Raw genomic sequence first — 57,671 nt, 5'->3', positions numbered from 1 at the left:
GCTTGTGTATTATTCTCAAGCGCACAGCTTAGCTACAACTGGATTGTCACTATTTCCGGAAGATTTTGAAGCTTGGACGAACGGTCCGGTTTCATTGGAACTATTTAACAGGCATCGAGGAAGATTCACAATTCGCAAAGAAGAACTACTGATTTCTCTTCCAGAAAGATGCGCAACTTTAGAATATGAGCAGGTCAAGATTATAGAGGAAGTGTGCGCAAAACTTGGAAATCTTACAGGAAATCAGCTCAGCGAAAGAACACATAAAGAAGATCCGTGGATTCGCGCGAGAATCGGCATATCTGCAAATCAAGGCAGCGAGGAAATAATTTCCAAGAAGTCAATGCGAGATTACTACATTAAGCATCCTATTGTGTAAATGCGCGAATGTCCGAAGAGCGCCAACTAGAGACCGTAACGCAGTATGCGCTCGCGCGCTTTGGCCGAGCTTGAAATCAACAGGATTTCAAGCTCTTTCAAAGCGTGATTTGGCTCAATTGTGAAGCACGGTGTGCTTCACATGCCAAATCAGCCGAACGGCTACCAATAGCCGTGAGGAATAAGCGCTCGCTTACGAAACTCGCGTTGGAAGTCCACTGGACTTCCAACTTAAGCGAGTTTCCGCTCCGAGTTGCTTTCGCGCGCTACGCTCTAAGCGCGAAAGCAGGTCGGAGCGCACACAAATAACTAAGGCGAGCACGTTGTTATTAGCAAGTGCCCACCTTAATCATTAAAAAACATTCTTATTTTATAAGTACATCTAAATCGCAGTGCCGTGCTCGTCAAGGCGCGGATTCTGCCTAGAATTACTAAAGCTAAAGAACAAGCCAAACACGCCTAATGCAAACAAAACGGAAACTACCACAACAAGCACAATAGGCTGGCTAGGAAGCCACATAATCACCAAGAAAGCAAGCGCGGAAAGCAAAATCACAGCCCAGGAAAACACTCCGACAACTTTACGAACAACATTCCAAGTATCATCGCCCAACTGAGATCGCTTAACATTGCGAGCCAGTCTCTCCTCCTCAGCTGTCACGTTAGAAGTTGGCTTCCAAGGACCAGTTCCCCTCTCTTGAAGTCTTCTAGAGCGTTCTTGTAAATTGTATTCGTCAATCATGCCTCCGCGAGCGCGACCTTTTGTTTCATCATATTGAGAAGGAATCCCCTTGCGGCTCTGCCTTTCCTTCGCGCGACGCTCTTTGCGGTTTGCCATGATTGTTCCTTTCTACATTGAATTTTCGTATATCAAGCATTTATGACACAATACGCACTATTTTAGCACGGTAAGGCCTTCTTCACACGCGTCGACAATTCTTTCTATTAATAAATCGTTGAGCAGCCTACCTTTGCGTGTTGCGATAATGCGATTTTCGTGCAACACTGCCAAATCTTCCTTACACACTTCGCGTAACACTTTTTGCAAATGCGAATCATCGAACACCTTATTAGTTTCGCGCATCTTTTCGCACAATTGCAAAATATTAAGACCTTCTTTAATGCGAAGCTCAAGCATTACTTCTTCAATAAGCGCATCTTCAGCATTTATACACTCGTAGTTTTGCCACGGCACATTTCCAAGATTTATAGCATGCGCCCATCGTTTTGGGTGCAAAATATCCCATGAGCGAAGGTTATAAAACTCGTTTGGATTAGCTAAAGAAGCACTATCATCCATGCTTTGTTTACTAATACGATTGGCAGCATTGTAGTGCGAATGTGCTCCAGGACCAATTCCAGCCCAATCAATATTTCGCCAGTAGCCAAGATTATGTTGAGATTCAAAACCCGGACGCGCCCAATTAGAAATCTCGTACCATTGTAATCCAGCAGAGTTAAAAAGTTCGTCTGCCAACTCGTATTTTTGAGCTTCATCATCGTCGTTTGGCGCTTGAATAGTGCCAGCAGCGATTTGACGACCCATTTTTGTGCGCGGCTCTACCGTTAGCGCATATGCAGAAATATGGTTAACACCTAGGCTTAAAGCCATTTCTACTGACTCTCGCCAATCGTCTAGACTCTCTCCCGGAGCGCCATAAATCAAGTCAACACTTGAACGCAAACCACATGCGTTTGCTGCTTTTACACCGCGAGTTACGTTTTCTGGAGTATGCGTGCGGTCAAGAGTTTTAAGAACATGCGGCACTGCTGATTGCATTCCGAAAGATATTCGCGTAAATCCGCCTTCTGCAAGCGTTTCAATATACTTTTCGTCTGCAGTATCCGGATTTGCTTCAGTAGTTATTTCCGCGTCTTTATTAAACCCCCACAAGTTGCGTATTTCTTGCAAAATTCGCACTAAATCTTGCGCTTTAAGAACTGTTGGAGTGCCTCCACCGAAGAAAACAGATTGCGCTTTAGGTTCGAAAATTCCGTGATATTCCTGCCATTTTTTTACAAGACGCATCTCTTGAATCGCAACATCCGCATAACCTTCGCGACTTGCACCTTCACCCAAATCGCGAGCAGTATACGTGTTAAAATCGCAATAACCGCAGCGGCGCAAGCAAAACGGCACGTGCACGTACACTTCAAAAGGCATACTTTCAGTTTGCATAGCTGATTTATTTAATTCAGCATCCAACTCTAAACTCATCCTTCAGACTTTTGCGCTGCGCGAATCTTATCTTTAGTATCGCGATCGTTTGCGCTCTCGTCTGTAGCCAAAGCCGCAACGAATGCTTCCTGCGGAACTTCAACATGTCCGAGCATCTTCATGCGCTTCTTACCAGCCTTCTGCTTTTCAAGAAGCTTACGTTTACGCGTAATATCGCCGCCGTAGCATTTAGCGAGCACGTCTTTTCGAAGAGCGCTAATAGTTTCACGAGCAATAATTCTAGAGCCAATTGCAGCCTGAATTGGAATTTCAAACTGCTGACGAGGAATAAGTCCACGAAGCTTCTTAGTCATCATAACGCCGTAAGAATAAGCCTTATCTCGGTGCACAATCGCACTAAAAGCGTCAACCTTATCTCCCTGAATAAGAATATCAACTTTCACTAAATCGGCAGCTTGCTCGCCATCTTCGTGGTAGTCAAGAGAAGCATAGCCTTTTGTGCGGCTTTTAAGCTGATCAAAGAAGTCAAAAACGATTTCTGCAAGAGGAATCCTGTAATGCATTTCCACGCGGTCTGCACTAATGTATTCCATTGTGCCCATTTCTCCGCGATGATCCTGGCACAAATCCATTACAGCACCAATAAATTCTTTCGGCGTAATAATATCTGCAGCAACCATTGGCTCAATAATGCGCTTAATCTTGCCTTCTGGAAACTCGCTAGGATTTGTTACGTGATGTTCTTTACCATCTTCGCTAGTGACGTCATAAGTTACGTTAGGAGCAGTGGAAATAAGATCCAAGCCAAACTCGCGGCTTAAGCGCTCTGAAACAATCTCCATGTGTAGAAGACCTAAGAATCCACAACGGAAACCAAAGCCCAACGCAACAGACGTTTCTGGCTCGTAAATAAGAGCTGCATCATTAAGTTTTAGCTTGTCGAGAGCATCTCGAAGATCTGGGAATTGAGCGTTATCAATTGGGAAAAGACCTGCGTAAACCATAGGTTTAGGGTCGCGGTAGCCATCCAAAGGCTCAGATGCAGGATTTACGGCGCTAGTAATAGTGTCGCCGACTTTAGATTGACTCACGTCTTTTGCGCCTGTAATTACGTAACCTACTTCCCCAGCTCCAAGCGCCTTTGTTGGAGTCATATCTGGGCTAATAACGCCGATTTCAATAGGATCGTGCGTCATGCCGATTCCCATCATATGCAATTTTTCGCGCGACTTAAGTTCGCCATCAACCATACGAATATAGGTGACAATTCCGCGATACGAATCATATACTGAATCAAAAATGAGCGCGCGAGCAGGAGAATCAGGATTTCCGCTTGGGGCTGGAACTTCCAGCACAATTTGATCAAGTAAGTCTTTAACACCTTCGCCGGTTTTACCAGAAACGCGCAACACGTCCTCCGGCTTGCAACCAATTAATCCAGCTATTTCTTCAGCATGCTTGTCTGGCTCTGCGCTTGGCAAGTCGATTTTGTTAAGCACAGGAATAATCGTCAAATTGTGGTCGATTGCCATATAAAGATTAGAAAGCGTTTGCGCTTCAATGCCCTGAGTTGCGTCAACAAGCAGCACCGCACCTTCGCATGCTGCCAGCGCGCGTGAAACCTCGTAAGTAAAATCGACGTGACCAGGAGTATCAATCATGCCAAGCGAATACTCTTTGCCTTCAAAAGTCCACGGCACTCGAACAGCCTGAGATTTAATAGTAATACCGCGCTCTTGCTCAATATCCATGCGATCCAAGAAACGGTCTCGCATTTCACGCTCTGGCACGATTCCTGAAAGTTGTAAAATGCGGTCAGCTACAGTAGACTTGCCGTGATCGATATGCGCAATAATGCAGAAATTGCGTATCAACGATTGATCCGTAAATCCTGGCTGGTTATGCGGTGTAATCAAGGCAAATATCTCCTTTTAAGAATGCGAATACATGAAAACATGCAAACATAAATCAAGCACTATAACTAATCAATATTAGCAAATCTACTACCTTAGCGTAAAGTGCAAAATACGAAAGTTATTTATTAAATAGCATATTCAATAAGTTTTTAATTAAACCAACAATAACAAATTAATTATATAAACTACTATATTTATCTAATAAGCATGATACACTTATCATTTGTATGTCCTTATATAGCAAACGTCGTTTGGAGTAACAGTGGCAAACATTAAGTCGCAGAAAAAGCGTGTTCTCACTAACGAGAAAGCACATAAGCGTAACGTAGCAGTAAAGTCTGCTTTGAAGACTGCTATTCGTGCTACTCGTGAAGCCATCACCGCTGGTGATAAGGCTGCAGCGCAGGCCGCTTTCGCAGTAGCCGCTAAGAAGCTTGACAAGGCTGCAGGTCGTGGCGTGATTCATAAGAATCAGGCTGCAAACCGCAAGTCTGGTCTTGCTGTAGCGATTAACGCTCTGTGAAGTTTGTGCAGGTAACTGCATAACACAGCATGTAAGGAAAATCCCCAGTACCAATCGGTGCTGGGGATTATTTATATCACTCTATCGGCAACGTAATTTAGACGATATACGCCAATACGAGTACCACTACGAGTATAACTGCCACGGCAGCAGCAAACACCACGTAATCCATCGGCTTCACATGGTGATGCTGCAACAATGCATGGCATACAAACGCTGCGATCAGCAAGATTACCCCTGAAATAGCATTGGCATACCAAGGTAAATGATTGATGCACGAGAAAACAACACTCGTCAGCCAAATGGTAGCAAACGAAGCAAGCCATGACCGATGCCCTGTTGTGGCATGCTTCTTCGAAATAGTTGCATCATCCATATTAACACCCCAATGCTGCTGTCAAAGTGCCACCTGCAGCGCTACAAGCTATATCAGCCGAAACACCAGCAATTGGTGACGCCAATCCAGAAATACCAAGTGATAATGGAGTACAAACTGTTGCATCCCATAAAACATTCCATCCCACACCAATCCATTTAGGAATACAATGATGTTTCTTTCCACCACGTTCTAAAGCTGTCTCTAAGGAAACAGTAGGAGCAATCCTATGAAGAACTTTGCTATAACCAAAATCAACATGCTGCCCGTCATGAACTGTTAAATTGATAGTTGCTATAGTATGATTTGTTGCATCTCTCCAAGTAGCTATATTATTCTTTACTACGATAGTATCACCAGCTAGCGTATGCACATTCAATCCTTGTCCAGATACTGGAACAATTGAACGTCGACCATCTGGAGAACGCAATCCTCTCATTTCAGACTTAAAATTCCCATATTGTGATGTTGATTGAACTGCAAAAGATGGAGTTGCAAACACCATACTTCCAAGTAATGATGCTGCAGCTATTAACAATGAACTAACTTTCTTCATCATAAGATGACCTCTCTAATATTGGCCTTATCAATTAGTGAGTAAGCGTATTCCAGTAAACAGCATGTTGGCCAAACATGTGGTGAGCGATTCACGTTGTTATGCTCACAAGGCGATAATATAATACTTGATTGATAGAAACGCCGTCATAATCAGGTAAGCGGCAAAAGTGTGTCTGTAAACGTGTTTATTCAGGCGTGTCGTTAGTGTAGTGTTCCTTTTCTAATTGATATATCTGGGTAGTAATCTGCCCTACATAAGTCAAAGCTTGTATCGAAACCCGAAGACCCAATTGATTGCTGGTCATCAATAATTTTCTTTGTTACACCATTGCAAAGCAATAACTTTACCCTTGCTTGCCGCGGTTAATAAACACCACCCGTATGGAAGGTATGTTCCATCGATTTGAACATAGTCATAAATTTCGCCTGTCTCGGGTAATTCTGGTTTAACATTCCAATACCATTCAATCCGATATCGCCATGTTCTATCAGAACCACTAGGACAGGCTTCACATTGAGTCTGGTTTCCCATAATCCAATGAATGAATTTATCAAATTGTGCTACATGTGTAATATCTTCACGTTTCCTTGTAAAAGACATTCCACATGCAGTACATCTCCAACGGATAGCACCTTTACGTGTTCTACCATTTCTCTTCATTGAATGAGAGCATATTGGGCAGCGTTTACTACTTAATCTAGGCATGTATTAAGCACATCGCACGCCTTATACCTCTATTTGTTTTCAATGTCAAGTAATACTAAATGTTAAGCTTTTTAGCTTAATGACAGCGAGCTTCCCTTGGTATTTCAACGAAAACTCGGGTTTTTAGACACACTTTTTTGCCGCTTACCCAATATTAACGATGACGACGATTATTAATACGACGAATACGAGGACGTCTAACCTTAATAGGTTCCGTGCGGTTCATTGCTCCAAATAAAGTTAAATCTAGTTTCACAGACAACAAACGCATTGCAACAACAAGAGCAACAATAAGGACATCAAGCAATATTTCAACAGTTAAACCAAAATAACCTGCATGCCTTGCTTTTACAACAAAAACGGTTAGTACACATCCCACTGAAGCAGGGAAAGCGTACCAATGCTTATCCCGCACAATAACAGGAACTTGGTTCAAAATCATGTCGCGAATCAAACCGCCTCCTAAAGCAGTTGCCATTCCTAAAAATACTGAAGCCATACCAGACATGTGGAAATCCAAGCCTTTTGCTGTGCCATTCACCGCAAACAAACCCAATGCCAAAGCATCAAGCGTAAGCATAAGCCAACGCCATTTATCAATCTCAGGGTGAGCAACAGCCACAATAACACCAGAAAGCAAACCTGTAATAACAAAACCACGATCAGCAATACCAACAGGCGGCAATGCTCCAAGCAACACATCACGAACAATACCGCCACCCAATGCAGTTATCCAAGACGTAGTAATAATCGCAAAAACATCATAATTCTTACGAATAGCCCACATGCCGCCAACCATGCCACAACATCCCATAGCAACATACTCAACTATAAGAAAAAAGATGTTATCCCCTAACGCACCTTCCAAAGCATTTCCCTTCAAATAAATTCACCAAAACACTGCGCGCATAACAAACAAACGCGTTGTACTCTATACGATATCTAAATATAGAGTACAACGCGCCATAAGCAACATTAGATTAGATAATATTAACTAACTTATATAAATCAGTCGCAAACTTTCCACATCCAGTTATGCTTATCTTCGACATCACCGAGTTGAATGCCAAGTAACTCATCGCGCAAAGCCTGAGTCAACTCACCAACACCACCATCGGCAACCTTAAGATCGAATTCATCGGACTTAAAGCGACCAATTGGCGTAATGATTGCAGCAGTACCGCAAGCAAAGACTTCAGTAACCTCGCCAGAACGAATGTCGTCAAGCAACCCTTGAAGAGGAATCATGGTTTCAACAACCTTATGTCCTGCTTCCTCAGCAAGCTGAATCAAAGAACGACGCGTAACGCCAGGAAGAATACTGCCAGTAAGAGATGGAGTTTCCAAATGGCCATCCTTGTGGAGTGCGAACATATTCATGCCACCAAGCTCTTCCAAATAAGTCTTAGTTGCAGCATCGACGAAGCACACCTGCTCGCAACCGTGCTCAATACCCTTGTATTCACCAAGCAAGGAAGCAGCGTAATTTCCACCGCACTTAGCAAAACCAGTACCACCAGGACCAGTACGGAACCACTGATCTTCAACCCAAATGCTAACAGGCTTCAAACCACCCTTGAAGTATGGGCCGGATGGAGAAGCGATAACACAGTATTCAACTTCGTGAGCTTCGCGCACACCGAGGAACGGCTCGGAAGCAAACATGAATGGACGCATGTAAAGCGTATACTCTCGACGGCTCGGAACCCATTGCTTATCTCGCTTTACCAAGGCTGCAACCGATCCAATAAAATCATCAATAGAGAGTTCCGGCAAATACAAACGCTTAGCAGAATTTTGGAAACGAGCAGCATTAATATCTGGGCGGAAAAGCCAAATAGAGCCGTCGGCGCGCTTATAAGCCTTCAAACCTTCAAAGCACTCCTGAGCATAGTGCAACACAGATGCACCTGGATCCATTTTCAATGGACCATAAGGCTCTACACGACGATCAGACCATCCTTCGCCTTTAGTCCAAGACATATGAACCATATTGTCGGAGAAAATCTGACCGAAAGCAGGCTTATCAATAAGTTCGTTGCGCTTTGCGTCCGAAACTGGATTATCATTCGGCAGAACTTCAAAGTTGCCAGCCAATTTGTTCAACAGAGTTGTATCGCTATGATCATAAGACTCATAAGCGTCAGAAAACTCTGGAGCTACTTCTAAATCAGCCATTATGTCTCTTTTCTATGTGGATTATTTCTACTTGCCTTTTACCGCAATTAACGTATAGAATAATACGATTCTTGTTTTTCGCAAAACTTACACGCCAAAATTTTTCAAAAAATATTTCAAGAAATACGCTTTAAACTAAAATTTATTTAGCAAATTCATTGATTTATACAAAAAGCCGCATAAGAACTGACTTATGCGGCTTAAAATTTTAAACTATTTTATAAGTTATAAGTGAATACGTTAACTTACTTTTCTTCTGCAGCAGGAGCAGCAGCTGGAGCGGCGGCAGCAGCATCTGCAGCAGGAGCAGCAGCTTCGGCTGTAGCAGCATCTTCAGGAACAGTGACGCTCACAACGGATTCTTCGCCATCCATATCGAGCTCAACACCCTCAGGAAGCTTGACATCCTTAGCAAACACCTTGATGCCGTCGGTCAAACCATCAACGTTAACAACCAAACGCTCTGGCAAGTTAGCAACGTCTGCGCGAACCTTGAGCTCCTGGACATCCACGAATGCAACTGCAGCACCCTTTGGAGTGCCTTCAACGAAGACTGGAACTTCAACGTCAATCTTTTCGCCAGCCTTAACTTCGTAGAAGTCAATGTGTTCTACAATGCGCTTAACAGGGTTACGCTGAACATCCTTAACAACTGCAATGCGAGATTCCTTGCCAAACTTAATAGTGAACAAAGCATTAGCGTGACGCAAAGCCAAAGTGGTTTCGCGCATTGGAAGAGTAACATGCACTGGTTCAGCACCGCCAGCATAAAGGCTTGCTGGAATCAGCTTAGCTACGCGCAAACGACGAGCAACACCCTTACCAAACTCAGTGCGCAATTCGCCTTCAAGAGTAATTTTTGTAGCCATATCGGTCTCCTTATGGTCTGGATAGTTTAGTTTGTTAATCCAGCTTCAGGCGCACCGACGCGCCGAAAACCATAAGAGGCTATCAGCCCAGTCGATAACGGAACTCTGCCACAAAGCTAGCGGCATATTCCCTCGCCAAAGCAACTTTGCCATTCTAACGACAGGCTACGACTTATGGCAAATACAAAATTATTACTAATCAAATCGAATATAACTGCTACTTGAGCATACGAACGATTATTATAGTTAATAGTATGCAAGTGCATAGCATGATACTATGATGTGCGCTTAATCCGCAAGCCGTTTGGCATAATGAAGGAGCAAATGTGTCCGTTTTTAATGCACTCCAACAGCAAGCGTTTAATCTTGCCCGTAAAGCATTGCGTATTGGCAGTAACTTCGCGCACCCAGTCAGCGATGACCGTGCAGGCGAACCAGACTACCTTAATACGGATCAAGAAAACACAAATACTTTACTTTCACAAAAGCAACGCCTTCCACACGTAGAAGAGTGGGGCGCGCAAATGCCAACAACGACGTTTATCGATCCGGAAACAGGCTTGTTGACCACAAAAACCGAAAGCGCAGCACCTCTTGACGAAGGCACAAGCATTTATGACTTATATGCAGATCGCGCAGCACGTATGGGTGACGATCCGCTTTACACTTATAAAGAAAACGATAAGTGGGTCACAAAAACAGCTAATCAGTTCCTTCAAGAAGTACGCGATGCTGCAAAAGGTTTGATGCACTACGGATTGCGCAAAGGCGACGCCGTTGCCCTTATGTGCAAAACATCATACGAGTGGGACGTCACCGACGCAGCAGTTATGGCTTGTGGTGGTGTTCTTGCAACTATTTATGACACGGATTCAGCTGAGCAAATTCGCAATATTGTGAATAATTCCGACTCGCGTTTCCTTATTGTTGAAACAACTGACATGCGAGATAAAGCTGATGGAGCTATTGAAGAATGCCCAAGCTTGGAACGCATTATTTGCATTGAAACAGGCGGTTTAGCAGAACTTCAAGCTTTCGGATACGCTGTTAGCGATGAGGAACTAGATGCTCGCATTGATTCTGTAAAGAAAACAGACTTGTGCTCTATTGTTTACACTTCTGGTTCCACAGCTGCACCTAAAGGCGTGGAAATGACTCACGAACACTATTGCACTACAGCGTTGAATTTGCCTGTTTACTTGCCAAATTTGCTTAGCGAAAAAGACGGTTCTGTGCTTTTGTTCCTTCCTCAAGCACACTCTTTTGCAAGAGCAATTAACTATATTGTTGTTGCAAGTACGTTGCGCATTTATATTGCTCAAGGTATTCCTACTTTGATTTCTGATTTGCAAGTTGCAAAACCTACGGTTATGATCGTTGTCCCTCGAGTTCTTGAGAAGGTTTATAACGCAGCTTCGCAGAAGGCTGGTCACGGTGCTAAAGGCTTGGCTTTCCAGGGTGCTGTTGTGACGGCTCAACAGTATATGAAGGAAGTTCAGGAATTTGGTGATGCTAAAGCTCTTACTAAAGCTCGCCGCACTGCTTACGATCCGCTTGTTTATCGTCCACTTCGTCAAGCTCTTGGCGGTCGCACACGCTGGATTGTTGCAGGTGGAGCTCCTCTAGATCCTGAATTGCTTTCATTCTTCCGCGGAGCAGGAGTTCCTGTCTACGAAGGTTATGGTCTTACAGAAACTACTGCACCATGCGCGTTTACTCCTATTGGAGTTCCATTCCGAGAAGGTTCTGTTGGCATCGCATTCCCAGCTTTTACTTTGCGAATCGCATCCGATGGCGAAGTTCAAATTAAAGGCACTTGCGTATTCCATAAGTATCACAAAAACGATGAAGCAACAGAAACTTCATTTACTAAAGGACGATGGCATGCTTTATATTACCGGACGTAAGAAGGATTTGATTATTACTGCTGGCGGTAAGAATGTTGCTCCTGGACCTATTGAAGAGATGATTAAGAGATGCGAACTTGTGTCTCAAGCTCTCGTTCTTGGAGATAAGCGTCCGTTTATTTCTGCACTTGTTACTTTAGACGAAGAAACTTTACGAAATTGGCTTAAACTCAAGGGTCTTGACGCCACTATGAGCATGGAAGAGGCTGCTAATAATGCTGTTGTTCGTGCTGAAGTGCAAAAATTTATAGATCTTGCCAATGAAGGCGTGTCACGCGCAGAATCTGTGCGAAAGTTCATTATTTTGTCAGAAGAGTTTACGCAAGAAAACGGCTTAATGACTGCGTCTATGAAGATTATTCGTCCACGAGTTATTAAGCGTTACACTACTTTACTTAATACACAAATGTATACGACGCGCAAAAAGTAGTTTGTTTAAATTAACTTAACTAAGTGCATATCGCAAAACCGCGGCTTAACTTGTTTTATTCAACTTGCTCGCCGCGGTTTTGCATTAATTTACGACAATTTTGTGCAAACACATTAGGCTTAAGGCACAATAAAATTAAGTAATTGTCCAATAATATCGAAATAAGCAAAATATGCTCTACTAGAACCCTAAACGCTCAAGCTTCTTAGGGTCGCTCTGCCATCCTTTTGCAACTTTCACGTGCAATTCAAGCACAGCTTTTGTTCCAGTAATACGATTTACCGCCGTGCGCAAACGCTTCTTTACGCGCACTAAATGCTCCGCACGATGACCAATAATAATCGGCTTTTGAGAATCACGCTCAACATAAACAGATACAAGCACATGCGCTTTGTTGTCTTCGTATTGAGTATCTTCGCCATCCCCCGGATACACAATATCGTCAACTACAACAGCTAAAGAATGAGGCAACTCGTCGTCCAACTCTTCCAAAAATGCGCCGCGAATAAGCTCCGAAATCATGCTTTCTGTGCTTTCCTCACTAAGCTGATCCGCCGGATACATTTGCGGACCTTCCGGCAAGTTTTGAATCAAAACATTCTTAACTTCGTCAACATTGTCACGTTCCAACGCACTCACAGGCACAATATCCGTAAAATCAGCAAACTGCTGAATTTGAAGCAAATGCGTAACTAACTCACTGCGACTAAGCGTATCGATTTTCGTAACAATACCGATAAGCGGAACTTTCCAAGTCCAATTGCCCTTCTCATCTTTTTTAGCAAAATCAGAGCGAAGACGGCTTAAAATTCGCCTATCTCCTGGTCCTATTTCCTGGTCTGCTGGGAGCAAAAATGCAATCGCGTCAACATCTGCAAGCGACTCGTCAACAATATCGTTCAAACGCTGACCAAGAAGCGTACGAGGACGGTGAATACCAGGAGTATCAACCAACACCATTTGTGCATTATCGGTAGTAACAATCCCTCGAATAGCCTTACGCGTAGTTTCCGGACGAGAAGACGCAATAGCAATTTGCGTACCAATAAGAGCATTCATAAGCGTAGACTTACCAACGTTTGGTCTACCAACTACAGCTACGAAACCGGAACGATAACCGTGAAAATCAGGAGTAGAAATCGTTGCGCAAGTTGAAGCGTCTAGATTTGCAAACATCTCGTCGTCAAAGTCATCAGTGTCATCGAAGTCATCAGTATCGTCAAAGTTGTTAATATTATTCACGTTATTCTTACCGTCCAGTTCTTTATTTCAGCATATTCGTTTGTTTCATAGTACTAGCTTGCTTCAAAGCATTGGTTTGTTTGCTTTCAGCAGATTTTTCGGAAGAGCTAATGTCATTTTGATTATCCTTAGACTCTTCCAAAACTTGCGCATCTCGTTCTACTAAAATAGTAGATACTTTCTTTCGCCTACCAGCTGAATCTACAGCAGTTAATTTTAGTCCTCTTGTAATAGCACTGGAACCAACAATCGGCACATTACCAATCAACTTCGTAAGCAAACCAAACACAGTATCCACATCGTCTTCGTCAATATGAACTTCAAAAATATCTTCCAAATCTGCGATTGACGTTCGAGCAGGCATCTTCCACACGCCGTCACGTATTTCTTCCGGATCTGCATGCTGAGTGCGATCGTGCTCATCTTCCAACTCGCCAACAATTTGCTCAATAGCATCCTCAATAGTAACCAAACCAGCAATTCCACCATATTCGTCAACCACTACTGCCACATGCTGGCGAATTCGCTGCATTTCGTGGAATAAATCGTCAACCGGCTTCGACTCAGGAACAAGCATAGGGTCTCGGCTAATTGTTTCAACTGCTCTAGAAGATGCTGCAGGATTAAACACAGTAGCGCGTACAGCATCCTTCAAATAAGCAACACCTACTAAATCATCTACAGAATCTCCAATGACGGGAACTCGAGAAAATCCTGAGCGAGAGCATAATTTAAGGAAATTTTCCAGCGTTTCGTCGCTTTTTACGCAAATCATATCGGTTCTAGGTACCATTATTTCGCGAGTCAAAGTATCTGAAAGCGTGAGCACATTGCGCATCATTTCCGAAACTTCCGGATCGAAATCATTCGCTTCAACAAGTCGGTCAATACTAGCCTTTGCTTGATCCAGCTGAATATCTTCCAAAGCTTCATCATCTGACGGATCAACATGCTTTTTCCTAGAAGTGACGTCAACATCGCTAGCAATATGCACTAAAGGATTAATCGCAATAGCAATAGACACAATGCGAGAAAGCCGCATCAACTTTGCTACAGGTTGAGCCGCACCAACCGAACGTGGGCGAACAAGAATAGAAATCACAGCTACAACTACTGAAACAACAACACCAATAATAAGAGTTACCCATAAAGGCGAGCCGAAAAATGCAGCTAAAGAAGCAAACAAAACTCCATCTAAAACGTTACATAGCACACGCACAAAAGCGCATGCTCCAGAAGTTGTATAACGGTCAGCAATCAGTTTTTTTACACGATGGATTCTAGCAATTCGACGCATACGCACTATGGCACTAGTTTCATCATCATGCGTTTGCGCTTCAATCATAAGATTATTTAAGCTTGCACGAGTAACTCTAGGCACTGCACCTTCTGCAGCAGCCATCGCAAGCGAAAGCCATACAAGCAGCATTGCCAGCACAAGCAATGCGGCTAAACCAATCCAGACATGCAACGGCAATTGCGGAACTGATATGCTAGAAAATATTCGTTTAATATATTCCATAATTATGCTCTTAATGCGCTTTAATGCTGTTTTTTATTTTTATTTTTATTTTTGACGCTACTCGCTTCATGCTCAGCATCGTAACGCTCAAGCTCGTTTATTGCACCTTCCGGCAACGTAGCATCATACAATTCTCCAGATCGAGCAGCGAAAAAAGTAAGCATTAGTTGACGTTGCAAACCAAACATTTGCTTTTCTTCTTCCGGAGTAGTGTGATCATAGCCAAGCAAATGCAAAATACCGTGAATAGTTAGCAACAACATTTCTTCCATAGTACTGTGCCCAGCTGCGAGCGCCTGCTGTTGAGCAACCCACGGGCAAATCACCAAGTCTCCAAGCATTCCTTCAGAAACTTTTTCATCGCTTCCAGGAGTAAGCTCGTCCATTGGAAAACTCATAACATCCGTTGGGCCTTCTAGGTTCATCCAACGTTCATGCAAACAGGCAATTGGCTCTGGATCAACAAAAGTAATCGATAAATCCGAATGCGTACTTACTTTCATTTGTTGAAGAACCCACATTCCAAGATCTGAGAAGATTTTAGCGTCAATATTCCACACTGTTTCATTCATGACTTCAATGCTCATGATTTATCTGTTATTCCTCTCAGTAGATTCTTTAGTACGTTCACGTTTTTTACGCTCAAGCATTGCATCGTAATTTTCGTATGCTTCCACAATACGACCAACCAAAGCATGACGCACAACGTCTTCTGCTTGCAAATGCACAAAAGCAATATCTTTAACTTCGCCCAAAATCTTCTCAATAGAAACAAGACCAGAACGCACAACTGCTAAATCAACCTGCGTACTATCTCCTGTAATCACCATGGTTGTATTAAAACCGAGTCGAGTTAGGAACATTTTTAATTGCTGAACAGTCGCATTTTGCGCTTCATCAAGAATAACAAAAGCATCGTTTAATGTGCGACCTCGCATATAAGCAAGAGGAGCAACTTCAACAACATTCTCGTCAAGATAGCGTTTTAATTGTGCAGATCCAAGCATATCAGAAAGTGCATCATAGAGTGGACGCAAATATGGATCAACCTTATCGTTTAAAGTACCAGGCAAGAATCCTAAGTTTTCGCCAGCTTCAACAGCAGGACGAGTAAGAACAATTCTGCGGACTCTTCCATCTTCCAATGCACGAACAGCTTTAGCAACTGCTAAATACGTTTTTCCAGTACCAGCAGGACCAATTCCAAACGTTACAATATTGCAATCCATTGCTTGCACATACGCTGTTTGACCAGCAGTTTTTGCGCGAACAGGATTTCCTCCAGCAAACGTAATCACGCCTTTACTCATTCGAGCTCTTCTGCTCATAGCACGGCGATGAGCTTCTTCACTAGAAGGCAACAGCTCACTTGAATCTCTTGAAAACTCATTTTCAGCGCGCGAAACAGAATTATTAATTGCATACGACGAAGAAATAATACTATTCCCAAGCACTCCACCATCATGACCGATACGGTTTATACGCACATTGTGTTCATCGTTATGCAAAATATCACGCTCAAGCATGCGTCTTACTTCGTACGCATCCATAGGTTGCTCGTAAGCTGCATCAATCATGCGCCTAAACGCATACTCAGCTTTAGCTGCATCTTCATCTGCTCTAGCTGAACGAGCAACAATTTGAACATCTTTGCCTCGCACAGTAATATCTGCTTCTGGAAAAGCATGTTCTACTTCACGCAAACCAGCATCTGCAGCACCTAAAACTGCAACCGAGCTTAATTCGCTAGGAATTTGCACAAAACGCGTAGTACTTTTCGTCACGGTTTACAAGCTACCTTCTACAAGTTTTTCGCCAGTCAATACATGAGCATGAACATGAAACACTGTTTGACCAGCATCAATACCAGTATTAAATACGAGTCGATAATCACCGTTGAATTCATCATCAGCAATTTTTTGCGCAACACCAGCAATATGAGCCAAAGTTTCAGGAGCCTTACTAGCAAGCTCAGCAACATTCTTATAGTGATTGCGCGGCACAATCAGCACATGCACTTTTGCTTGCGGATTAATATCTTTAAAAGCAACTACCGAATCGTCTTCATAAACTCTGCTGCTTGGTATTTCTCCAGCAACAATTTTACAAAAAATGCAATCAGCATCAGTATTGTAAGTGATACCACTCATGGTTTCTCCCCTATTTGTTACTAAATGAAATCAATGCCTTAAACCAAAAGCAATCGACATGCTTCTTACTATTTTACACAATTATGAGCACTTTTAGATACGATTTATGCGATTATTCGTAACGTCCTAAAGCGCGCGAAAGAAGAGAAAGAGCTACAGGTCCTGCAGTAGATGCGCGAAGAATATTACTGCCTAAAACGCAGCTTTTAGCACCAGCATCAATAAACATTGACACTTCGTCATCACTAATACCACCTTCTGGCCCAACTAAAACGTAAACAGTGCGCTCTTTACCATCCTCCAAACAGCGCTCGCTAAGAGTATTTACTGCTTGTTCTATTTGATTCCAGCAATCAGTTGCGTCTTGATGCAATACAATTACGAGATTTCCGTAAACGCACGCACGCCTACATATTGCCACTATTTGCTTGCTTGAAACACATTCTTGAAGTTCAGGCATCCATGCGCGACGAGATTGCTCTGTAGCAGACTGTAAAACTTGGCTCCAACGCTTATCTGTGCGACCAGGTTTCCACTTTGCAATTGAACGATCCGCACACCAAGGGATTACTTCATCCACACCAATTTGCGTAGCCATATCAATTGCTTGCTCATCGTGCCCTGTTTTTGCCAAAGCTTGAACAAGTGCAAGTCTAGTCATGCGAGGAGCTTCCCTAGTAAACGCTTCTACACGAACTAAGCCATTTTCAACATCCGTCACCTTTGCATGAATGCGCAAGCCTTTGCCGTCAGAAAGTTGCAAAGCATCGCCTTCTAATAGTCGCATGGCAGATATAGCGTGACGTTTTACTTGCGATGGAAGCGTAATCGTCCACCCTTCTTCGATTCCTTCTGCAAGCACAGGAGCATTATCGTGATCAGTATCAAGCAAAAATAAAGCGTCAGTCATAGTTCAAGCCTAACGTGAGGATGCGCCAAGTACTAAAAAATGTTTCTGTGCAAGTATTGTGGCAAACTAGAACAGTACGTATTGGAGGTTTGCAATGAGTAATGAGCTTGGTGATAACACTGCGCTTGTTACTTTGCGTATTTCACGCTTTACTCCATGTAATAAATCTGAAGATGATTCAAACAGTAAACAGACAGAGCGCAAGCGCAGAGAAAGTCCTTTTGCGCGCAGAAAGCGCAGTAACCCTTTCGCAAAACTAGATTCTTCAAAAAATAACATAAATAATTCTTCCGAATCTAGTGAATCCAGAATATCTAGTGAATCCGGTGAACCTTACAAATCTTCTCCAAAACGAATTCAAGGTAAGCATTGGGTTCAAGATTACAGTTTACGCGTTCATTCTACTGACACTATTCTTGACTGTTTACTGACTATTAAACGCACAATCGACCCAACTTTAGCTTTCCGCTACTCATGCGGTCACGGCGTTTGCGGTTCTGACGCTGCAAACGTAAATGGCATGCCAACCTTACTATGCAGTGCAACTATTGGCGCAAACGCACGTTCTGAAAGCACAAATAGCGTGCAATCTCGAGGCTTTAGAAAAACTGGCACTACTAGCAGCTCCTCACAGTCGACAAAATCGCCAACTTTACAGCAAAAATCTAAAGAGACTACCACTTTGCAAAATGGCACTTTTGGTGTTATTGAGCTTGCTCCACTTTCAGGATTTGCAGTTCAGCGAGATCTTATTTGCGATATTTCGCCTATGATTTCGCAAATAAAACGCTTAGAACCTTATTTGCAAGCATCTAACGTTTCTACGAGAAATATTGAAGGGAAACTCCAGCTTATTGAGTTTTTGCAACATCCTGAGGAACTTAAAAAGTTTGAGCTTTTGAGCAATTGCATTATGTGCGGTGCTTGCGAAGGAATTTGCCCAATTTATGCAGGCGGAGAAGCCTTTATTGGTCCTGCAGCATTGGTTAACGCGGCTCGTTTTATTTACGATTCCAGAGACAACGCAACAGAGCATCGCCTTGATCTAATAGACGGCAGTGACGGTATTAGCGCATGCCAGTCAGTTAGAGCATGTTCAAGACAATGCCCTCGCGGAATTGATATTGGCGAAGAAATTTGGCAGCTTACAACGCTTGTAAACGAACGCAAAAACTCTTAGATTATTCAATTCCAGATGCTATGCGCACCGCCTCTATTGGGTCGTCTGTAACAGCAAACAAGTGCGGATCGAGTGAAGAAATAAAACCTCGTTGAGTTACTGTAGACTTCAGCCAGTCAATCAAACCATTCCAGTACGAAGTACCAAAAAGAACAACAGGCACGCGCGCAACCTTATGCGTTTGCACTAAAGTCAAAGCTTCAAACATTTCATCCATTGTGCCAAAACCGCCAGGGCACACAATAATTCCAGAAGAATATTTCATAAACATTGTTTTGCGTACGAAAAAATACCGAAATTGCATGCCAAGATTAATCCACTTATTCAAACCCTGCTCATGAGGAAGCTCAATCCCCAATCCTACAGACGTACCACCAGCTTCTGCAGCACCACGGTTTGCAGCTTCCATAATTCCAGGACCGCCACCTGTAATAACAGCAAAACCACGTATTGCAAGCTCTGAACCCATAGTGCGAGCTAAAGAATAGTCAGGATCATCTTCTTTTATTCGAGCAGAACCAAAAATACTAACAGCTTTACCTAACGATGCAAGCGCGTCAAAACCATCAACAAACTCAGCTTGAATACGAAGCGCACGCCACGGATCCGCACTACGCCAATCCCATCTTTTATCTACTTCTACACCAACTCCAGAAACAAGCTGCTGATTGTTATCGTTACGAAGAAGCGTTTCTGTAGTGCTCTCCTTAGGAATCATAGAACCGCGCATTACAACAGAACCACGATGATACGTGTTATTCCAAGGTGGAACATCTACTGAAAAATCCTCTTTACTATTAGACATAATTACTCCATTAGAAACTTACTTGCAAAGATGTTAAGAATAATAATTGAAATTAGTCTTCAACTTCATCTAATTCTTCTTCCATATGCTTTGATTGCATAGAAAGTAAGAATCCAGAAACTCCTGCAGCAATAATAGAAGCAACAAGAACGCCAAAACGTGCTTCAGCAGACAAATCTGCGTCAGAATACGCAAGAGAAGCAATAAGAAGAGAAACAGTGAAACCAATTCCACAGGCACATGCTGTAGGCATTAAGTCTACTACTCGAAGACCATCAGGAACTTTCAAGCCCAGAACACGCTTTGATATCCAAGCAGTTACCATAATTCCAACAGGTTTACCAACAACAAGAGCAATAGTGATAGCAATCAAAATTGGCGAGAAGAACAACTCCCAAGTCAATGTTTCAAAATGCACTCCTGTAGCAAAAAGAGCGAAAATTGGAAGAGCCAGCAGCGCAGAAACAGGCTGAATTTTTTCACGATAGCGTTCAGCACGAAGCGTTTGTTCACCATGAACTAAATGTGCCGGAGTTAGCAAACCCACCATTACTCCAGCTAAAGTTGGATGCACACCAGCTTCATACATCATAATCCATGCCATAACTCCTACTATTACAACCAACGGCCACGGAACACGCTTTAAACGCACTAAAGTAGTCCAAACCAAACCACAAGCAACTACTCCAGCAAACCAATACCATGCGTTAAGAGACGAGAAGAACACAGCAATAAGTGCTATTCCAAGCAAATCGTCTACTGTAGCAAGAGTCATAAGAAATGCGCGCAAAGCATGTGGCAAAGTTTTTGCAAATAAAGCAAGAACAGCAAGAGAGAAAGCTATATCCGTTGCCGTAGGTATTGCCCACCCGTCACGAACCATATCAAGCGAAGGTAAAGCGCCAGAAGTAAGACGCATAATCTCCTGCCCGGCATGCAATTCAGAAAATACAGTTACTGTAGCAACAAACAGTAAAGGAGGCACAATCATTCCACCAACAGCACAAATCATTGGCATTGCAGCTGCACGAGGATCAGAAAGCGAACCAGCAATAAGTTCGTGTTTTAAATCTAAGCCAACTGACAGGAAGAAAATAGTAAGCACGCCGTCTTGCACCCAATGACCAATTGACATATGTATATTCGTCCACGGAATGCCTACATGAGTATGCGATATGGCTTCAAATATTGGCGCTGTTAAAGGAATGTTTGCAAGCAATAAGCCAGTAAGAGCAAAGCCAAGCATAATTAATCCAGAAATTCGCTCATTATTTGCAATATTGCAAGCTATTCTCCAACTGCGTCGTATCATATTGTAAATATTTCCTCCACTAAATGCATTTATAGCATTTATAGCGTTTATACGTTTATAACGTTTTATAGTGCAAAATATGTGATTCGCACTTTTAAGTATAACTGAGAGGCATAAACCGAGCGAGTTGCATACGAATTAAAAAAAAACGCGGAGCAAAAGCTTCGCGTTTCATTTGTGCGCCAGACAGGATTCGAACCTGCAACCTTCTGATCCGTAGTCAGATGCTCTAATCCGTTGGGCTACTGGCGCATGTTTCCAGTCTCAAAAACCATGTCCTTGTTTCCGGCAACTTGACTAATATACAACTATCCGCACTAAAACACAAACCCCGGCGTGTCGACCAGGGTTTGTTGTTAAAAATACTGATATTGATAAATATCCGCTAAGTTGTAAAGATTGAATTATGCTCTACGCTCAAGCACTTCGTCAACCATTCCATAAGCTTTGGCTTCTGAAGCAGTCAAAATAGTATCCACTTCAATATCTTTACGGATGCGCTCAATATCTTGACCAGTATGCTTTGCAAGCGTTGATTCTAACCAAGAACGCAAACGCAACATTTCCTTAGCTTGAAGCTCAATTTCAGTAGCTTTACCAAAATCTTGACCCATTGCAGGCTGATGAATAAGCACACGAGCATTCGGCAAAATCATGCGCTTACCAGCAGCTCCAGCAGCAAGAATAATAGCAGCAGCAGAAGCAGCCTGACCCAAGCAAACAGTTTGAACATCTGGATTAATGTACTGCATGGTGTCATAAATCGCAGTCATAGCAGTCATCGAACCACCAGGTGAATTAATGTACATCATCACATCGCGATCAGAATCCATGCTCTCTAAAACAAGCAACTGAGCCATAATGTCATCAGCAGAAGTGTCATCTACTTGCACACCCATGAAAATAATGCGATCTTCAAACAGCTTAGTGTAAGGATCCTGAGTTTTCATGCCGTATGGAGTTTGCTCGCCAAACTGAGGCAATACGTAACGATTAGTAATGCGCTGAGCAGAAGTAACACCGCCAAAACCAGCTAAACGCTCGGCACGCGCAACAAACTTTGCTTCTTCACTTGCCATAATTACTCCTCACCGCGCATAGAAGCAGGAGTGGTCACAATCTTATCTACGAAACCATACTCCAAAGCTTGCTGAGCTGTAAACCAGTGATCGTATTCATTATCTCGGTAAATTTCCTCTACCGTATGACCAGTCTGCTTTGCAGTCAATTCAGAAAGCGTTTTTTTCATATCCATAATAAGCTCTGCATTAATTCGTACATCTGTAGCAGTACCACCGACACCGCCAGAAGGTTGATGCATAAGCACACGCGCATGCGAGGTAATATAACGCTTACCAGGAGTGCCAGAACTAAGCAAGAACTGACCCATAGATGCAGCCATGCCAACAGCAATAGTCGCAACATCTGGCTCAATTAATTGCATAGTATCGTAAATTGCCATACCAGCAGTAATTGAACCTCCAGGCGAATTAATATACAGCCAAATATCCTTCTTAGGGTCTTCCGCAGCAAGCATTAACATTTGTGCGCAAATAACATTGGCATTCTCGTCTTTTACTTCAGATCCCAACCAAATAATGCGATCTTTTAGCAATCGATTAAAAATAGAATCAGTTGATGTAGACGCTTCAGCCTGTTCCATCACAGGAGAAGCTGTAAAAAGCTCAGTCACTATATCTCCTTGTTACCACGTAATTATTTCTACACTACCTTGTGCGCATGACCACATAGAAAATATTGCGAATATGATTTGAATTGAATGTTTTACACCAAATTTCTAGAATTTTATTCATATCAACAGATGTAATTTTTACTTATTATCCTACACTAGTATGCATTATTGAGTATATTTTTATCGGATTATCAATTCATTATAAGGAGTAATTATGGATTCTAACCAATTGCCAGATAACAACTACTCGCCTGCTCCGATGCCAAATAACGAGTATCCAAATAATGGTTACCAAAATAATACATACCCAAATAATGTAAATCCAAATAACGGATACCCAAATAATGGTTATGAAAACAATGAGTATCAAAACAACGTATACCCAAATAACGGATACCAGAACAACAATTACCCTAATAATGTAAATCTAAATAATGGTTACCAACCAAACGTATATCAGAATAATCAACAACCAGTCAACAACTATCCTGCAAACGCTTATCCAAATGCAACAAATACAAGTGCTCATAAGTCAAAATACACTTGGCTTATTGTTGTCATAGTAGTAGCAATAGTTGCAGTAGGTGGCTACGTAATTTCAAAACCACATTACAATTCAACTAATCTTAAGCCACATTACAATTGCTCTGCACCTAAAAGCGCAAATATTGAAGAATACGTACATTGCCATTCAGAAGAAGCTAAAAAACTCACTAATGGATTTAATGATGCCACTAGCAGCTCACCATTCAACATAACGTTTGCCACTAAAGGTGATCAGCTCAATATAAATGCAAAGTTCAAAAAGCACCTATCTGATTTAGAAATTACAGCGTTAAAGACTGGAATGCAAACATACGGCGATAGCCTCTCGAACTTGATGCCACAATCAGCATCGGATGAAATGAAAGAAAAAATTATTGCACCAGTGCGCATACATTTCTCCTTCTCAAACGATGATGGAACTTTTATTGCAGATAAAGAATTCAGTTCTAATAATTAATTAAAAAATAACTAAAATAACCAACATAACTAAAAAAATTTAAACATTATTTGCGGCTAAAAATTTTGGTATCATCGTTATGCTTCTAGATACAGCACAAGAAACAACCATTGGAATAATCATAATCATAGGCAAATTCACTAATTGTGCTACCAAAAAAAGCGCAAACCACAATGACTTTCGACTTGCAGTTAGCATACTTGCAGCACCAAAAATAGCAGCTATTACCAATATTTTGGGCTGACTTGATAACATGCCACCAACAACTGGAATGTTCATACTTATAAAACCTATAATCAGCCCTACGCAAGCTCCAGACGACATACTCGGCTGAAGCACACCACCACTTGCGCCAGCTCGAAGAGTGCAACTTGTTAAAATTATTTTTGCAACAACCAGTAGAAGCAAAGTTACCAAAGAGTTTTTGTCAATTGCAATACTTGTTTTTGCAATGTTATATGCGTATTGCGCTAAAGCTCGACCATTGCCCATAATGGCTGGATTCCATGATGCAACTAATCCTGTTACTAAGCCCATTAATGGCAAAAAATATAAAATTTGGTAATTGCGAGCACACTTAGAGCGAGCCCAACGAATCATCTTATGGAAAAGAGTGCCAACAATACCACAAGGAATGCCAACTATAATTGCAAGCAGCAACACAGTCGTATTGACAATATGGATGTCATCAAGACTTGACAAACAATAGTAAGGCTCATACCCAAGCACAAAAATAGTAGTCAATGATGCAATTTCACTTATACATAACGCAATAGCAAAAATACTAAATTTTTGTATAAGCCAATACCATTTCAAACGCTTTAAAGAAGATTTCGAGTCATGAGAAAAACGTGGAATTGCAACCAAACCTAGCGTCATAATCGCACCCGCTATTGGAGCGCGATAAACTCCAGCTAAACCAGCACCAGCAGCACTTGCAACCAAAACGCGAGCTTGAAATTCACTGACTCGGATAAAGCAGAGTAACTTCTGAGTAAGCATTGCAGCCAATTCTCGAGGCGCAACTTCCCTACCTAAACTTGCGCCAGAAGCAACTATAAAAATTTGTAAACATACATGGATAATCGTTGTATGCCATGGCATTGATTGACCACGAACAGCATGAGCTATATCGACAATACGATTAGAAGATTTTGTCCATAACCACATCCAAATAATTGCAGCAACAGACATGACAATTAATACAACAGCAACGTAGTGCAATACTGGCAATCCAACTGGCGAAGGTTTAAGAGCAGATTCTGAAAATCCGAACATTACATTTTGCACAGCATGTAGTAACAGAGTTAATAATATTGCACCAACCCCAGCCATAACTGCAACAAAAAAAGCAATAAGACTTAATCGTAAACATGTAAAAACATAGCTCAAACACTTACTAGGTTTTTTACTGCCTACTATTTGCAAATTGCGTTTTTCCATTAGCGGCAGCCTTCCTTATGTTATTTGTTTTTCATTTTATTTGTTTTTCACTTTCTTTAAAGTATAACAACAACACAAAAACCCAGAGCAAAAGCCCTGGGTTTTTAGCGAATATGAGAAAGTATGAACTTTTTCTTGTTTGAAAAATACTACTTAGAAAGTTCGTCAGCAACTTCTGCAGCAGCAGAAGCAGCCTTCACGCTTTCGTCTTCGTCATCATCCTCAGACAAGAATGCACTCAAGTCAAGAGCTTCTCCGCCAGAAACGAACTTTACAGCACGCATACCAGCAAGCAAGCCCTTAGAGCGAGCAACTTCCTGCACAGCAGAACCAAGCTGACCGTTGTTAACGATTGCGTTAATGAACTGGTTTGGATCCATACCGTACTGCTGAGCAACAGAAACCAAGAAGTTGGTGACATCAGCCTGGGAAACAGTCACATCCATCTGTTCAGCTAAAGCGTCAAGAACCATTTGGTCGCGAAGTTCCTTCTCAGCAGCCTGCTGCGCTTCGTCCTTCTGCTTCTTGGTAGCTTTTTCAGGATCAGGGGTCATGCCCTTCAAATGCTCTGAAACAGCCTTATCCAAAACACCCTTTGGTACAGGAATTTCAACTTCTTCTTGAAGCTTAACAAGGAATGCGTCACGGGCATTAGTTGCCTGACGACCTTCAGCAGCCTGCTCGCAAGCCTTGCGAATATCTGCCTTCAAATCCTTCAAAGTATCAAACTCGGAAGCTTCCTGAGCAAAATCATCATCAAGCTCTGGCAATTCCTGAGTCTTTACGGAATTAACCTTAACCTTGATTTGAGCCTTCTCGCCCTTATGCTTGCCGGACTCGAGAGTACCTTCAAAGGTGGTTTCTTCACCGGCAGAAAGGCTATCCAAAGCCTCATCCAAACCGTCAAGCAACACACCGGAACCGATTTCGTAGCTTACGCCCTCTTGTGCATCAACTACTTCGTCATCGATACGAGCTTCCAAATCAATGTTAGTGTAATCACCCTTAGCTGCAGGACGGTCAACACCAACCAAAGTAGCAAAACGCTGACGGAGACTTTCCAAGCGCTCCTTGACATCCTTGTCGGAAACCTTTGGCTTCTCAACTTCAATCTCAACGCCCTTGAACTTGTTCAACTTGAAATCTGGACGACGCTCAACTGTTGCTACAAACTTAAGACTTGCATCTGCATCAGTCGACGTTGGAACTTCCTGAACGTCAAATTCTGGCTGATCCATTGGGCGAATCTTCTTTTCTTCCAAAGCCTTGGAATAAAGCTCTGGTACAGCGGAATTTACGGCTTCGCCGGCAACAGCTGCGAAACCGACGCGCTGATCTACAATCTTGCCTGGCACATGTCCCTTACGGAAACCTGGCACGTTAATTTGCTTAGCAATCTCCTTACGAGCTTCTTCCAAGAATGGCTTGAAGTCTTCGAGATCTGCGGTAATGGTGAGCTTAACTTTAGTTGGCTCAAGATTCCTGACGCTGATTTTCACGCTTGCGCTCCTGAAATTACGTTTTTTCTAGCTTCTGCCGTATGGCACAACCGTTACATGATAGCGCGAGTTACGGACTCAGCTACCAATCGGGTTTGCCATTCGCGAGCACCATGCTCACTTAAGAATGTTTTAACATCAATATCTTGCGCATCATCATGCCAGCAAAGATTACGAATAATCTGTGGTTTGATAATAATTTCTGCAGGAGTATGAGTGTATTCAGAAATTTGATTTAACTCAGCTTTTACTCTTTGTAAACGCTCGTAACGCTTAGGGTGATGTTCTCGCCAATATTTCATAGATCTAGGAGCGCTTTGGGAATCTTGCATATCCTGCAAGTACTGCGAATCCGATAAATCATGGCAATCCTGACAATCATTAGAACCTTGCGACTCGTCAGTATCTGTTGACTTAAGTACGTTCGTTTTACGAGATTCGCGCGAATTAAGTTGAATAGCTCCATTCGGTAATACTGGATGCACATCATCCATAGCCGTTTCACCAGATTTAGCGCGCAAAATAGCATTCTCTATAACGTTTTTCCAAATAGATGGTTTAACTTTGCGCTGAATTGGAGCGTAACGCTCGAACATTTTGTCTTGCTCACTGCCAGTGTGCATTCGCACTCGCTCATTCAAAGAACGAATAGCACGAAACGCACGCGCATTACTAGGTTTACGCTTACCAGCTTCAATAATCGCAGCGTCAGAAAGTAGCAGAGTTGGCGCAATATCATATTCACGCGCTAAAGCATCTCGCTTTTGCCACAATGCTTTCGCAATAACTAAACCAACACGATCGTGCATAAGTACGCTAATATGCGATATTTTAAGCCATGGACGTGGATGCGGAGCTTTCTTTTGTGCACCCTTACTAAGTAAGTGTTTAAATTCTTCTTCCGCCCAAGAAAGTTTACCTTGCTTTTTAAGTTCGACGCGCATTACTTCTTCTAGCTCAATAAGTAATTCAACATCTAAAGCTGCGTAATTTCGCCAATCTCTAGGAAGTGGGCGGTAAGACCAATCTGCTGCAGAATGTTCTTTTGCAAGAGTAAGACCCAAATAATATTCAGTTACAGAGCTTAAACCAAAGCGCTTTCTGCCAAGTAATTTAGCTGCGATTTCGGTATCAAATAATGCAAGTGGGCGCAAACCAATATTGAAAAATCCTGGCAAATCTTGCATCGAATCGTGAATAATCCAAGGCACATCCCCTACTGCCTTGTTAAATTCGTTCCAATCAGCTCCAAGTTTTGTAAGTTCTATAGGATCTAATAATCCAATTCCTGCACCCTTACGTTTGAACTGAATCAACCAATCTTCATGACTGTAGCGAAAACCGGAAGCTCGCTCAGCGTCTGCAGCTAAAGGACCGGAGCCTGCCTCCAACAAGCTGCAATAATCTTTATATGCTTCAAGCGTATCAATGACTTCTGGAACTCCTTCTCTAGGCTCTTTTAAAAGCTTTGGTTCCTCGTTCAAGTACGCCTCCCGATTGCATGCTTTACCCAAATTCTTACGCTTTTTGCAACTTATTCTGTACTTTTTGCAAAATATCCGTAAAAAATATTTAAGCCGTGTTACAGATTATGCATCTTTAACACGGCTTCAACTTTCGCACACAACTACGACTATTCAAAAATAAAAAATCAAATAAATAATCAATTAAATAATCAATCTGTTTTATTGTTTGCTACTTCGTCATTTATGCGCTTAACAAGCCTAGTTTTAAGGAATCTAGTAAGAGTAAATGCGACTGCCGAAGCTAAAACTGTTGGAACAACGTAGCCAGCATGTAAACCTAAATCCGAAAAGTTGACTATTGGAAAAGTGACAAGTTCTGTAACAACAGCTATAACAATAGATATTATTGGCACTTCAATAAGAAGTTTCTTATCGAAAGATGCAACAATGTTTATTGGCAATAAAATTATTGGCAAAATAACGAAAATAGTAAGCGCTGTAGCAAAACCAAACTGATCGTTACACCGCACAAAAACAGCTAACGCTAATGTAAAAGCTAATGCAATCCAACAACCTATTCTGCGCTTCATTGCGTATCCTTTCTCTAAAAAAGAGTATTTGTATAATTATACAAAAATCCTTCAAAAAAAACAACACGATACGCAAAGATTGCCTAAATTACAGTTACATTTTTGACGCAATTTAAATGCAGTCTAAATGCAATCTAAACGCAGTCTAGTACACAACAAAACCGTGATCTTTGAACTGGTTTACAACTCGTTCTTTAAGTGCTCTAGAAGGCCCTTTTTGATTCTCAAGAGGGTACGAAATTCGAAGCTCATGCCACTTTGGACGTCCTAGTTGATGGAATCCAAGCACGTCAATATGCTCAACAGCATCACCAAACGAATCGCAAATCTCAGCAACTTTTTCAACATTTTCTTCGCTGTCTGTCAAACCTGGAACAAGCACAAAACGCACCCAAATCTTCTTACCAGCCTTCGCTAAGCGCTGGCCAAAGTCAATAGTTGGCTGAAGCAAGCCGCCAGTTACTTTTTTATACGTTTCTTCAGTTCCTGATTTAACGTCAAGAAGACAAAGATCAATGTCTTCAATCATTTCGTCCGTGTAATTGCGATTCAAAAAGCCGGAAGTATCCAAGCAAGTATGCACGCCCATTTCTTTTGCTGCACGAAACACTCTAGATACAAAAGCTGGTTGCATCATAGATTCGCCGCCAGAAAAAGTGATCCCACCGCCTGTTGCTTTAAAAAGACTTTGATAACGATCAACTTTTTTAATCATCGCATCTAAGTAGACTGGCTTGCCGTCGCGCATTTTCCAAGTATCAGGATTTTGGCAGTACTGGCAGCGAAGCGGGCAGCCACTCATAAACACTGTCATACGAGTTCCAGGGCCGTCAACAGAAGTATTGATATCCCACGAATGCACAAATCCAATATCGCCAGTTTTAAGAGCTACCAAGCGATCTTTACGATCCAGCCCAATTGGCGACTCAAATCCAGAAAGACCACCCATTAAAGTTTGGCGAGCATACTCTTTCGACTCTTTCAGCATATGCTGAGTTGTAGTACGAAACACTGTGTTTTCAGCCATCTAACTGCCCTCCAAACTATTTATAAATAAATAATAAATAATATACGCAATTAACAAAAGCCGGGAGCGAAACTAGCCTCGCTCCCGGCGGTGTTTACTAATCAACCAAATCAGTCAGTAACTGAACCCTGGTGGAATGTACGAGAAATAACGTCGAGCTGCTGCTCCTTAGTGAGCTTCACGAAGTTCACTGCGTAGCCGGAAACTCGAACCGTCAAATGCGGATACTTTTCTGGGTGCTCAACAGCATCTTCAAGCTGTTCCTTACGCAACACGTTGATGTTTGCGTGGTACAAGCCGTGACCGTTGCCAGCATCCAAAATGCCAACCAAGTTGCTGATGCGCTCGTCTTCGTCACGACCCAAACCGTCAGGAGTAATGGTGTTCGTAAGCGAAATGCCGTCAAGAGCATCATCGTAATCAATCTTTCCAACGGAGAACATCGAAGGAAGCATACCGTGCGAATCCATGCCGTTTTCTGGGTTTGCGCCTGGAGCGTACGGAGTACCCTTCTTGTGACCGGATGGGAAGGAACCAGTGTTCTTGCCATACTCAACGTTAGAAGTAATAGTCAAGATGGACTGAGTTGGAACAGCATTACGGTACACAGGCAAACGCTTTACCTGACCCATAACAGTGCTTACAACCCACTTTGCTAAGTCGTCTGCACGATCGTCGTCGTTACCGTAAACTGGGAACTCGCCAACAGTCTTGTAGCCAACGATTAAGTCGTCGTCGCCGCCCTCGATGTACTCGTACTCGTGGCCTTCAGTGGTCTTAGCATCCTTGTTGTAGATTGGGTAAACCTTTGCATACTTCAAAGCAGCCAAGGAATCTGCAGCAATAGACAAGCCGGACATGCCGCAACCAAGCGTACGGTAGACTTCCCTATCATGCAAAGCCATTTCGATGGACTCGTAAGCGTACTTATCGTGCATGTAGTGGATGATATTCAAAGCCTCAATATAAGTCTCGGAAAGCCATTCCAAAGCCTTCTCGTAGTTAGCCTTAACCTTCTCGTAGTCGAGAGTGCCGTCAGCTTCTGGCTTGATTGGGTCAATAACACCCTTATCGATAACTTGCATGCCGGTCATTTCATCGCGGCCGCCGTTAATAGCGTAAAGCAAAGCTTTTGCAGAGTTCACGCGAGCTGCGAAGAACTGCATTTGCTTACCGACGCGCATTGGAGAAACGCAGCAAGCAATAGCAGCGTCGTCACCCCAGTGCTCACGAATGTCTTTATCGGACTCGTACTGGATTGCAGAAGTGTCGATAGAAATTCGTGCGCAGAAACGCTTATAAGCTTCTGGAAGCTTTGGATCCCAGAAAATAGTGATATTTGGCTCAGGACCAGGTCCCAAATGCTCAAGAGTCAAAGTGTTGAGCAAACGGAACGAAGTCTTGGTTACGAAAGTGCGGCCATCCTCGCTGAAGCCTGCATCGGACCAAGTTGCCCAGTAAGGATCACCAGAGAAGATTGCGTCGTAATCCTTAGTACGCAAGAAGCGCACAATACGAAGCTTCATAACAAGAGCGTCAATAATTTCCTGAGCGTCGGTTTCGTTAATTAAACCTGCCTTCAAATCGCGCTCAAAGTAGCAATCGAAGAATGCGGAAACGCGACCGAAGCTCATTGCAGCGCCATCCTGGCTCTTAACAGAAGCAAGATAGCCCATGTAAGTCCACTGAACAGCTTCCTTAGCGGTCTTAGCTGGACGAGTCAAATCCAAACCGTACTCGTTACCCAAGTTAATAAGCTGCTTCAAAGCCTTAATCTGCTCGTCATGCTCTTCGCGGAAGCGAATCCAATGCTCAATTTCGGTCTCGGTAAAATCGTTACGGTATGGAATCGAATCCTTGTCGCGCTTCTTAAACTCAATAAGCATGTTCACGCCGTAAAGAGCAACACGACGATAATCGCCAATAATACGACCGCGGCCGTAAGCATCTGGCAAACCGGTCAAAATCTTGTTGTGGCGAGCAATCTTAATATTCTTGGTGTAAACGCCAAACACGCCATCGTTATGAGTCTTACGGTAGACGGTGAAAATCTTCTTGATTTGAGGATCTACTTCCTTGCCAGCTTCTTTAATAGCTTGCTCAACCATGCGCCAACCGCCGTTTGGCATCATAGCGCGCTTGCAAGGCTCATCAGTTTGCAAACCGACGATTACGTTATCTACTTCTGGGCTTTCAATGTAGCCTGCTGGCATTGCGTCAATACCTGCTGGGATATGAGTTTCAACATCATAAACACGACGCTCACGTTCAACAGCTAAGTAGTTGTCGTCGAGATATTTCCACATGTGCTTCGTTTTTTCAGTGGCATTTGCCAAGAAACTTTCGTCACCTTCATATGGCGTATAGTTCTTTATTATAAAGTCGCGTACGTCAATGTCTTTCTTCCAATTGCCGTCAGTAAAACCATTCCACGCTTCGGTACGAAGATCCTCTTCACTGAGAACTGGCGCATCAACTGATGTCATGTTTAGACTCCTTTTGTACCCGCAACGCATCTTCACGCTGCCTTAATAACAATGTTAGAGCATAAGTAAACGCATACACGAGTAGTTTTGCAAAAAATCTAGTGAAATATATCACATTTATTCACGAAAAGCTGTGGTAACAGGCATTCTGCGATCCCTGCCAAAAGCAATAGCACTTACTTTTGGTCCAAGCGGATACTGCCTGCGCTTCCATTCTGCGCGATCAACTAAACGCATAACCGTGTCAACAGTATGCTCGTCAAAACCATCTTCAAGCAAATCCGCTCTACCATGAGCAAGCTCAATATGAGCCTCTAAAACACGATCAAGCAAATCGTACTCAGGTAAAGAATCAGAATCCTTTTGCCCTGGACGCAACTCTGCACTCGGAGGCTTAATAATAGAATTAACCGGAATAAGCACACCATCTTGCGGAGCTTTCGCTTTCGTAACTTCTGTTTGCTCAGAATCCTCATATCCAACAATTGGCAGCATACCAATGCCTACTCCAGCATTCGCAGCGCGATTCCTCCAACGAGAAAGTGCCCAAACGCGCGTCTTAAACAAATCCTTAATAGGAGCATACCCTCCTACCGCATCGCCATAGATAGTAGAATATCCGCAAGCAAGCTCCGATTTATTACCAGTTGCGAGCGCCAAAACACCGCGCGAATTCGAGTAAGCCATTACGATTACGCCACGAACGCGAGCTTGCAAGTTTTCTGCTGCAACACCTTCTAATGAAAGTTGCGATTGGAAAGCTTTAAAAAGCGGTTCAATTGGTTGCACATCATAGTGAGCGCCAATTCGCTCTGCTAAATCGCGCGCATCGTCTTTAGAACCGTCCGAAGAGTACATGCTTGGCATAGAAATGCCATACACATTTGCTCCACCGCAAGCATCGGCAGCCATAGTAGCTACTAAAGCAGAATCAATTCCTCCAGAAAGTCCTAAGCACACACCCTTAAAACCATTCTTACGCATGTAATCTCTAAGACCTACAACACACGCACAATACACTTCTTCGTCTGCGTCAAGTTTTGGAGCAATGCTTGAAACTTTCTGCTTTTTCAGCGAGTTATCAAAATCAACAAACGACAAATCTTCATCAAACATTGCCGAGCGTTCAAGTAAAGTTCCGTCAGCATCAACAACAAAACTTCCACCGTCAAAAACCAAATCATCTTGGCCGCCGACTTGGTTCACATATACGACTGGCGCATTGACTTCAACAGCGCGCTTTTGAGCCAAACTCAAGCGCACATGAGTTTTACCTTCCTCATATGGAGAACCGTTCATAGTTATTAGCGCATCGATACCAAGTTTTGCCAAACGCGCAACAGGACCGCCGTCTTGCCAAATATCTTCGCAAATAGCAAAACCTAGACGCATTCCATCTACTTCCAGCAGCTCACACTTATTGCCAGAAGAGAAAATACGAAACTCGTCAAAAACACCATAATTTGGCAAGAAATGCTTGTCGTATTGCAACACAGATTTACCTTCATGCAATACGAGAAGCCTGTTTCGAGGCTTTCCAGCAGACTCGTCAAAGCCAACAGTTCCAACTACTACGTAAAGCTCCCCCAAGCCTTCTTCCGCAAGTTTTGTTGCAAGCAAGTCTGCAGCTTTTTGTGCAGTTGTGCGGAACGTGGCACGCAAGGCGAGGTCTTCAATAGGATACCCAGTCAAAGTCATCTCAGGAAACACAACCATGCGAGCACCCGACTGCTTTGCGCGCGCAGCATACTTCAAAACTTTTTCAACGTTGCTATCAATGTTCCCAACGCAGGTATCTATCTGCGCTAACGCCAATCGCAAAAAACTCATACATTACAGTCTAGTAGATAGCTTCATTGCAAGTAAGCGACGTGTTGAAAAACTTATTTTTTCTCTTTCCACACTGCAAGTATGCGAATTATTAACACGTCATAAATAATACTAATAAGCAAAGTGTAGAATTATTGATTTTTCTCGCCTATATTGATAATTCGTTACTCGCGAAGGGGATTTAACTTTAAACGAATTTCACCGAACAAGGAGCAGGAAATATGCGAAAAATTAAAGTTATTGCATCAATTACAGCACTGGCAGCATTAGCGACTTTCACTTTAAGTGGCTGCGGTAGCTCAAAAGCAGGCGCAAAGGATGACAAGACCATTACTGTTGCAGCTTCACCTACCCCGCATTCTGAAATCTTAAATAAAGTTGTAAAGCCAATCTTGCAAAAAGAAGGCTACAAGCTAGTAGTAAAGGAATTTACTGACTACGTGCAGCCAAATACAGCTACTGAAGAAGGCGAAGTTGACGCAAACTACTATCAGCATTTGCCTTATCTTGACAACTTTAATAAGGAAAAGGGAACTCACCTTGTTTCAGTAGGTGGAATTCATTTTGAACCATTTGGATTGTATCCAGGAAAAACCAAGACGATTAAAGCATTAGCAAACGGAGCAACTGTTGCAGTTCCAAATGATCCTACTAATGAGGCTCGCGCATTGCTTCTTTTGCGAGATGCCGGATTGATTAAGTTGAAGAATCCAAAGGATATTAACGCTACTACAAAAGATATTACTGAGAATCCTAAGAATTTGAAGTTTAAAGAACTTGAAGCGGCAACAGTTCCTACTGCCATTAAGGATGTGGATCTTGCTGCCATGAACGGCAATTACGCTATTCAAGCTGGTTTTAACCCAACTAAAGACCCACTTACTTCAGAAAAAGTTGGAGGCATTGCGGCTAAAACTTATGAAAATATTATTGTAGTAAAGAAGGGCTCTGAAAAGTTTGCAAAAATCAAAGCCTTACTCAAAGCTTTGAAGACAAGCGAAGTGCGCGACTATATTACTAAAACTTACAAAGGCGCTGTGCTCCCTGTTTTCTAAAAAATACTCACAATGTAGCCACCTAATGCCGCATGTGTATGCTTCGTGTATGCTTTGCGGCATTATTTTATAAGCGTGTAATATACGTAATGTGCGTGCTAGTTAATAATCTAGTTAATGACGCTAGTTAGTAACTCTAGTTAGTAACGAAGTATATTTCACACAGAAAGCAATAATCTGTTAAGGAAAAGCATGATTCAGATCGAACATCTTCACAAAAGCTACGGCAAAGGTAGCAAAGCGAACGAAGCATTACACGACATTAATCTGACTATTGAATCGGGAGAAGTATTCGGAATCCTTGGTTCTTCTGGTGCAGGAAAGTCTTCGCTAGTTCGTTGCATGAATCTGCTTGAGCGACCAACTTCCGGCAAAATTATTATTGACGGAAATGATATTAGCGAAGTAAAAGATAAAGAACTTGCAAAAGTACGCACTAATATTGGCATGATTTTCCAGAATTTTAGCCTTTTCCAGCAGCGTACAGTATTGCGAAACGTCACTTTCCCATTAGAACTGAATCACACTGCAAAAAAGGAACGAGAAGAACGCGCAAACTACTTACTTGACTTAGTTGGTTTACAAGATTTTGCAAACCGCTACCCTAGCCAGCTTTCAGGCGGACAGCAGCAGCGCGTAGCAATTGCACGAGCATTGGCGAATAATCCGTCGATTATGCTTTGCGACGAAGCAACAAGCGCACTTGACTCCACAACTACTGCGCAAATCCTTGATTTATTGAGCCGAATTAACCGCGAACTCAACGTAACGCTTGTTATTATTACGCATTCGCTGGCTGTAGCACGAAATATTTGCGACCGAGTTGCAATGATTGATGGCGGACGCATTGTGGAATTAGGTGACACTGATACGCTTTTTGCAAATCCACAAAGCGATATTTTGCGAACTCTTATTGCAGATGAAAAACAGGAAAATCATCGCGCTAAAATTACAAGCACGATTGCAAGCGAGCTTAACAATAAGCCAGAAAACGCACAAACAGACGAACAAACAAACGCGCTTACCAACGAGGTGAAATAACAATGTTAGAAGCTGCTACACAATTTTTTAACGACTACGGCAACTTACTTATTGAAGGCGTGCAAGACACACTCGTAATGACATCAGTTGCAACACTTTTTGCATACCTTATTGGACTTCCAGTTGGCGTACTTCTCATTACATCAAACAAAAAAGGCATTTGCCCCAACGCGCCAATTAACGCAGTTCTAGGCTGGATTGTTAACATCGTGCGTTCTGTGCCGTTTATTATTTTATTAGTTGCAATAATTCCTTTCACTCGTCTCATAGTTGGCACTTCTTTGGGAGTTCCTGGGGCTATTGTGCCTCTGGTGATTACGGCTGCACCATTCGTTGCTAGAGTAGTTGAACAATCTTTAGCCGAAGTTGACGGAAGCTTAATTGAAGCAGCACAAAGCTTTGGAGCAAGCAAATTGCAAATTGTTTGCAAAGTGTTGCTGTGGGAAGCTTTACCTTCGCTAATTCGCGGAGCTGCGCTTACATTTATTACGCTTTTTGGATTCTCCGCAATGGCTGGAACAGTTGGCGCAGGCGGACTCGGAGATATTGCAATACGATACGGATACCAGCGTTATCAATACGATGTGATGACAGTTGCTGTTATCCTTTGTATTATTCTCGTGCAGATTGTGCAAAGCTTGGGAGATTTTATTTCACGCGCAATCAATCATCACGAACGCTAAAGAAATTCGCAACATACCCACCACCAATTAAATGCACATAATCGTGTAAACTTGCTGGTAATTCGACATTTTGCAGGGGTGCTTTCGAAAGAAGGCTGAGATGGTATTAGTTTGCCTAACCCTTCGAACCTGTTAGTTAATACAACGTAGGGAGCAACGATTTTAGTATGACATCGAATTATCCGTACGCATCAATGCGTAATCAATTTAATCTAAGCGCCTGCTTTATTGCAGACCCACAAGCTTGTAATAATCGTCCGCTTACCGATATTGTCGATGATGCTTTGCGCGCTGGAGCGACTTTTATTCGTCTTCATTGCAACAATGAAAACGCTAAAGAAATCACTACTATTGCACGCGATATTGCACAAATCATCGAAGACAATAACAAATGCGATTCTGTAACTTTTGTTATCGACGAGCGTGTTGATGTCGTTTGGCAAGCTCGCAATCAAAGCATCAAAGTTGACGGAGTGCATTTAGCACAAAGCGACATGGAGCCTAGAGAGGCTCGCGCTCTTCTTGGCGAAGATGCTGTAATCGGCTTATCTGTTGAAACCGAAAGCTTAGTTAAAGTAATAAACGAACTTCCAGATGGATGCATTGATTACATTTGCGTAACAGCAATGCGCAATCCTGAAGAAGGATGCGAAAGCACTACTGCCGCTTACGAATTGGAAGCAAATCACACAACGCTGGACGAAGCGAAAATTAATACGATTTGTTCCGCAAGTGATTTTCCAGTTCTAGTTGGCGGAAGAACTGCACTCGACGATATCGATACAATCGCTCACACCAAGGCTGCAGGATGGTTCGTTTCTGAAGCATTGTATTCTTCAGAAACACCAGAATCAACTATGCGTGAATTTGTTGAACATTGGAAAGCTGTGCGAGGTGAAGAAAAGCACGGCTACGCTAAGCGAGTGATAGTTGCAGAAAATTCTGAATCAAAATCTTCAGAAACTCAAGAAAAGAAGCCAACTTTTATTAATGCGAAAGAAGCAAAGGATGCTGCGAAATTAGCTAAACAACAGCGAGTTGACATTGCAGCTCGCGGATGCACTCAGCGCGATAAAGCTCATATTCGCAAAACAACTCCAATTCATTTTGAGTATGAATATGGTTCTTATGATTTGGAAGTTCCTTATACGGAAATTAAGCTTTCGGATACTCCTGGCGTAGGTCCTAACCCGCCTTTTAAGGATTACAATACAGAAGGTCCAAAGTGCGATCCGAAGGAAGGTTTGGCTCCGCTTCGCCTTGACTGGATTCGCGACCGCGGTGACGTTGTGGAATATGAGGGTCGCAGGCGCAATCTTCAAGACGACGGCAAGCGCGCAATTAAGCGAGGCAAAGCTTCTAAAGAATGGCGTGGACGCACGCATAAGCCAATGAAGGGCGCGGATCATCCGATTACACAAATGTGGTACGCTCGCCACGGAATCACTACTCCGGAAATGCAATATGTTGCAACGCGCGAAAATTGCGATGTAGAGCTGGTTCGCGAAGAAGTTGCAGCCGGACGTGCTGTAATTCCTTGCAATATTAACCATCCTGAAGCTGAACCTATGATTATTGGCTCGCGCTTCTTGACTAAGCTCAACGCAAACATGGGTAATTCTGCTGTTACGTCATCTATCGACGAAGAAGTAGAAAAGCTTACGTGGGCCACGAAGTGGGGTGCGGATACCGTTATGGATCTTTCCACCGGTAACGATATTCACACAACGCGCGAATGGATTTTGCGCAACTCCCCTGTGCCAATTGGAACAGTGCCAATGTATCAGGCTTTGGAAAAGGTTGAGGATGATGCTTCTAAGCTCAGCTGGGAGCTTTTCCGCGACACTGTTATTGAGCAGTGCGAGCAGGGCGTTGACTACATGACTATTCACGCTGGCGTGCTTCTTCGCTACGTGCCGCTTACTGCAAACCGCGTAACCGGTATTGTTTCTCGTGGTGGCTCAATTATGGCTGAATGGTGCTTGCAACATCATCAAGAGAGCTTCTTGTATACGCACTTTGAAGAATTATGCGAGATTTTCGCAAAGTACGATGTTGCATTCTCTTTGGGTGATGGTTTGCGTCCAGGTAGCTTGGCTGATGCTAACGATGCGGCTCAGCTTTCCGAGCTTATGACGCTTGGCGAGCTTACGAAGATCGCTTGGAAGCATGACGTACAGGTGATGATTGAAGGTCCTGGTCACGTGCCATTCGACACTGTGCGTATGAATATTGAGATGGAAAAGGCAATTTGCCAGAATGCTCCATTCTATACGCTTGGTCCTTTGACTACGGATACCGCACCTGGCTATGACCACATTACTTCCGCAATTGGTGGCGTGGAGATTGCGCGATACGGCACCGCAATGCTTTGCTATGTGACTCCTAAGGAACATTTGGGGTTGCCTAACAAGGATGACGTGAAGCAAGGCGTGATTGCGTATAAGATCGCTTGCCACGCAGCTGATCTTGCTAAGCATCATCCACATGCTATGGATCGCGACAACGCAATCAGTAAGGCTCGCTTTGAGTTCCGCTGGTTGGATCAGTTCAACTTAAGCTATGATCCAGATACCGCAATCGCCTTCCACGACGAAACACTTCCTGCAGAACCGGCAAAAATGGCGCACTTCTGCTCGATGTGCGGACCAAAGTTCTGCTCGATGGCTATTTCGCAAAATATTCGTAAGCGTTTTGGCGGAGCAGCTCAGCAGGAGCAGCTCGTTGAAGAAGCACGCAGTCAGGCAATTGCCGATGGTATGAAAGAGATGAGCAAAAAGTTCCAAGAATCCGGCTCATCGTTGTATCAAAGCGTGAAAGCATAAAATGATGAGGTACGGAAGTGCGGAAGCAAAAACTGAATTGCAAGTGCTTCAATAACAATACTTACAACGAATAATAATAGAAGAAGGTTGATATGAACCAAAGCGAGTTTTATAGTGAGCTATTATGCTTGCTATAAGACTCGCTTTCTTTATATCCGCATTTAAATTCTATTAATACAACCTTTCCGTTGCATGCGTTGTAAAGTTTCTGCCGCCTTACAGCAAAAATCCGACATTTTCTGTACACAAGCGTATAGAAAATGTCGGATTAGCAATTAAGAACTTTAGTATTAAAGAATATTAAAGAGTATTAAATCAAATAACGTTTAATCACAAAACTTCAATAGAAATAATACCTACAGGCTCAAGAGGAGCATCAGATCGATCCGTTGCGACAGCCTCGAGCTTATCGACAACCGCCTTCGATTCATCGTCAGCAACTTCGCCGAAAATTGTATGGTGGCCATCAAGCCATGGAGTTGGCACAGTTGTAATGAAGAACTGCGAACCGTTAGTGCCATGCAAACGACCGTCACGACCGCGACGCTTTCCAGCATTTGCCATAGCGAGCAAATAAGGCTTATCGAACTTCAAGGATGCGTCAATTTCATCGTCAAACTCGTATCCAGGACCGCCAGTTCCATTGCCGAGTGGGCAGCCACCCTGAATCATGAAATCCTTAATGATGCGGTGGAAAGTTAAACCATCGTAGAATGGCTCATGCGAAGGTTTTCCACTGAATGAGTCAAGCCACTCGCGCTCACCAGTAGCTAAGCCAACAAAATTTTTGACGGTTTCAGGCGCTTTACTGTCAAACAAATTGATTTTTATATCGCCTTCAGAAGTATGCATAATAACTGTAGTCATGTGGTAATTCTCCCATATTTTCACGACTGTTTCAATTCGTGTTAGATAAAAATATTCGCATACAAAAATGCCTCACTTTGCGTAGTAAAGAAAGACGCAAAGTGAGACACTTTTACATTAACTTCATTATGCTAATTAACTCAATACTCAGCAAACTTACTGAATACAATTAAGCAAACATTAAGCAGCTCTAAAACTAGCTGATCTGCAATAACCAGACCAGCTAGCAAATATTCTACTTACTACTGTGACGAGAAGTACCACGACGCTTAGCTGAGAAAAGCGCAGCACCAGCAGCACTAAGAGTTGCAGCAAACAAGCCAAACACAGACACGTCACTACCAGTCTTACTAAGCTGAGCAACACTACCACTCTTCAACACCTGAGCGCGCACAGAAGCACGAACCTCAGCCGCATGAGCCTTAGCAGACGCCAAAGCCTTACGAGCAGCAGAAAGCTTCTGAGCCGCAGCATCAACCTGAGCCTGAGTTGCGTTAGGATCAGCAGCAACCTTCTTAGCCTCAGCCAAAGCAGCATCCAAAGCCGCCTGAGCCTTAGAAACTTTAGTATCCGCCTGCTTCACAGCAGGATTATTCTCAACAGCAGCGTTCACAGCAGCAGAACTTGCGCCATTAGCATTATTAGCGTTAGCGTTGGCAGCATTGGTGTTAGCAGCGTTACCTGCATTACCCGAGTTTACGCCAGCACCAGCGTTACCATTACCAGCATTTCCAGGCTGTGAATCAGACTCAGCACCCTGAATCTGAACATTCAACTCACCCTTATCCACAGTAGTAGGCGCATTATCATTCACACCATAACCAGCTTCAGAACCAGAACCAGGAGTTGGTTTCTTACCGTCAAGAGCCTCTTCAGCTGTCTTAAGCTTTGCAAGAGCATCATCAACAAGCTTCTGCTTTTCAGCTTGAGTCTTAGTTGTTACATCTTCCTCGCCTGCAGCAGCCTTCTTCGTACCAGTTAGCTTATCGATAAGATCCTTAGCATCTTGAAGAGCCTTATCAAACGCAGTCTTCTTTTCCGTCGTAGTAGAATACGTATACCTATCTGAGTTCTTAACGTTGCTATCCTTATCAATCTCTTCTTGCAACGGCTTGGTGTTAACACCATCCAAAGCAAGGCGAGCCTTAACGAGCTTGTCAAGAGCGTCGTCAACAGCCTTCTGCTTTTGAGCTTCCTGCTCAGGAGTAAGAGGAGTCGAGTTAGGATTCTTCGCGTTCTCATTCTCTTCGTTAGCAGTCTTCAAAGCAGCTTCAGCCTCAGTCAAAGCCGCGTCAAACGCATCCTTCTTATCTTTAGAAGCGGTGGTATAAACCGAATCACCCTTAGTTGCAGGAGTTGCCGTAGCGTCTGGCTTAAGAGCCTTATCGTTATCAACTTCCGCCTGAAGATTAGCGGTATTAACACCAACGCCCTTAACTGTGTTGTCAAGATCCTGCATTGCCTTAAGAAGATCCTTATACAGCTCATTAACCTGATCCGCATCCTTAGGATCGCCATTAGCTTTGTCTAGCACGGCTCCAGCAGCAGTAGCAGCATCGTCAAACGCTTTCTTTTGCTCATTGCCTTCTTGCAGACCCTTATACTTGTCGCCCTTAGCGAACTTATCAGCGATCTCTTTCAGCTTTTCAAGACGAGCCATGGCAGTATCGGTTGCAGTAGCATTGGCAAGCGCGTCGTCGATGTCGTCAGAAGTTGTACCGTCAGCGTTCTTGTGATCAGAAGCATCAGTATCTTCAATAATCTTCTTGAAAGCTTCCTTCTGCGCATTGTTCAAATGATCAAGCGCAGCAATCTGCTTCTTAGCATCCTCTATCTTCTTAGCCTTCAAAGCGCGATTAGCAATAGCAGTTGGGTCGCCAATCTTCTTTGCATCATTGATGTCATCAATAGCCTTCTGCTTTTCAGCATCTGGAAGATCACTATCTTGAATGCGTTTCTTCTGATCTTCCTTTTCTTTATTAAGTACAGACTGATCATCGTATGTGTTCTGAGAAGTATCGCGCTTGCCCTTAGCATCTTCGATTGCCTTGTTTGCGTCATCAAACGAAGTTTTCACGCCATCAACAGCATTCTTGATGTCAGAAGGCTTTGTTGCACTGTTAACAGTGTTCTTGGCATCATCGATTGCCTTAGTGGCAGCTTCATACTTATCTTTAGCTTTTGCTTTCTGCTCATCATTCAACGCCTTGTATGCTGCATCAAGTTCTGCCTTCTTAGCATCAAGCTTGGCAATACCAGCATTCTTAGCATTCTGCTCGTTAATTGCGTTCTGGCGCTTGGCTGCGTCAAGATCATTCTTAATCTCTTCTGCAGTAGCAGCAGGATCCTTCTTTGCAAGAGCATCTTCCAAAGCAGTGAGTGCTGCATCCTTCTTGCTTGGATCAGAACCAATTAACTCCTTAAGAGCCTTATCGTCCTCGCTGTTAGCATTGCCGTGGCTTAAGAATGGAAGCGCGCCAGCACTAACATCCTTGTGCGCTTCATTAAGATTATTAGCTTCATCTAAAATCTGCTGAACTTCTTCAGGAGTCTTAGCACCAGGCTTGGTAGCATCCCCACTCTTTCCATTCAGCTTTTCCTTGAGCTTATCCTTTTCATCTTGAGTCAGATTGCCAAGACCATCAATTGCATCAGAAGCTTTCTTTTTCTTATCCTGTAGCTCTTGCTTCTTCTGGTCCTCCTGCTTTTTATCTTCCTCTTTTTTCTGCTCTTTTTCCTTATTTTCTTTGTCTTTCTTTTCTTTTTCCTTTAACTGTTCAGGAGTTACATTATTCTTGCCAGCCTGCTCGTTGGCCTTCTTAAGAATATTCTGAATATCATCAGCACCTTTAGCATTATCAATCTCATTCTTATACTGGGTTTTTTGCTCCTCAGTAAGCTTTGGATTGCGGTCGATAATCTTCTTCGCATCATCCTTCATCTGCTGGAGTTGACCAGCATCAGGCGTTGGCGCAGGGGTTCCCGCCTTCTTATAAGTTACCTTAACGGAGAACAAATCATTATTAGCAGAATCCTGGAACACAAGTGTTGTAAAATCACTATTCTTATATGTAACCTTTGCAATGCCATTAGCATTAGAAGTTGAGCTAAGCTCCATCTTAACTGTATCTGTTTTTGGCGTGAGACTCGTAGGAACGTTATACGGCGCCTTATCTTCTGCTAGTGAATCCGTGCCATCGTAATTGGCTTTCAAGAATGCTTCCGCAGCTTTCTTGAAATCAGCTTCAGACAGATTTTCTGGGTCGGTAACTTCAATCTCAGGAATTGGATTGTACTTGCGCTCAGCCTTCTTGGCATCGGTGAGCTTGCGAATAAGATCGCGCAGGTCCTTCTCGGCTGTTTGACCTTGAGCCATGCTATCGATCTTGGAATCATCCAACTGATCAGGATTGTCGATGCCAGCGCGCTTCAAATCTTCGTTAGTGAGATTGTCAGGAGCACCTTTGCGCTTCTTCAGCAAATCCTTAGCTTGCTGCTTTAGATTGTCAATCGTATTATCTTTTTGAGGTTGAGAGCTGTTCTTTTTAACATACAAATCTTTGGCTTGGATGGTAAACAGAGTCCCTTCCATGTCAGCAGCCCAATCGCCTGCACTACCATCATCTTCCATCCACTGGTGACCATGAACTGTAATAGCGTAACCGTTAGTATTATCTATACTAAATGAAGTCATTGGTCCATCATTCTTACCAGATGCACCGTAAGGACCCATATTCTCAGTACCGGCTTTTGGAGTCCAAGTTGTTTTAACAGCAACATCGCTCGTAACAGCTTGCAAATCAGAATCAGATACATTATCGTAATTGTCATTTACAAACTGCTTTAAAGCCTTTACAGCCTCTTGAACAGTTGGTGTATCGCCTTCAGTCTCCGTCTTTGTAACATTATACTTAAAGGTAATTTTCTGATTATCTGGATCGTTATATGTCTTAGTTTCCGTAGAAGGCGTCTGAGACGTTTGCGTATTTGCTGTCTGCTTGAAGAACACGCTCATGGGATAAGTAGCGTCTTTATAGCCATCCGCCTTAAACGTAATGTAACCTTTACCGTCTTTCACGCTATACGAAACATCAGTAATAGTTACATCTGAATTATCTTTAGAATCCTTACCCTTAACCTTCATTAAGGCTTTTTTATTTGCATCAAGAGCTTGGCTGTTAGTTGTTAAATCTGCTTCTTTCATATTGAATGGATCAAATTTAACTCTTGTTTGGGTTGCAGGCGCTTCAACGATGAACTCTTTTTCAGCAGCAGGAGTTGGAGCAGGCGGCTTTGGAGTTGGATTTTCCTCAGCAGCCTTTTGCTTTAAGAATTGCCAAGAAGGAATCTCTGTTGTTGAACCGTCTGCCCAAGTGATGATGGCGTTCTTGAAGTCTTTATCGAAGCTTACAGGAGTTTTGCCATCCTTCTTGGCTGCATTATAAACATCCAAGTCAGCGTTTGCTTTATCAAAAGCATCGGTTACTTGCTTTTGCTCTTCTGTAGTCAAGCTAGAAAGATTCCCAACCTCAATTGGATCAGGTACCACGTAAGGCGCCCAATCGGAGATTTTTGGCCCTTGGAACACAAGCTCAGACGCAGGAATCGTAGCTTTTGAGCCATCTTCGTAAGTCACAACAAGGTTCTTGCCGTCTTTATCGAAAGCAATAGCATTATCCTTGGCAAGATGCTTGCTAAATTCGCTGCTATCAGGGTTCGCCTTCTTGAACGCATCAATAACAGCCTTTTTATCATCATCACTTAACGAATCAGGCTTTACAACAGGTATGCGATCTGGCATAACTGGCTTATATCTGTCGCTGTCGGATTCATCTTGTGCAACAAGAAGGCTTGCAGGAATCGTGCGAGTCGTCTTGTCTTTGAAAGTGATAGTTGCAGAGCCATCCTTATTTACCACAACACCATTATCAGCAACTAATTCCTTGAAGTACTTGGTGTTTTCATTCGCTTTTTCAATTTTTTCTTTAATAGTCTTTTGCTCGTCGTCACTTAAATCGTTAGTCTTCTTAACCTTTGTAACCTCTGGATACGCAAGCTTAAAATGATCCGCAATCTTTGGCGTATTGTGCTTTTGACCTACTGCATAATGCCAGTTACCAGCAAAACGGTAAACGCCAGCGGCAAAACGAAGCGGATTGGTGTCGCGCTCTTTCCATGCTTTATCTTCCATCTCGGAAACGTAAGTCATGTCATACCAACGCTGACCAGCAGACTCCCAGTCTACGAAAATACCCTTAAGGCCTTGAGTTTGCTTTTGGTATTCTTCCCATTGTTGTGCGGTATTGCCCGCATTATCGTAGCCTTTATTGTCTTTGGTACCCAAGCCCATAAGCTGTTTCCAGCCTTTGCTGGCAAGAATATTTTCGTCACTAAAATAATAATTAGAAATATTAGTCCATTCCTTAGGACTATTAAAATGTTTGTCAGAAACAACGCCATAACCGTTTGCGTCGGTTGTAATATATTGCGAAGAACCAGCAGGTTTAACCTGCTCCTTGCCATTTTTTGTTAACTTTTCAATACGCTTAAATTGAATATCTTGAGGATCTTTCAAACCAGCAGGAACACCAAACCACCACATTGGATGGAATCGCCAATCGTCAGCTGTAGCATTGTTGTGGCAATTAGAAAGATAATGAACGCGAACAAATTTACCAAGAGGGTCTATGCCTTCAGTACCGCCAGCTTTGGCATGCTCAAAGGTATCGTAATATTCAACGTCAATGTTGAAATGAGCCTCGGCATATTTTGCATCAGTTTTGAAACCGTAATAAACATTGTTGCCAGTGCCGTCTACATAACCGTCAGCATAGGCAGGCGAGGAAACGAATACCCCCCCCCCCCCGAGCACCATTGCGCCTGCGAGCATAGCTGCGCACACGCTCTTAGAAAGTGGCGCGTAAATAACGCTGTTACTCGACTTTTGCATAGACTTTTGCAAATCGGCAAGATGCTTCGCACTCATAATCTTCTTCGTCATTATTCCTCACTTCAATAATGTGTATTCTTTATGTTTCTGCTTATGCATAACTTGTAATATGCAATAATGCAGCAGCCAAACAAATTAGCATTCGCTTCTTTGTTTCATACCAATTTGCTATTTACACAACGCTTCATACTCTCTTAATACGTTTCAAGCATGCATAAAAATGTGCAAACTGACACTCATACAGGCTATATGATACTCAACTATTCATACATTGCAAACCTTTTCATGCAATAATTTGTGTAGCGTAAATCACATAATTCGCAAATCACGCATGAATACGTATAAATTACATGTTAAGACGTCATAATATTTATGAAAAAAAAATTACGATACGCCGCAAGATAATTGAATGCTTACGCAAGGCTACGAGTTACTTGCGTAATGTTATTGACTGCTTACGTAAGACTATTAACTACTTACGCAAGAATATTAGTTACTTACGCAAGAATATTGCTTATTTAAGATACGGCTTTAACTCGTTAATAAGCAAACCGTTAGAAGCAACTACGTCATTTTCGCGTCGCCAATGAATAGGGTTTCCATCCCACTGGCAAACCTGACCCTGCGCTTCTAGCACAACCACGGCACCAGCAGAAACAGCTGGAATATCCCAATGATGCAAGTGAGGCTCAAAATAAGCGTCATAAGTGCCATCTGCCACCTTGCACAAGTCGAGCGACGCAGGTCCAATACGCTTAATATCCGCAGGGCAGCCCTCTTCAACAGAAGCGACTACGTCAAGCGCGCGCTTAGATTCACCAGGTATATAAGACATTCCATAACAAACCACAGATCCTTGCAAAGTAGAAGTTGTGGAAGGCGTAATCTTCTCACGCTTCTCTCCTTGCGGAGTTCTACGAATACGAATAGCACCCTGACCCTTTGCAGCCAAATAAGTCAATCCCAACGCAGGAGCGTGCACAACGCCAAGAACCGGACGAGCGGAGCCTTCATCGTTAAACTCAAAAAGCGAAACCGTAAGAGTCCACTCAGCCATATCGCGATTAAAATTAATAGCACCGTCAACGTTTCCAACGCACCAAAAACGTTCTCCTGGATTGCACTGCTCCGGCTTAGTTTGCCAAAAACCTTGGAAAGGATTCACATAAGTCAAACGATTTTGAATAAAACGCACGAGCTTATCGCCAAAACCAGATTCAGATTTATTAGGATCACCCAACGCAATCGACGTCATATCTTGAGGGCTTAATTGATCCTGATACGCATGTTTACCAACATCTTCCAAAATACGCGCAACTTCAAGCGCAACTTCTCGTAAATTCAACTTACACTCCCTACCCTAAATGCATAAATTCCCGTATTTATGCACACTCTCTCTCCCATAAATTAACTTTATTTTACTCAACAATAGAAAGATTCACCAACACATTTAAGCTCTGCGGTTAAAAGATACAGAACTTTCACAAAAAATTTAATCATTAATCTTTAATCATCATTCGCAATTTTACATTGCCTACGTACATTACTCAACTTTTACTTTTAAAAACGTATTAATTCGCATTCAAAAAACGTAAGACAGCGCTTAAATCGCGAGTAAGAATGCAGTAAGGAGTAGCCGCTTGAACTGTTGGTTTTGCGCAAAAAGCTACGCCTAATCCAGCGAATTTAATCATTGAAATATCGTTCGCTCCATCCCCCACTACAACAGTTTGTTCGCGATCAATTCCAAGATTAGTTGCCCAAGTTCTAAGCGCTTCAACTTTTGCATTAGCATTAACAATATTTCCAAGTACGTTGCCAGTAAGCTTGCCGTCAATAGACTCTAAATGGTGAGCCGCCCAAAAATCAATATTCAAACTCGGCAAAAATTCGTCCAAAATCTCATAAAAACCGCCAGAAACTGCGCCAACTTTCCATCCGTGCGCATGAAGCGTGTCAATTAAAACATTCGCGCCTTTAGTTACATGAATTTTAGAAATAATACGCTTTTTGCACTCGTCAATATTCAAATCGCGAAGCATACTCACGCGCGAACGCAAGGAAGTATCGAAAGTAATTTCGCCACGCATTGCTCGCGCTGTAATCGCAGAAAGCTCATCGCCGCATCCAGCTTCTGCACCGAGCAAATCGATAACTTCTTCCTCAATAAGCGTTGCATCAACATCCATAACCAAAAGCCCTGGTTTAGACAAAGTTGGCAACATCGAAGAAAAGTTCATAATCATAATTTTATGCGCAGTAAGCTGCTGCCGAAAGCCTAGCTCCGCGCGCCCAGTCTGCCGCTTTCATAGCTTTCTTTCCCTGCGCTTTTACTTCCAAAAGTTCAAGTACGCCGCTTAAAGTACCAACCCAAACTTGCTTCTTGCCAGCAAGCAATTTTCCAGGATCAAGCTTCATCAATTCCTCACCATGCGGATCGTTAGCATCTGCCGGAACTGCACGTAAAACATGCAAAGTAATCGGATCCGCATTATGTTCATCGTCCGCATGAAGCTCGCACCACGCGCCCGGATTTGGCGTACAAGCGCGAATTTGACGATCGACTGCAAAAGCTGGCACATGAAAATCAATATGAGCATCTTCAACAGTGATTTTTTGCGCAACTTCTTGAGGAGTTTGATCTTGCTCAACCGGCACAATTTCACCAGTTTCCATGCCACGAAGAGATGCTGCAAGAAGCGGCGCGCCGTCGTTTGCAAGTCGTGCAAGAAGATCGCCAGAATTTTCGTGAGACTCAATTTTTGTAGTAAACTGCGCCAAAATAGGCCCACAATCCATGCCGCGCGTAATGCGAAAAACCGTAGCACCTGTAATATCATCCCCAGCCCAAATTGCGCGCTGCACAGGAGCTGCACCTCGCCATTGCGGAAGAAGCGAAAAATGAAGATTATACCAGCCGAGCGGCAACGCGTCTAAAACATTCTGTCGCAAAATCTTGCCGTATGCTACAACTGCTGCAGCTTTTGCACCGGTTGCCGCAAGCTGTTCAAGAAACACATCTTCATTTTTAGGATCCGACTCAAGCACTGGCAAGCCGAGCTCAAGAGCAGCCTGTTTCACAGGGCTTGGCACAAGCTTTCTACCGCGACCAGTCGGAGCGTCCGGTCGCGTAAGAACAGCGCGAACATCAAAATGCTCACTATCTTTAGTTAACTCGCGAAGAGACGGAACCGCAACTTCCGGAGTTCCAGCAAACAATATTGGTAATGCCATATTTCCCCACTATTTTAAATTAAAGCAGTAAATTAAAGCCGTTTAAAGCAGTAAATTAAATCCGTAAAATCAGCCGGCAAAAGCTTCCTTTAATTTACTAAAGAAACCTTTACGCTCACTCGACTGCTCACTTAACGAATGCTGCTGCACTTGCTTCATAGAACTATCATGCAATTTAGCAAATTTTTCAATCAAAGCACGCTCTTCATCATTCAACTTAGAAGGCGTTTGCACTAGCACATGAACCACGATATTTCCGCGATCTTTAGAACGAAGCTTCGTCACACCAAGATTTGGCAAAGTAATAGTGTCTTCATTTTGGCAGCCTGCAGGAATCGTTATTTTCTGAGCACCATCAAAAGTGTCGATTTCAAGACTACGACCAAGAACAGCCCAGCTCATAGGAACTGTAATCCAACAATGCAAATCATCCTCGTTACGAGTAAATTGCTTATCTGCACGAATATGAATATCAACGTACAAATCGCCGGCAGGACCGCCGCACTCACCAACGCTTCCTTGGGAAGCTAAGCGCAAACGACTACCGTCACGAATTCCAGCCGGCACGTTCACTCCAACTTCACGAATTGAACGCACACGACCATGACCGTGGCAGTTTTGGCAAATATTCTTAATAATCGTGCCGTGACCTTCGCAATGCTCACAAGGCATCGAAGACATCATTTGACCGAGCATAGTGCGCACAACTTTTTGGCAGAAGCCAGAACCGTGACACACAGAGCACTGTTCTGGAGCGGAATTGTCGGCAGAACCGGAACCAGAGCAATCCTTGCAAACGCCAAAAGTAGTTAACCGTACGCTAACATTTCCGCCAAAAATAGCGGTTTTCAAATCAATACGAGCCTCAGCTAACGCATCATCGCCAGGCTGCACACGCGAAATTGGTCCTTGCGAATTACCGAAAGAACCGCCAAAGAACTGGCTGAAAATGTCGCCCATGCCCATATCTGCAAAACCAGCACCTGAAGCTCCGGCACTTCCTGCAGAAGGATCGTTAGGATCAACACCCATGTCTACCATTCGACGCTTTTCAGGATTAGAAAGCACGTCGTAGGCAGCATTTACTTCCTTAAACTTTTCTTCAAACTCAGCGCCTGCAATATCAGGATGATATTTGCGGCTCATTTTGCGATAGGCTTTGCGAATTTCGTCGTCGCTAGCATTGTGATCAACGCCTAGAACTTTGTAGTAATCAGTCAATTAATTCCCCTTTTACCTTTTTCTAAAATCATTCTTGCATAAGGCACAGCCAGACATAAGCCGAATAACCAGCCATAAACCAGCCACGTTTTATGAATTTTCGGATATAAACGAATTAAGGTAGCGCGCAACAGCCTTAACAGCAGTCATCGTTGCAGCATAATCCATATGCGTAGGACCAATTGATCCAATAAACGCAGAGTCAGAATCAGCATTGTATCCGTAAGTGCTTGTTACAACAGAAGCGTTAAGCAAACCAGGAGTGTGCGTTTCCGAGCCGATTGCAACACTAACACCACTTGCACAATCGCTTGCTTCCTCACTTAACGAAGTCATCAGTCGCATAATAACAGCCTGTTCTTCGAGTGCGTCAAAAAGTGAAGCAAAATCAACAATACTTTGTCTATGCGCAAGTTGAGAAGCTCCAGCCATATATAAGTCGTGAGTATGCTCACCGTCATGCATATCTTCTAAAGCGTTAGCAAGTTGACTAATAATTTGCAAAGCTGACGCTAAATCCTTGCGATTTGCGAGCGCATAAACGCGTTGTGAAGCAGATGAAAGAGATAGCCCAATGCAGCACTCATTAACCATATTAGTTAGATGCAATAAGTCATTTGAATTTATAGTAGTTGCTTGAATCATGTGCTGAGCTACGCCTCCAGTATCTGTAATCACAACAACCAAAAGCGTAGAAGACGATACTTGAACAATCTCAATTCTTTTTACTTTTGACTTAGACAATGCTGGAGATGCTACGAGAGCGACTTGACCCGTAATACTTGCAAGAAGACGCGCGGAACGTTGCAAAGTATCTTGCAAACTAACAGATCCGCTTAAAAAGTTACGTATAGCGCGACGCTGCGGTTCAGAAAGCGGAATAACAGAAGCCAAACCGTCAACAAAGTAGCGATAGCCTTTTTCAGTAGGAATACGACCTGCAGAAGTGTGCGGTTGAACAAGGTATCCCTCCTCTTCCAAAGCCGACATGTCGTTACGAATAGTAGCTGAACTCACACCAAGCTGATGATGCTTTGCAAGAGCCGCAGAACCAACAGGCTCTTGAGAACGAATATAATCCTCAACAACTGCGCGCAAAATCATCATGCGTCGTGACTGCATTACCACTCCTTACAAACACTCTAAATACTATATTCCTATAGTAGTCTATTTCTTAGCACGCAACAGAACATAAAAGCAAACTTTTGACACACTTTGTAACATATTCGTCGCGCGCGAAAGATAGGATTGGAGGGCAATGAGAGGGTAAAAAGCCAGCGTAAGCTGTGCTTAAAAACCCGGATTATTGGAAGGAAAGTAGATCACATGACCGATTTCAACTGGTCTGCATTAGACGAGCGCGCCGTAAAAATGGCGAAGGTTCTCTCGGCTGATGCTGTTGAGCGAGCAGGACACGGACATCCTGGCTCCCCTGTTTCATTAGCACCGATTGCGTACACATTGTACCAGCATTTCATTAAGCACGATCCAGCTGACCCAAAGTGGGCTGGCCGCGATCGTTTTATTCTTTCTGGCGGTCACGCTTCGCTTACGCAATACGTGCAGTTGTTCTTCTCTGGATACGGCTTGACTCTTGACGATCTCAAGTATTTCCGTGGCGGTGCAGACACGCGTACTCCAGGTCACCCTGAATACGGCTTGACTCCAGGCATCGAAATGACTACTGGCCCACTCGGTCAGGGTCTTGCTTCTGCTGTTGGTTTTGCCTATGGTCAGCGCTTTGAGCGCGGTCTTCTTGATCAAGAAGCTCCAGCTGGCACTTCCCCATTCGATCACAAGGTTTGGGTTATCTGCGGCGAAGGCGACGTTGAGGAAGGCGTTTCTTCTGAAGCTGCTTCCTTGGCTGGAAACCAGAAGCTTGGCAATTTGACTGTAATCTTCGATGCAAACCACATTCAGATTGAAGGTGACACTAAGCTCACCTTCTCTGAGGATATTCTTGCTCGTTACCGTGCATACGGTTGGTACACCGATGAAGTTAGCTTCATCCAGCCAGACGGCTCCTACAAGGAAGACGTTCAGGCTTTGGCTGCAGCTATTGAAAAGGCTCAGGAAGTTACCGATAAGCCTCACTTCATTAAGGTTAATACTTTGATTGCTTGGCCAACCCCAGGCAAGACTAACAATGAAGCTTCCCACGGCTCCAAGCTTGGCGAAGAAGCTGTTAAGGGCTTGAAGGAACTTTGCGGTTTCGACCCAGAAGTTCAATTCCCAATCGACGAAGAAGCTTTGGCTCACGCTCGCAAGGTTGCAGAGCGCGGCTTGGCTGCTCACAAGGCTTGGGACGAAGCTCTTGCAAAGTGGGCTGCCGCCAACCCAGATAAGGCTGCTCTTTACGAGCGTCTTAAGGCTGGCAAGCTTCCTGAAGGCTTCGACAAGGCTATTGACGACTTGGTTGCTGGCTTCGAAGTTGGCTCTAAGGTTGCTACCCGTAAGGCTTCCGGCGCAGTTCTTAACGCAATTGCTGCTGTTATGCCAGAACTTTGGGGCGGTTCCGCTGATTTGGGCGGCTCCAACAACACCAACATTAAGGGTGCTGACTCCTTCGGTCCATCCGAGGATGCAACCCGCACTTGGCCAAACGTTTCCGAGCATGGCCGTCAGCTTCACTTCGGTGTGCGCGAGTTCGCGATGGGTGCTATTACCAACGGTATTTTGCTTGGTTCTGACACTCGCCCATTCAACGGCACCTTCTTCCAGTTCTCTGACTACGAGCGTCCAGCAGTTCGCTTGGCTGCTTTGATGGAGATTCCAAACCTCTACGTTTGGACCCACGATTCCGTAGCTTTGGGCGAAGATGGTCCAACTCACCAGCCAATCGAACACTTGGCTGCATTCCGTGCTATTCCTCAGCTTGAGGTTGTGCGCCCTGCAGATGAGTACGAAACTGCTGAAGCTTACCGTTACTTCTTCGAAAAGAAGAACAGCTACCCAACCGCTATGATTTTGACCCGCCAAGGCGTTCCAACCCTCGCTGAGACTGCTGAAAAGGCTCGCGAAGGCGTGAAGCACGGCGCTTACGTTTTGGTTGATTGCGAAGGCACTCCAGACGTAATCATCATGGCAACCGGTTCCGAAGTTCAGTGGGCTGTTGCTGGTGCCAAGACTTTGGCTGCTGAAGGCATTAAGGCTCGCGTTCTTTCCATGCCATCTCTCGAATGGTTCGAAGAGCAGGACGAAGAGTACAAGGAAGCAATCTTGCCAAAGTCCGTCAAGGCTCGCGTTTCCATCGAAGCTGGCTTGGCATTGCCTTGGTACAAGTATCTTGGCGATTGCGGCAAGGCTGTTTCTATCGAACAGTACGGCTTGCAGGGTGACGGCGGTCAGAACATGATTGACTTGGGCATTACTGCTGAGCACGTAGTAGAAGCTGCTAAGGCTTCTATCGAAGAAGCTCGCGCCTAAGATAGCTTGACAAAAAGCAAGTAAGCAAAATAAAGCTTGATGTATCAAAATAAAATTGATATGTCACAAAACTAGAAGTGCTAACGAAACACTTCACAAGAGACAGCGATGGCGTGTTGATGCCGAGCTACCGTTGGTTCGACATCAACCGCTGTTTCTTGTAAAAACGCCAAAATACCGACGTGCCCCAATTGGTGGAGCACAGTGTTAAGGAGATAACATGACTGAAGCAACGCAGCGCACCAGCGATTCCGGCGTTTCTATTTGGTTGGACGATTTGTCCCGTACCCGCATTGAGTCCGGCTCTTTGCAGGATTTGATTGCTAATAAGAATGTTGTTGGCGTTACCACCAACCCATCCATCTTCCAGAAGGCTTTGAGCCAGGTTGGCCCATACGATGCACAGCTTAAGGAACTCGGCAAGGTCGACGTTGAAACCGCTATCCGCGAGTTGACCACCACCGACGTTCGTAACGCAACCGATATCTTCCGCGAGATCGCTGAAAAGACCGACTTCGTTGACGGCCGCGTCTCCATCGAAGTTGACCCACGCTTGGCTCACGATACTGCTAACACTGAGAAGCAGGCTGAAGAGCTTTGGGCAAAGGTTGATCGTCCAAACGTTATGATTAAGATTCCAGCAACTTTGGAAGGTCTTCCAGCTATCACCGCTACCCTTGCTAAGGGTATTTCTGTGAACGTAACCTTGATCTTCTCCCTCGAGCGCTACGAGCAGGTTATCGACGCCTTCATCGAAGGTATTGCTCAGGCAGATGCTAACGGCCACGACTTGAAGCACATTGGTTCCGTAGCTTCCTTCTTCGTCTCCCGCGTTGATAGCGCTGTTGACAAGCTCCTCGAAGCTAACGGCTCCGATGAAGCTAAGGCTCTTGAAGGCAAGGCTGCTGTTGCTAACGCTCGCTTGGCTTACGAACTCTTCGAAAAGAAGTTCGCAGCTGACCCACGTTGGGCTGCTCTTGAAGCTAAGGGCGCTAAGAAGCAGCGTCCACTTTGGGCTTCTACCGGCACCAAGAACGCAGCTTACTCCGACTGCAAGTACGTTGACGAGTTGGTTGCTGAGCATGTTGTGAACACCATGCCAGAAAAGACTTTGAACGCTCTTGCTGATCACGGCAACGGCGCTGCTTCCGTTAAGGGCACTTACGAAGAGAGCCACGCTGTTATGAACAAGCTTGCTGAGCTTGGCATCAACATTAAGGACGTTACCGACAAGCTTGAGGCCGACGGTGTTGCCGCCTTCATCAAGTCTTGGGATTCCGTGATTGCTGACGTGCAGTCCGGCATCGATCGCGTAAACGCCTGATTTGATTAATCAGTAATAAATAAACATAAACCGCACATGTTCGTGGATTAATTCACACATGTGCGGTTTTTGTTTGCGGAGCACTCCAAACGAGAGGAAAACTCCCTACAATTGGAGCACTCAAGCAGATTAACCAACTGAGAAAATAACGGTGATTACTTGCCAGAAAGAGTTTGCCAGCGAGATTTGGTTAAAACGTTACGATAGCGCACGCGAGTTTCGTGCATAAGCGATTAATTCACACATGTGCGGTTTTTGTTTAACTGCGGTTAAAAACGTAGGTAGTAGCTCGACCTTTTCCACAAACTGAAATATCTCCTCTACTAACTAAATCAGATAACAATTGCTTAGCCTTGGTACTACCCACGTTAAGAATATTTTGCACTTGCTCACGCTTTATTGTTCCATGATTATGTACTGCTTCAATAATCTTTTTATAGCAATCGTCAACGCTCATACGTTTATGCGAGTTATTAGAATCTTGCGAAAGTGAATTTGTAGTAAGTTCTGAATTATAAGTACCGTTCACTAAATTCAATGAATTAGCATTAAGTTCAGTTTTGTTTTTTGAAGAACCAGATACAAAGTTATTCTTATCGCTTACAAAAAATTCAAGAGTAGTACGGTCTGGATTAAAGGACTCACTTAACATTGGATAGCGTATTCCAGCCCAATCACAACCAGCTCTCATAGCATCAAATCCGCTTCCAGCACGTTCAACAACAGAAATCAGCGCGAACATTTTAAGCAGTGCTGGATTCCGAGAATCAGAAAAACCTCCAGCTAAAGCCACTTCTACAGGCATACGTAAGCAACCCGGGTTTGCAAAAGAAAGCTTAAAACCATCATTTGCGCTATTTGTTTCTATAGAAGATTGTGAAGAACCATCAACATCAGTACTCACAGCATCATTATATGTAATAACAGTATTACCTCGCATATAATAATCAGCATGAATCAACGTGTTTGCAAGGGCTTCTCTAACTGCCATATGCAACGGAGTATCATCAACTCGTAATGACTGCGAATTAAGCAAAAATGGTACATCAATTTTACGAGAAAGACGCTGCCATACAATACTCCAAAAATCATAAAGATTTCCACTCCACGAACCATCCGAGCTGACAATCCTATGACTCCACCTACTATCAGCATTGGTAATTTCTCTGTAGTCGAGAAAATAGTACGGAAATTCCGTAATAATGCACCACTCCTGACCAAACATTAAAAGACCCGATCGAGTAGGATGCAATTTATTCGACTCGTCTTTTGCTAACGCTCCGATTCTCATAAGAAATTCATCTGTATCAAGCGTAAGCCAAGGATGTTGAGGACGCACTGCACTTAGCATATTGCGGTAAGAGCGCACAGTCTCCATATCAAAATCGTCAACACTGTGTTGCAACAGTGGAGATTGATCCATAGAATTTACGCTCGAACCATTGTCTCTGACCATCGCTTGATACTCTTCTTGCGAACATTTGTAGTCGCCTTCGAAATTACGACGATACGTACCGCCTATAGGATTTCCATTAATATAAATCGGTTTATCAGAACGATTTGCTCTTGGAACGGTTATGCGAATAATAGATTTGTTATCATCCATCTGTTCAATAGAAATATTTTCTTCAATAAGAATATTCGAACTAATTTTATTCTTATTATTTAGCGTATCCCAAATATCTTTTACCATATGTTCAGGGTTATTTACGCCAACAAGCTGTAAATTATGCTGAGCATCTTCGCCTACACCCAGCAAGATAGTTCCACCATTCGTATTAGCAAAAGCACAATACGTTTCCCACATACTTCTCGGCGTACCGTTTGAAGCCGCTTTCGCTTCTAATTGATTACTCTCTCTTAGTAA

The 57,671-nt window shown here is 43.4% G+C and carries 42 protein-coding genes, 1 tRNA gene, 3 pseudogenes and 1 riboswitch (2 of these 47 cut by a window edge); of the genes and pseudogenes, 11 read left to right on the top strand and 35 right to left on the bottom strand.

What is annotated here, in order from left to right:
- Positions 1-379 carry the 3' portion of a Panacea domain-containing protein gene (locus HXT59_RS04175; protein ID WP_064340324.1) on the top strand. The gene continues 71 nt to the left of window position 1, outside the view, so 379 of the gene's 450 nt are visible here — the last part of the coding sequence; its start codon lies beyond the left edge, outside the window; its stop codon occupies positions 377-379.
- Between the two features lie 381 nt (positions 380-760).
- On the opposite strand, the gene HXT59_RS04170 is transcribed toward HXT59_RS04175, so the two are convergent.
- Genes HXT59_RS04170 through lepA form a run of 3 tightly spaced genes read right to left on the bottom strand, consistent with a single transcriptional unit; the run spans position 761 to position 4,473 of the window.
- A complete protein-coding gene (locus HXT59_RS04170) occupies positions 761-1,216 on the bottom strand; it encodes a hypothetical protein (protein WP_012914225.1) in 456 nt (151 codons plus the stop codon).
- Positions 1,217-1,273: 57 nt separating this feature from the next.
- The gene (gene hemW / locus HXT59_RS04165; RefSeq protein WP_288231033.1) at positions 1,274-2,596 is read right to left on the bottom strand and encodes a radical SAM family heme chaperone HemW; all 1,323 of its coding nucleotides are present in this window, start codon (positions 2,594-2,596) and stop codon (positions 1,274-1,276) included.
- Positions 2,593-4,473 carry a translation elongation factor 4 gene (gene lepA / locus HXT59_RS04160; RefSeq protein ID WP_012914227.1) on the bottom strand — a complete coding sequence of 627 codons (1,881 nt, stop codon included), beginning with the start codon at positions 4,471-4,473 and terminating at the stop codon, positions 2,593-2,595. Before lepA ends, hemW begins: the two co-directional genes overlap by 4 nt.
- A 262-nt stretch (positions 4,474-4,735) precedes the next feature.
- Here lepA and rpsT point away from each other — a divergent pair, with 262 nt between their 5' ends.
- Positions 4,736-4,996, top strand: a complete 261-nt coding sequence (gene rpsT / locus HXT59_RS04155) for a 30S ribosomal protein S20 (RefSeq protein WP_004106518.1) — start codon at positions 4,736-4,738, stop codon at positions 4,994-4,996.
- A 97-nt stretch (positions 4,997-5,093) separates the two neighbouring features.
- On the opposite strand, the gene HXT59_RS04150 is transcribed toward rpsT, so the two are convergent.
- The 6 genes and pseudogenes from HXT59_RS04150 to HXT59_RS04125 form a co-directional block, all read right to left on the bottom strand.
- Positions 5,094-5,372 carry a hypothetical protein gene (locus HXT59_RS04150; protein WP_033888441.1) on the bottom strand — a complete coding sequence of 93 codons (279 nt, stop codon included), beginning with the start codon at positions 5,370-5,372 and terminating at the stop codon, positions 5,094-5,096.
- 1 nt (position 5,373) lies between these two features.
- On the bottom strand, positions 5,374-5,931 hold the full coding sequence (locus HXT59_RS04145) for a hypothetical protein (protein WP_012914229.1): 558 nt from the start codon (positions 5,929-5,931) through the stop codon (positions 5,374-5,376).
- A gap of 309 nt (positions 5,932-6,240) precedes the next feature.
- Positions 6,241-6,636, bottom strand: a pseudogene (locus tag HXT59_RS04140) (transposase-like zinc-binding domain-containing protein); the annotation flags it as partial.
- Between the two features lie 154 nt (positions 6,637-6,790).
- Positions 6,791-7,504: a trimeric intracellular cation channel family protein gene (locus tag HXT59_RS04135; protein ID WP_041160500.1), complete on the bottom strand. Its 714-nt coding sequence runs from the start codon at positions 7,502-7,504 to the stop codon at positions 6,791-6,793.
- 140 nt (positions 7,505-7,644) lie between these two features.
- The gene (locus HXT59_RS04130) at positions 7,645-8,814 is read right to left on the bottom strand and encodes a branched-chain amino acid aminotransferase (RefSeq protein WP_004108753.1); all 1,170 of its coding nucleotides are present in this window, start codon (positions 8,812-8,814) and stop codon (positions 7,645-7,647) included.
- 245 nt (positions 8,815-9,059) lie between these two features.
- Positions 9,060-9,683: a 50S ribosomal protein L25/general stress protein Ctc gene (locus HXT59_RS04125; protein WP_012914231.1), complete on the bottom strand. Its 624-nt coding sequence runs from the start codon at positions 9,681-9,683 to the stop codon at positions 9,060-9,062.
- 326 nt (positions 9,684-10,009) lie between these two features.
- On the opposite strand from HXT59_RS04125, the pseudogene HXT59_RS04120 reads away from it, so the two are divergent.
- A pseudogene (locus tag HXT59_RS04120) lies at positions 10,010-12,020 on the top strand (AMP-dependent synthetase/ligase).
- Positions 12,021-12,200: 180 nt separating this feature from the next.
- On the opposite strand, the gene era reads toward HXT59_RS04120, so the two are convergent.
- The 6 genes from era to HXT59_RS04090 all read right to left on the bottom strand — a co-directional run bounded on the left by era (position 12,201) and on the right by HXT59_RS04090 (position 17,844).
- A complete protein-coding gene (gene era / locus HXT59_RS04115; protein ID WP_004108744.1) occupies positions 12,201-13,262 on the bottom strand; it encodes a GTPase Era in 1,062 nt (353 codons plus the stop codon).
- A 22-nt stretch (positions 13,263-13,284) separates the two neighbouring features.
- Complete coding sequence (locus HXT59_RS04110; RefSeq protein WP_004108742.1) at positions 13,285-14,784, bottom strand: hemolysin family protein; 1,500 nt, start codon at positions 14,782-14,784, stop codon at positions 13,285-13,287.
- A gap of 20 nt (positions 14,785-14,804) precedes the next feature.
- On the bottom strand, positions 14,805-15,371 hold the full coding sequence (gene ybeY / locus HXT59_RS04105) for an rRNA maturation RNase YbeY (protein WP_004108739.1): 567 nt from the start codon (positions 15,369-15,371) through the stop codon (positions 14,805-14,807).
- A gap of 3 nt (positions 15,372-15,374) precedes the next feature.
- Positions 15,375-16,568, bottom strand: coding sequence for a PhoH family protein (locus HXT59_RS04100; protein ID WP_004108736.1), 1,194 nt, complete (start codon positions 16,566-16,568; stop codon positions 15,375-15,377).
- 3 nt (positions 16,569-16,571) lie between these two features.
- Positions 16,572-16,934, bottom strand: coding sequence for a histidine triad nucleotide-binding protein (locus HXT59_RS04095; RefSeq protein ID WP_004108733.1), 363 nt, complete (start codon positions 16,932-16,934; stop codon positions 16,572-16,574).
- Positions 16,935-17,046: 112 nt separating this feature from the next.
- Positions 17,047-17,844: a 16S rRNA (uracil(1498)-N(3))-methyltransferase gene (locus tag HXT59_RS04090; RefSeq protein WP_004108731.1), complete on the bottom strand. Its 798-nt coding sequence runs from the start codon at positions 17,842-17,844 to the stop codon at positions 17,047-17,049.
- 94 nt (positions 17,845-17,938) lie between these two features.
- Between HXT59_RS04090 and HXT59_RS04085 the strand changes: the two genes are divergently transcribed.
- Entirely contained in the window at positions 17,939-19,024 is a 1,086-nt protein-coding gene (locus tag HXT59_RS04085; RefSeq protein WP_421784162.1) for a succinate dehydrogenase/fumarate reductase iron-sulfur subunit, read from the top strand.
- A 1-nt stretch (position 19,025) separates the two neighbouring features.
- Here HXT59_RS04085 and HXT59_RS04080 read toward each other — a convergent pair whose 3' ends face one another.
- The 5 genes and pseudogenes from HXT59_RS04080 to HXT59_RS04060 form a co-directional block, all read right to left on the bottom strand.
- Complete coding sequence (locus tag HXT59_RS04080) at positions 19,026-19,829, bottom strand: TIGR00730 family Rossman fold protein (protein ID WP_004108726.1); 804 nt, start codon at positions 19,827-19,829, stop codon at positions 19,026-19,028.
- A gap of 73 nt (positions 19,830-19,902) precedes the next feature.
- Positions 19,903-21,141 (bottom strand): annotated as a pseudogene (locus HXT59_RS04075) (Na+/H+ antiporter NhaA); the annotation flags it as partial.
- 178 nt (positions 21,142-21,319) lie between these two features.
- Positions 21,320-21,393, bottom strand: a tRNA-Arg gene (locus HXT59_RS04070).
- Between the two features lie 152 nt (positions 21,394-21,545).
- Positions 21,546-22,220, bottom strand: coding sequence for an ATP-dependent Clp protease proteolytic subunit (locus HXT59_RS04065; RefSeq protein WP_004108705.1), 675 nt, complete (start codon positions 22,218-22,220; stop codon positions 21,546-21,548).
- A 2-nt stretch (positions 22,221-22,222) separates the two neighbouring features.
- Positions 22,223-22,834, bottom strand: a complete 612-nt coding sequence (locus HXT59_RS04060; RefSeq protein ID WP_004108703.1) for an ATP-dependent Clp protease proteolytic subunit — start codon at positions 22,832-22,834, stop codon at positions 22,223-22,225.
- Between the two features lie 214 nt (positions 22,835-23,048).
- Between HXT59_RS04060 and HXT59_RS04055 the strand changes: the two genes are divergently transcribed.
- Positions 23,049-23,837 carry a hypothetical protein gene (locus HXT59_RS04055; RefSeq protein ID WP_004108702.1) on the top strand — a complete coding sequence of 263 codons (789 nt, stop codon included), beginning with the start codon at positions 23,049-23,051 and terminating at the stop codon, positions 23,835-23,837.
- 39 nt (positions 23,838-23,876) lie between these two features.
- On the opposite strand, the gene HXT59_RS04050 is transcribed toward HXT59_RS04055, so the two are convergent.
- From HXT59_RS04050 to HXT59_RS04020, 7 genes are all read right to left on the bottom strand, one after another.
- Positions 23,877-25,280: a chloride channel protein gene (locus HXT59_RS04050; protein ID WP_102703148.1), complete on the bottom strand. Its 1,404-nt coding sequence runs from the start codon at positions 25,278-25,280 to the stop codon at positions 23,877-23,879.
- A 149-nt stretch (positions 25,281-25,429) separates the two neighbouring features.
- A complete protein-coding gene (gene tig, locus HXT59_RS04045) occupies positions 25,430-26,779 on the bottom strand; it encodes a trigger factor (protein WP_012914242.1) in 1,350 nt (449 codons plus the stop codon).
- A gap of 53 nt (positions 26,780-26,832) precedes the next feature.
- Positions 26,833-28,263 (bottom strand): HRDC domain-containing protein, encoded by a 1,431-nt coding sequence (locus HXT59_RS04040; protein WP_012914243.1) that lies wholly within the window; start codon positions 28,261-28,263, stop codon positions 26,833-26,835.
- Between the two features lie 191 nt (positions 28,264-28,454).
- A complete protein-coding gene (locus tag HXT59_RS04035) occupies positions 28,455-28,835 on the bottom strand; it encodes a hypothetical protein (RefSeq protein WP_012914244.1) in 381 nt (126 codons plus the stop codon).
- Between the two features lie 145 nt (positions 28,836-28,980).
- Complete coding sequence (gene pflA, locus HXT59_RS04030; protein ID WP_012914245.1) at positions 28,981-29,862, bottom strand: pyruvate formate-lyase-activating protein; 882 nt, start codon at positions 29,860-29,862, stop codon at positions 28,981-28,983.
- Between the two features lie 110 nt (positions 29,863-29,972).
- Entirely contained in the window at positions 29,973-32,348 is a 2,376-nt protein-coding gene (gene pflB / locus HXT59_RS04025) for a formate C-acetyltransferase (protein ID WP_004108690.1), read from the bottom strand.
- A 117-nt stretch (positions 32,349-32,465) separates the two neighbouring features.
- On the bottom strand, positions 32,466-34,178 hold the full coding sequence (locus tag HXT59_RS04020) for an NAD+ synthase (protein ID WP_004108689.1): 1,713 nt from the start codon (positions 34,176-34,178) through the stop codon (positions 32,466-32,468).
- A 221-nt stretch (positions 34,179-34,399) separates the two neighbouring features.
- Here HXT59_RS04020 and HXT59_RS04015 point away from each other — a divergent pair, with 221 nt between their 5' ends.
- The 4 genes from HXT59_RS04015 to thiC all read left to right on the top strand — a co-directional run bounded on the left by HXT59_RS04015 (position 34,400) and on the right by thiC (position 39,782).
- Positions 34,400-35,233 carry a MetQ/NlpA family ABC transporter substrate-binding protein gene (locus tag HXT59_RS04015; RefSeq protein ID WP_421784159.1) on the top strand — a complete coding sequence of 278 codons (834 nt, stop codon included), beginning with the start codon at positions 34,400-34,402 and terminating at the stop codon, positions 35,231-35,233.
- A gap of 192 nt (positions 35,234-35,425) precedes the next feature.
- The gene (locus HXT59_RS04010) at positions 35,426-36,274 is read left to right on the top strand and encodes a methionine ABC transporter ATP-binding protein (RefSeq protein ID WP_004108686.1); all 849 of its coding nucleotides are present in this window, start codon (positions 35,426-35,428) and stop codon (positions 36,272-36,274) included.
- A 2-nt stretch (positions 36,275-36,276) separates the two neighbouring features.
- Complete coding sequence (locus tag HXT59_RS04005; RefSeq protein ID WP_004108684.1) at positions 36,277-36,957, top strand: methionine ABC transporter permease; 681 nt, start codon at positions 36,277-36,279, stop codon at positions 36,955-36,957.
- A 64-nt stretch (positions 36,958-37,021) separates the two neighbouring features.
- Positions 37,022-37,127, top strand: a riboswitch (TPP riboswitch).
- Positions 37,125-39,782: a phosphomethylpyrimidine synthase ThiC gene (thiC, locus tag HXT59_RS04000; RefSeq protein ID WP_012914246.1), complete on the top strand. Its 2,658-nt coding sequence runs from the start codon at positions 37,125-37,127 to the stop codon at positions 39,780-39,782. (Overlaps the previous riboswitch by 3 nt.)
- Before the next feature lie 330 nt (positions 39,783-40,112).
- Here the strand turns inward: thiC and HXT59_RS03995 are convergent, their stop codons facing one another.
- The 7 genes from HXT59_RS03995 to hrcA form a co-directional block, all read right to left on the bottom strand.
- Positions 40,113-40,649, bottom strand: a complete 537-nt coding sequence (locus HXT59_RS03995) for a peptidylprolyl isomerase (RefSeq protein ID WP_004108678.1) — start codon at positions 40,647-40,649, stop codon at positions 40,113-40,115.
- A gap of 235 nt (positions 40,650-40,884) precedes the next feature.
- Positions 40,885-46,650 carry a GA module gene (locus HXT59_RS03990; RefSeq protein ID WP_421784157.1) on the bottom strand — a complete coding sequence of 1,922 codons (5,766 nt, stop codon included), beginning with the start codon at positions 46,648-46,650 and terminating at the stop codon, positions 40,885-40,887.
- 463 nt (positions 46,651-47,113) lie between these two features.
- Complete coding sequence (locus HXT59_RS03985) at positions 47,114-47,944, bottom strand: inositol monophosphatase family protein (RefSeq protein WP_004108666.1); 831 nt, start codon at positions 47,942-47,944, stop codon at positions 47,114-47,116.
- Between the two features lie 226 nt (positions 47,945-48,170).
- Complete coding sequence (gene serB, locus HXT59_RS03980) at positions 48,171-48,824, bottom strand: phosphoserine phosphatase SerB (RefSeq protein WP_421784336.1); 654 nt, start codon at positions 48,822-48,824, stop codon at positions 48,171-48,173.
- Between the two features lie 25 nt (positions 48,825-48,849).
- A complete protein-coding gene (gene fmt, locus HXT59_RS03975) occupies positions 48,850-49,833 on the bottom strand; it encodes a methionyl-tRNA formyltransferase (protein ID WP_012914250.1) in 984 nt (327 codons plus the stop codon).
- A gap of 69 nt (positions 49,834-49,902) precedes the next feature.
- Positions 49,903-51,054: a molecular chaperone DnaJ gene (dnaJ, locus tag HXT59_RS03970; protein ID WP_004108655.1), complete on the bottom strand. Its 1,152-nt coding sequence runs from the start codon at positions 51,052-51,054 to the stop codon at positions 49,903-49,905.
- Between the two features lie 90 nt (positions 51,055-51,144).
- Positions 51,145-52,161 carry a heat-inducible transcriptional repressor HrcA gene (gene hrcA, locus HXT59_RS03965; RefSeq protein ID WP_165845982.1) on the bottom strand — a complete coding sequence of 339 codons (1,017 nt, stop codon included), beginning with the start codon at positions 52,159-52,161 and terminating at the stop codon, positions 51,145-51,147.
- Between the two features lie 219 nt (positions 52,162-52,380).
- On the opposite strand from hrcA, the gene tkt reads away from it, so the two are divergent.
- Together tkt and tal are read left to right on the top strand one after the other, a co-directional pair.
- The gene (gene tkt, locus HXT59_RS03960) at positions 52,381-54,480 is read left to right on the top strand and encodes a transketolase (protein WP_421784155.1); all 2,100 of its coding nucleotides are present in this window, start codon (positions 52,381-52,383) and stop codon (positions 54,478-54,480) included.
- Positions 54,481-54,700: 220 nt separating this feature from the next.
- Positions 54,701-55,804, top strand: a complete 1,104-nt coding sequence (gene tal / locus HXT59_RS03955; protein ID WP_012914254.1) for a transaldolase — start codon at positions 54,701-54,703, stop codon at positions 55,802-55,804.
- A 259-nt stretch (positions 55,805-56,063) separates the two neighbouring features.
- Here tal and HXT59_RS03950 read toward each other — a convergent pair whose 3' ends face one another.
- Positions 56,064-57,671 carry the 3' portion of an RNA-binding domain-containing protein gene (locus tag HXT59_RS03950; protein WP_012914255.1) on the bottom strand. 24 nt of this gene lie beyond the right edge of the window, so the window shows 1,608 of its 1,632 coding nt (coding positions 25-1,632); its start codon lies beyond the right edge, outside the window; its stop codon occupies positions 56,064-56,066.

This window comes from Gardnerella sp. KA01001 (assembly GCF_049244025.1).
In the GTDB taxonomy this organism is placed as follows: Bacteria; Actinomycetota; Actinomycetes; order Actinomycetales; family Bifidobacteriaceae; genus Bifidobacterium; species Bifidobacterium swidsinskii.
The sequence above is the reverse complement of the archived record's forward strand: the minus strand, read 5'-3'. Positions and strand labels throughout refer to the sequence as shown.

What these genes read in the sequence shown, in the direction of transcription:
- HXT59_RS04170 (WP_012914225.1), bottom strand. Translation starts at nt 1,216, where the DNA reads ATGGCAAACCGCAAAGAGCGTCGCGCGAAGGAAAGGCAGAGCCGCAAG.
- hemW (WP_288231033.1), bottom strand. Translation starts at nt 2,596, where the DNA reads ATGAGTTTAGAGTTGGATGCTGAATTAAATAAATCAGCTATGCAAACT.
- HXT59_RS04150 (WP_033888441.1), bottom strand. Translation starts at nt 5,372, where the DNA reads ATGGATGATGCAACTATTTCGAAGAAGCATGCCACAACAGGGCATCGG.
- HXT59_RS04145 (WP_012914229.1), bottom strand. Translation starts at nt 5,931, where the DNA reads ATGATGAAGAAAGTTAGTTCATTGTTAATAGCTGCAGCATCATTACTT.
- HXT59_RS04130 (WP_004108753.1), bottom strand. Translation starts at nt 8,814, where the DNA reads ATGGCTGATTTAGAAGTAGCTCCAGAGTTTTCTGACGCTTATGAGTCT.
- HXT59_RS04125 (WP_012914231.1), bottom strand. Translation starts at nt 9,683, where the DNA reads ATGGCTACAAAAATTACTCTTGAAGGCGAATTGCGCACTGAGTTTGGT.
- HXT59_RS04110 (WP_004108742.1), bottom strand. Translation starts at nt 14,784, where the DNA reads ATGGAATATATTAAACGAATATTTTCTAGCATATCAGTTCCGCAATTG.
- ybeY (WP_004108739.1), bottom strand. Translation starts at nt 15,371, where the DNA reads ATGAGCATTGAAGTCATGAATGAAACAGTGTGGAATATTGACGCTAAA.
- HXT59_RS04095 (WP_004108733.1), bottom strand. Translation starts at nt 16,934, where the DNA reads ATGAGTGGTATCACTTACAATACTGATGCTGATTGCATTTTTTGTAAA.
- HXT59_RS04090 (WP_004108731.1), bottom strand. Translation starts at nt 17,844, where the DNA reads ATGACTGACGCTTTATTTTTGCTTGATACTGATCACGATAATGCTCCT.
- HXT59_RS04085 (WP_421784162.1), top strand. Translation starts at nt 17,939, where the DNA reads ATGAGTAATGAGCTTGGTGATAACACTGCGCTTGTTACTTTGCGTATT.
- HXT59_RS04080 (WP_004108726.1), bottom strand. Translation starts at nt 19,829, where the DNA reads ATGTCTAATAGTAAAGAGGATTTTTCAGTAGATGTTCCACCTTGGAAT.
- HXT59_RS04065 (WP_004108705.1), bottom strand. Translation starts at nt 22,220, where the DNA reads ATGGCAAGTGAAGAAGCAAAGTTTGTTGCGCGTGCCGAGCGTTTAGCT.
- HXT59_RS04055 (WP_004108702.1), top strand. Translation starts at nt 23,049, where the DNA reads ATGGATTCTAACCAATTGCCAGATAACAACTACTCGCCTGCTCCGATG.
- HXT59_RS04050 (WP_102703148.1), bottom strand. Translation starts at nt 25,280, where the DNA reads ATGGAAAAACGCAATTTGCAAATAGTAGGCAGTAAAAAACCTAGTAAG.
- HXT59_RS04035 (WP_012914244.1), bottom strand. Translation starts at nt 28,835, where the DNA reads ATGAAGCGCAGAATAGGTTGTTGGATTGCATTAGCTTTTACATTAGCG.
- pflA (WP_012914245.1), bottom strand. Translation starts at nt 29,862, where the DNA reads ATGGCTGAAAACACAGTGTTTCGTACTACAACTCAGCATATGCTGAAA.
- pflB (WP_004108690.1), bottom strand. Translation starts at nt 32,348, where the DNA reads ATGACATCAGTTGATGCGCCAGTTCTCAGTGAAGAGGATCTTCGTACC.
- HXT59_RS04020 (WP_004108689.1), bottom strand. Translation starts at nt 34,178, where the DNA reads ATGAGTTTTTTGCGATTGGCGTTAGCGCAGATAGATACCTGCGTTGGG.
- HXT59_RS04015 (WP_421784159.1), top strand. Translation starts at nt 34,400, where the DNA reads ATGCGAAAAATTAAAGTTATTGCATCAATTACAGCACTGGCAGCATTA.
- HXT59_RS04010 (WP_004108686.1), top strand. Translation starts at nt 35,426, where the DNA reads ATGATTCAGATCGAACATCTTCACAAAAGCTACGGCAAAGGTAGCAAA.
- HXT59_RS04005 (WP_004108684.1), top strand. Translation starts at nt 36,277, where the DNA reads ATGTTAGAAGCTGCTACACAATTTTTTAACGACTACGGCAACTTACTT.
- thiC (WP_012914246.1), top strand. Translation starts at nt 37,125, where the DNA reads ATGACATCGAATTATCCGTACGCATCAATGCGTAATCAATTTAATCTA.
- HXT59_RS03995 (WP_004108678.1), bottom strand. Translation starts at nt 40,649, where the DNA reads ATGACTACAGTTATTATGCATACTTCTGAAGGCGATATAAAAATCAAT.
- HXT59_RS03990 (WP_421784157.1), bottom strand. Translation starts at nt 46,650, where the DNA reads ATGACGAAGAAGATTATGAGTGCGAAGCATCTTGCCGATTTGCAAAAG.
- serB (WP_421784336.1), bottom strand. Translation starts at nt 48,824, where the DNA reads ATGTTGCCAACTTTGTCTAAACCAGGGCTTTTGGTTATGGATGTTGAT.
- fmt (WP_012914250.1), bottom strand. Translation starts at nt 49,833, where the DNA reads ATGGCATTACCAATATTGTTTGCTGGAACTCCGGAAGTTGCGGTTCCG.
- hrcA (WP_165845982.1), bottom strand. Translation starts at nt 52,161, where the DNA reads ATGATGATTTTGCGCGCAGTTGTTGAGGATTATATTCGTTCTCAAGAG.
- tkt (WP_421784155.1), top strand. Translation starts at nt 52,381, where the DNA reads ATGACCGATTTCAACTGGTCTGCATTAGACGAGCGCGCCGTAAAAATG.
- tal (WP_012914254.1), top strand. Translation starts at nt 54,701, where the DNA reads ATGACTGAAGCAACGCAGCGCACCAGCGATTCCGGCGTTTCTATTTGG.